Source organism: Alicyclobacillus pomorum DSM 14955 (genome assembly GCF_000472905.1).
Taxonomy (GTDB): Bacteria; Bacillota; Bacilli; order Alicyclobacillales; family Alicyclobacillaceae; genus Alicyclobacillus_A; species Alicyclobacillus_A pomorum.
Window position 1 is genome coordinate 1 of record NZ_AXAR01000021.1, and the last position, 48,788, is coordinate 48,788.

At 55.6% G+C, this 48,788-nt stretch carries 48 protein-coding genes, 1 rRNA gene and 1 riboswitch; of the genes, 45 read left to right on the plus strand and 4 right to left on the minus strand.

What is annotated here, in order from left to right; all coding sequences use genetic code 11:
* Nucleotide 1 precedes the first annotated feature (1 nt).
* A 5S ribosomal RNA gene (rrf, locus tag YWK_RS0115890) occupies nt 2–118 on the plus strand.
* A 256-nt stretch (nt 119–374) separates the two neighbouring features.
* Nucleotides 375–1,313 (plus strand): RluA family pseudouridine synthase, encoded by a 939-nt coding sequence (locus tag YWK_RS0115895; protein ID WP_026965578.1) that lies wholly within the window; start codon nt 375–377, stop codon nt 1,311–1,313.
* A gap of 17 nt (nt 1,314–1,330) precedes the next feature.
* Here YWK_RS0115895 and YWK_RS0115900 read toward each other — a convergent pair whose 3' ends face one another.
* On the minus strand, nt 1,331–1,729 hold the full coding sequence (locus YWK_RS0115900; protein ID WP_026965579.1) for an acyl-CoA thioesterase: 399 nt from the start codon (nt 1,727–1,729) through the stop codon (nt 1,331–1,333).
* Nucleotides 1,730–2,070: 341 nt separating this feature from the next.
* Between YWK_RS0115900 and YWK_RS21965 the strand changes: the two genes are divergently transcribed.
* The 15 genes from YWK_RS21965 (at nt 2,071) to YWK_RS0115975 (ending at nt 13,270) form a co-directional block, all read left to right on the plus strand.
* On the plus strand, nt 2,071–2,274 hold the full coding sequence (locus YWK_RS21965; protein WP_156909181.1) for a hypothetical protein: 204 nt from the start codon (nt 2,071–2,073) through the stop codon (nt 2,272–2,274).
* 205 nt (nt 2,275–2,479) lie between these two features.
* Nucleotides 2,480–3,487, plus strand: a complete 1,008-nt coding sequence (locus YWK_RS20325; RefSeq protein ID WP_245578643.1) for a M23 family metallopeptidase — start codon at nt 2,480–2,482, stop codon at nt 3,485–3,487.
* Between the two features lie 259 nt (nt 3,488–3,746).
* Entirely contained in the window at nt 3,747–4,232 is a 486-nt protein-coding gene (locus tag YWK_RS0115915; protein ID WP_026965580.1) for an acyl-CoA thioesterase, read from the plus strand.
* On the plus strand, nt 4,229–5,239 hold the full coding sequence (locus YWK_RS0115920; protein WP_026965581.1) for an asparaginase: 1,011 nt from the start codon (nt 4,229–4,231) through the stop codon (nt 5,237–5,239). Before YWK_RS0115915 ends, YWK_RS0115920 begins: the two co-directional genes overlap by 4 nt.
* 214 nt (nt 5,240–5,453) lie before the next feature.
* Nucleotides 5,454–6,680: an O-antigen ligase family protein gene (locus tag YWK_RS20330; RefSeq protein WP_211231419.1), complete on the plus strand. Its 1,227-nt coding sequence runs from the start codon at nt 5,454–5,456 to the stop codon at nt 6,678–6,680.
* A complete protein-coding gene (locus YWK_RS0115930; protein WP_026965582.1) occupies nt 6,677–8,317 on the plus strand; it encodes a hypothetical protein in 1,641 nt (546 codons plus the stop codon). Before YWK_RS20330 ends, YWK_RS0115930 begins: the two co-directional genes overlap by 4 nt.
* Nucleotides 8,310–9,074 (plus strand): hypothetical protein, encoded by a 765-nt coding sequence (locus tag YWK_RS0115935; RefSeq protein ID WP_026965583.1) that lies wholly within the window; start codon nt 8,310–8,312, stop codon nt 9,072–9,074. The genes YWK_RS0115930 and YWK_RS0115935 overlap by 8 nt, the downstream gene beginning before the upstream one ends.
* Before the next feature lie 48 nt (nt 9,075–9,122).
* A riboswitch (cyclic di-AMP (ydaO/yuaA leader) is annotated at nt 9,123–9,247 on the plus strand.
* An 88-nt stretch (nt 9,248–9,335) separates the two neighbouring features.
* Complete coding sequence (locus YWK_RS21970) at nt 9,336–9,485, plus strand: hypothetical protein (protein WP_156909182.1); 150 nt, start codon at nt 9,336–9,338, stop codon at nt 9,483–9,485.
* A gap of 168 nt (nt 9,486–9,653) precedes the next feature.
* Nucleotides 9,654–9,995, plus strand: a complete 342-nt coding sequence (rplS, locus tag YWK_RS0115945; RefSeq protein WP_026965585.1) for a 50S ribosomal protein L19 — start codon at nt 9,654–9,656, stop codon at nt 9,993–9,995.
* A 105-nt stretch (nt 9,996–10,100) separates the two neighbouring features.
* Nucleotides 10,101–11,012, plus strand: coding sequence for a ribosome biogenesis GTPase YlqF (gene ylqF / locus YWK_RS0115950; protein WP_026965586.1), 912 nt, complete (start codon nt 10,101–10,103; stop codon nt 11,010–11,012).
* Between the two features lie 75 nt (nt 11,013–11,087).
* Nucleotides 11,088–11,768, plus strand: coding sequence for a ribonuclease HII (locus YWK_RS20335; RefSeq protein WP_245578644.1), 681 nt, complete (start codon nt 11,088–11,090; stop codon nt 11,766–11,768).
* Nucleotides 11,768–12,025: a hypothetical protein gene (locus YWK_RS0115960; protein WP_026965587.1), complete on the plus strand. Its 258-nt coding sequence runs from the start codon at nt 11,768–11,770 to the stop codon at nt 12,023–12,025. The genes YWK_RS20335 and YWK_RS0115960 overlap by 1 nt, the downstream gene beginning before the upstream one ends.
* Before the next feature lie 315 nt (nt 12,026–12,340).
* Nucleotides 12,341–12,652, plus strand: a complete 312-nt coding sequence (locus YWK_RS21975) for a hypothetical protein (protein WP_156909183.1) — start codon at nt 12,341–12,343, stop codon at nt 12,650–12,652.
* A complete protein-coding gene (locus tag YWK_RS0115970) occupies nt 12,649–12,900 on the plus strand; it encodes an EscU/YscU/HrcU family type III secretion system export apparatus switch protein (protein WP_245578645.1) in 252 nt (83 codons plus the stop codon). Before YWK_RS21975 ends, YWK_RS0115970 begins: the two co-directional genes overlap by 4 nt.
* Nucleotides 12,878–13,270, plus strand: a complete 393-nt coding sequence (locus YWK_RS0115975; RefSeq protein ID WP_026965590.1) for a YraN family protein — start codon at nt 12,878–12,880, stop codon at nt 13,268–13,270. The genes YWK_RS0115970 and YWK_RS0115975 overlap by 23 nt, the downstream gene beginning before the upstream one ends.
* Nucleotides 13,271–13,286: 16 nt before the next feature.
* Here YWK_RS0115975 and YWK_RS0115980 read toward each other — a convergent pair whose 3' ends face one another.
* On the minus strand, nt 13,287–14,789 hold the full coding sequence (locus YWK_RS0115980; protein ID WP_084453789.1) for a YifB family Mg chelatase-like AAA ATPase: 1,503 nt from the start codon (nt 14,787–14,789) through the stop codon (nt 13,287–13,289).
* Nucleotides 14,790–14,945: 156 nt separating this feature from the next.
* Between YWK_RS0115980 and YWK_RS0115985 the strand changes: the two genes are divergently transcribed.
* From YWK_RS0115985 to YWK_RS20340, 23 genes are all read left to right on the plus strand, one after another.
* Nucleotides 14,946–15,326: a hypothetical protein gene (locus YWK_RS0115985; RefSeq protein ID WP_026965592.1), complete on the plus strand. Its 381-nt coding sequence runs from the start codon at nt 14,946–14,948 to the stop codon at nt 15,324–15,326.
* Between the two features lie 209 nt (nt 15,327–15,535).
* Nucleotides 15,536–16,690 (plus strand): ADP-forming succinate--CoA ligase subunit beta, encoded by a 1,155-nt coding sequence (sucC, locus tag YWK_RS0115990; protein ID WP_026965593.1) that lies wholly within the window; start codon nt 15,536–15,538, stop codon nt 16,688–16,690.
* Between the two features lie 15 nt (nt 16,691–16,705).
* A complete protein-coding gene (gene sucD / locus YWK_RS0115995; RefSeq protein ID WP_026965594.1) occupies nt 16,706–17,608 on the plus strand; it encodes a succinate--CoA ligase subunit alpha in 903 nt (300 codons plus the stop codon).
* 289 nt (nt 17,609–17,897) lie between these two features.
* Nucleotides 17,898–18,983, plus strand: a complete 1,086-nt coding sequence (gene dprA / locus YWK_RS0116000) for a DNA-processing protein DprA (protein WP_051375678.1) — start codon at nt 17,898–17,900, stop codon at nt 18,981–18,983.
* Nucleotides 18,984–19,174: 191 nt separating this feature from the next.
* The gene (gene topA / locus YWK_RS0116005; RefSeq protein ID WP_026965596.1) at nt 19,175–21,289 is read left to right on the plus strand and encodes a type I DNA topoisomerase; all 2,115 of its coding nucleotides are present in this window, start codon (nt 19,175–19,177) and stop codon (nt 21,287–21,289) included.
* A 32-nt stretch (nt 21,290–21,321) separates the two neighbouring features.
* Nucleotides 21,322–22,629, plus strand: coding sequence for an FADH(2)-oxidizing methylenetetrahydrofolate--tRNA-(uracil(54)-C(5))-methyltransferase TrmFO (trmFO, locus tag YWK_RS0116010; protein WP_026965597.1), 1,308 nt, complete (start codon nt 21,322–21,324; stop codon nt 22,627–22,629).
* Nucleotides 22,626–23,555, plus strand: coding sequence for a tyrosine recombinase XerC (locus YWK_RS0116015; RefSeq protein ID WP_281172265.1), 930 nt, complete (start codon nt 22,626–22,628; stop codon nt 23,553–23,555). The genes trmFO and YWK_RS0116015 overlap by 4 nt, the downstream gene beginning before the upstream one ends.
* Before the next feature lie 15 nt (nt 23,556–23,570).
* A complete protein-coding gene (hslV, locus tag YWK_RS0116020; RefSeq protein ID WP_026965599.1) occupies nt 23,571–24,116 on the plus strand; it encodes an ATP-dependent protease subunit HslV in 546 nt (181 codons plus the stop codon).
* Nucleotides 24,117–24,168: 52 nt separating this feature from the next.
* The gene (gene hslU, locus YWK_RS0116025; protein ID WP_026965600.1) at nt 24,169–25,554 is read left to right on the plus strand and encodes an ATP-dependent protease ATPase subunit HslU; all 1,386 of its coding nucleotides are present in this window, start codon (nt 24,169–24,171) and stop codon (nt 25,552–25,554) included.
* A 726-nt stretch (nt 25,555–26,280) separates the two neighbouring features.
* Complete coding sequence (gene flhA / locus YWK_RS0116030; protein ID WP_415782803.1) at nt 26,281–28,263, plus strand: flagellar biosynthesis protein FlhA; 1,983 nt, start codon at nt 26,281–26,283, stop codon at nt 28,261–28,263.
* Nucleotides 28,263–29,228, plus strand: a complete 966-nt coding sequence (locus YWK_RS0116035) for a flagellar biosynthesis protein FlhF (RefSeq protein WP_026965602.1) — start codon at nt 28,263–28,265, stop codon at nt 29,226–29,228. The genes flhA and YWK_RS0116035 overlap by 1 nt, the downstream gene beginning before the upstream one ends.
* Nucleotides 29,228–30,118 carry a MinD/ParA family protein gene (locus tag YWK_RS0116040; protein WP_026965603.1) on the plus strand — a complete coding sequence of 297 codons (891 nt, stop codon included), beginning with the start codon at nt 29,228–29,230 and terminating at the stop codon, nt 30,116–30,118. Before YWK_RS0116035 ends, YWK_RS0116040 begins: the two co-directional genes overlap by 1 nt.
* A gap of 13 nt (nt 30,119–30,131) precedes the next feature.
* Entirely contained in the window at nt 30,132–30,302 is a 171-nt protein-coding gene (locus tag YWK_RS21980; RefSeq protein WP_156909184.1) for a hypothetical protein, read from the plus strand.
* 23 nt (nt 30,303–30,325) lie between these two features.
* Nucleotides 30,326–30,904: a hypothetical protein gene (locus YWK_RS0116050; protein ID WP_026965604.1), complete on the plus strand. Its 579-nt coding sequence runs from the start codon at nt 30,326–30,328 to the stop codon at nt 30,902–30,904.
* A 164-nt stretch (nt 30,905–31,068) separates the two neighbouring features.
* Nucleotides 31,069–31,773, plus strand: coding sequence for a 30S ribosomal protein S2 (gene rpsB, locus YWK_RS0116055; RefSeq protein ID WP_026965605.1), 705 nt, complete (start codon nt 31,069–31,071; stop codon nt 31,771–31,773).
* A gap of 123 nt (nt 31,774–31,896) precedes the next feature.
* Nucleotides 31,897–32,547 carry a translation elongation factor Ts gene (tsf, locus tag YWK_RS0116060; RefSeq protein ID WP_026965606.1) on the plus strand — a complete coding sequence of 217 codons (651 nt, stop codon included), beginning with the start codon at nt 31,897–31,899 and terminating at the stop codon, nt 32,545–32,547.
* A gap of 191 nt (nt 32,548–32,738) precedes the next feature.
* On the plus strand, nt 32,739–33,470 hold the full coding sequence (gene pyrH / locus YWK_RS0116065) for a UMP kinase (RefSeq protein WP_026965607.1): 732 nt from the start codon (nt 32,739–32,741) through the stop codon (nt 33,468–33,470).
* Nucleotides 33,463–34,020: a ribosome recycling factor gene (gene frr / locus YWK_RS0116070; RefSeq protein ID WP_026965608.1), complete on the plus strand. Its 558-nt coding sequence runs from the start codon at nt 33,463–33,465 to the stop codon at nt 34,018–34,020. The genes pyrH and frr overlap by 8 nt, the downstream gene beginning before the upstream one ends.
* A gap of 38 nt (nt 34,021–34,058) precedes the next feature.
* Nucleotides 34,059–34,826 (plus strand): undecaprenyl pyrophosphate synthase, encoded by a 768-nt coding sequence (locus YWK_RS0116075; RefSeq protein ID WP_035467311.1) that lies wholly within the window; start codon nt 34,059–34,061, stop codon nt 34,824–34,826.
* Nucleotides 34,827–34,835: 9 nt separating this feature from the next.
* Nucleotides 34,836–35,615, plus strand: coding sequence for a phosphatidate cytidylyltransferase (locus YWK_RS0116080; protein ID WP_051375679.1), 780 nt, complete (start codon nt 34,836–34,838; stop codon nt 35,613–35,615).
* Nucleotides 35,616–35,644: 29 nt separating this feature from the next.
* Nucleotides 35,645–36,814 (plus strand): 1-deoxy-D-xylulose-5-phosphate reductoisomerase, encoded by a 1,170-nt coding sequence (gene dxr / locus YWK_RS0116085; RefSeq protein ID WP_026965611.1) that lies wholly within the window; start codon nt 35,645–35,647, stop codon nt 36,812–36,814.
* Nucleotides 36,802–38,070, plus strand: coding sequence for an RIP metalloprotease RseP (gene rseP, locus YWK_RS0116090; RefSeq protein ID WP_245578646.1), 1,269 nt, complete (start codon nt 36,802–36,804; stop codon nt 38,068–38,070). Before dxr ends, rseP begins: the two co-directional genes overlap by 13 nt.
* A gap of 76 nt (nt 38,071–38,146) precedes the next feature.
* On the plus strand, nt 38,147–42,604 hold the full coding sequence (locus tag YWK_RS20340) for a PolC-type DNA polymerase III (protein WP_245578647.1): 4,458 nt from the start codon (nt 38,147–38,149) through the stop codon (nt 42,602–42,604).
* Nucleotides 42,605–42,771: 167 nt separating this feature from the next.
* On the opposite strand, the gene YWK_RS20345 is transcribed toward YWK_RS20340, so the two are convergent.
* Complete coding sequence (locus tag YWK_RS20345) at nt 42,772–43,467, minus strand: thymidine kinase (RefSeq protein ID WP_051375680.1); 696 nt, start codon at nt 43,465–43,467, stop codon at nt 42,772–42,774.
* 186 nt (nt 43,468–43,653) lie between these two features.
* Nucleotides 43,654–45,492: a translational GTPase TypA gene (gene typA, locus YWK_RS0116105; RefSeq protein WP_026965613.1), complete on the minus strand. Its 1,839-nt coding sequence runs from the start codon at nt 45,490–45,492 to the stop codon at nt 43,654–43,656.
* Nucleotides 45,493–45,781: 289 nt separating this feature from the next.
* Here typA and rimP point away from each other — a divergent pair, with 289 nt between their 5' ends.
* From rimP to YWK_RS22270, 5 genes are all read left to right on the plus strand, one after another.
* Nucleotides 45,782–46,255 (plus strand): ribosome maturation factor RimP, encoded by a 474-nt coding sequence (gene rimP / locus YWK_RS0116110; RefSeq protein WP_026965614.1) that lies wholly within the window; start codon nt 45,782–45,784, stop codon nt 46,253–46,255.
* A 36-nt stretch (nt 46,256–46,291) separates the two neighbouring features.
* Nucleotides 46,292–47,413: a transcription termination factor NusA gene (gene nusA / locus YWK_RS0116115; protein ID WP_026965615.1), complete on the plus strand. Its 1,122-nt coding sequence runs from the start codon at nt 46,292–46,294 to the stop codon at nt 47,411–47,413.
* 36 nt (nt 47,414–47,449) lie between these two features.
* Complete coding sequence (gene rnpM, locus YWK_RS0116120; RefSeq protein WP_026965616.1) at nt 47,450–47,740, plus strand: RNase P modulator RnpM; 291 nt, start codon at nt 47,450–47,452, stop codon at nt 47,738–47,740.
* Nucleotides 47,688–48,122, plus strand: a complete 435-nt coding sequence (locus YWK_RS20350) for a L7Ae/L30e/S12e/Gadd45 family ribosomal protein (protein WP_342664257.1) — start codon at nt 47,688–47,690, stop codon at nt 48,120–48,122. Before rnpM ends, YWK_RS20350 begins: the two co-directional genes overlap by 53 nt.
* Nucleotides 48,091–48,788: translation initiation factor IF-2 N-terminal domain-containing protein (locus YWK_RS22270; protein WP_245578648.1), on the plus strand; the 698-nt coding region annotated here is incomplete at its 3' end. The genes YWK_RS20350 and YWK_RS22270, both read left to right, overlap by 32 nt.

The window sequence follows — 48,788 nt, forward strand, 5'->3', positions numbered from 1 at the left end:
GTCTGGTGGCAATGGCGGAGGGGAAACACGCGTACCCATCCCGAACACGACCGTTAAGACCTCCAGCGCCGATGATACTTGGGGCGGGAGCCCCTGGGAAAGTAGGACGCCGCCAGGCAAGAGAGCAGAAGAGCTCAGTGCTACATGCACTGGGCTCTTTTGTGTAACGGGGCGTTAGCACCTATCTTGGGGTTGTGAAGTCTAGCGCGCAGGAACGAGGGCAGATTACTGGTGTTCCTCCTTTCGTTTTTGGCAACCGTGTGCTACTGTGTCTGTGCGTAATACTACGTCGCAAATGTGCTAACCAAGATGGAAATACGTTCTGAATCAAGCTGCTACAGTTTCAGGAATGGCTAGTGCAGGAGGAACATGTCGTGCTGGAGTTTTCGATAGGACCTGCGGAGGCAGGCAAAAAAGTTCAACGTTTCGTTCGCCAGTTGCTGCCGGGTGTACCGTTGTCTGGGATCCACAAAATGATTCGCACCGGCCGCGTAAAACGGAACGGCAAGCGGGCGAAAGCAGAGGAAATCCTTGCGATGGGCGACGTGGTCCGCCTGTATATGGCGGAATCTGACTTCGCCCAAGTCAGCAAGGCACCAAAAAAGTTTCACGGCGTGTCCCGTGACATCGATGTGATATATGAAGATGAACGCATGTTGATTGTGAACAAGCCACTTGGGTTGCTCACGCACGGCGCCCACGGTGAACACAAAGATACGCTTGCGAATCGCGTGTTGGCGTACTTGTACGACAAAGATGCGTTACACAGCCGCGTGTTCACGCCAGCGCCTGTCAACCGGTTGGATAGAAACACGAGTGGGCTTGTGGTGTTTGGCAAGACGCACGAGGCGACGCGTGAACTCGCAGAGCAACTGAAAGACCACAGAATACGCAAGTGGTACGTGGCCGTGGTGAAGGGTACGGTGCCCGAGCGAGGTCGCATTGACGCCAGTCTGGCGCGCGACACAGGCAACAACCGCACGTTCGTAGCTGAAGACGGAAAGCCAGCGGTGACACTGTATGAGCGAAAGGCATGTGCACGCAACACGAGCGTGGTCAAAGTGGAACTGGTTAGCGGTCGGACGCATCAGATCCGTGCGCATTTTGCACACATCGGGCATCCACTTTGGAATGATGTGAAGTACGGCGGCGGCGCACGCAGCGGCGAACACCACCAATGGCTGCATGCCGCGTGGCTGGCGTTCCCAGACGAAACGGTGTTCCACGCGCCACTGCCGCCGCAATTCGTAAAGACGCTAAAACAGCTTGGGTACAGCGCCGAAGATATTGAGAACATTGACCACTTCAAATGACGCACACGCTGGCATGGCTATGGTTGGAAGACCTTCGCCCGAATTTCGTCGGGGACGCGCACCTTCTGGTGCGTGTCCGGATTCACCGTCACGACCACAAATTCGGCGTCGAGCACCAGTTCGTCCCGCTGGTTGTAGATGAACTGCTGCATCCGAAAACTCGTGTTTCCGACTTCCTTCAGGCGCGTCTGAATGCGCAGGCGGTCGTTTTGCACTGATTCGCGCCGATAGTTGGCGCTGACATGGGCGACAACGGTCACAATGCCGAGGTTCTTCAGCGTCTCGTAATCCAGCCCGCATTGTTCGTACCAATCTTCGCGTCCCCACTCCAGGTACTCCAGGTATTTCGCGTTATTAACGTGCCCATTTACGTCAATTTCCGTGCTTCGAACGAGAATTTCAAGTTCGGTAACCAACCTTGTTTATCCCCTTCCTGCGCTGGTTTTTCCGGGCGCTCGCGCTCTGAATGCGCTTCATCTGATATGGTCCGTCTAATACGACCGGACCATCATTGTGTACATCTTTCCGGTCACAATTCCATTGTATCTGAATCTGTTGGACAACGAATCTCTTGGGTGACGCGGTTCATTCAATTTGCGTACACCATCGGATTGCCGAGCCAAATGTCCATAGAAGAACGAATTGTAAAGATTGTGTCTTTTGTTTGAATGAGACGGGCGAAAAGTACATAGCAGTAGGGTGAGGTGCTTGTGGCTCGGGTGAACACCCAAAACTGGCCGGGCGCTTCGGTGATGCGTTGCGGGCGAACATCTTCTGGACCTACTATTACTTAGCTGACGACGTTCGCGCCTATCAAGAAGGACCGTTTACCACCTATTCGGAGGCAAGGAGGGTAGCGACCGAAGTTGACCGGGATTTGTACCCAGTAGACCTTTGGATTGAGTGCGGATCGGCACCTGTTTGGCAGCAAAGCCGCGAGCGCTTTGCCCGCAACCACTGAGGAACCTAATACAGTACAGGAGGCAGGCCTTGGGCACTGCCTCTTTCTCCGTGTCGGTGAGGCCAACCTGTTGTGGAACACGGCATGTGGCGCAGTGCTTCGTGTTCGACATTCAGAGTGTGGCGTGCGCACCGAATAGGACGCACCGCTGAAGGACAGGGTAAACCATGATACTTCGTTGAAATCCGGTCCGAGGTGGATGCACGTGATAAAACGTCGCTGGAATGTTGCCCTGTTGATAGGGTCGCTGTTTTGCGGATTTGCTCTTTTGACGAGCAAACCGTCGGACGCGGCTGAAAAACAAACGGATCTGCGTCCGCTGTACGAAATGGCGGCGAACGAATATGACCTGCGGTGGACCCTCTTGGCAGCGATTGACCGTTACGCAGACTTGACCAAGTCTAAACAGGCGAAGTCGGAGCACCCACAATATGGGTTTGGCTTTGAAGACGCGGCTTGGGCAGGTCTCGACAACCCCAATCCCAAAGATACCAACCCGCGTACCATACAACTGTTCCATGGGCTGGGGATAGATGGCAATCACGATGGAATGGCGTTGCCGTGGGATCAACATGACCGGATACCGGTGCTCGCGCAGTGGCTGGACGAACTGTCGGGTGAGGAAGATGTGGAAACCGCTATCTGGGATCTGTTTCAAGACCCCGTGGCAATGGACAGGATATTTGCATTTCAAAAAATATTTGAGAAATATGGCTTGCATCCAAAAGGATATTGCTTTCCTGTTGCAAAGCGATACAACTACACCGTCAAGCACACCTTTGGCGCACGCCGCAGCTATGGAGGGCGCCGCATGCACGAGGGCGTCGATATTTTTGCTGCAAACGGGACACCTGTATTGGCCTGTGCGCACGGGTACGTGGAACTGATGGGGTGGAATCGGTTCGGTGGCTGGCGGCTTGGCATCCGTGATGTGAACAACGTGTATTACTACTACGGGCACCTTTCCAGTTTCGCGAAGCCACTTCACCAGGGAGACGTCGTGGAACCTGGTCAAGTCATCGGTTATGTTGGCAGCACGGGTTACGGTCCGCCGGGCACGAGCGGCAAATTCCCGCCACATCTGCACTTTGGGATGTACAAGGACACAGGTCGTCGCGAGTGGGCGTTCAGCCCGTCTCCAAAGTTAAATCATTGGCAACGATTACCGCAGCACATCAAAGTCCCACCCACGAGGTCGAAGGGGGACGACTGATTTTTGTAACAAGTGAAATCATCCGGTGAACGAGCGAGCGCGTTCACGGTCCTTCAGATCTTACCAGTACATGGCGTCCGTCCAATGTCTACACTCGTTTGCGTGAGTAGGGACAGAGAGGACATTTCCCTGTGAGGCATCGGAGAGTCATGTATGTTATCCTATCCCGTGTACATTGATGTATGCGAGACCATCCATCCGGCAACGCGTGTGCGCGTCAATCGATTGGGTGGTTTGGTGTGAAGGGAGTCACTGTGAGATGGAAGGTAAACCTGCGCGTTTGTCCCGTACCGTCATGACAGATTTGGTGCTGCCGCCAGATACCAATAATCACGGAACCGTGTTCGGCGGAAACGTCATGGCCTATATCGACAAAATCGCCAGCATCGCTTCCATGAGGCATGCGCGCAAACCTGTTGTGACCGCGTCCAGCGACAGCTTGGATTTTTTAAAACCCGTGAAAATTGGCGAAGCCATTCGCTTGGAGGCATTCGTGACCTGGACCCACAATACGTCCATGGAAGTGTACGTCAAAGTAGAGTCCGAAAACCTAATGACAGGTGAAGTGAATGTGACGGCGACGTCGTACCTGACCTTTGTCGCTTTAGGGTCCGACGGGAGGCCGACGCAGGTGCCACCGGTGATTCCGGAAACCGAGGAAGAAAAGTGGCATTATGAAACCGCGCCAGCACGTTATGAGATGCGCAAACAAAGAAAACTTGAACGAATGAAGGGATCACGATGAGCGATTTGCTGGTTGAAGTGCGCCGAGGTGGCATTGTCGAGAGTCGACATTTTGGGGATGTGGCGATTGTCGATGTGCACGGAAAGATTTTGTGGTACGTAGGAGATCCGTTCCGCGTTACGTTTGCGCGGTCATCCGCGAAACCATGGCAAGCGATACCGCTCGTCGAAAGCGGCGCTGCGGATGCCTTTCAGATGTCGGATGAAGAGATAGCACTTGCATGTGCGTCACACAGTGGGGAAGTGGCTCACGTCGAACGGGTACTGGCGTTTTTGGGCCGGATTGGTTTGTCTCCGGACAAACTTCAGTGTGGTGCCCACGCACCGTACAGTGCAGCTGCGCATGAGGAACTTCTGCGCAGTGGGCAGTCCCCCACACCAGTGCACAATAACTGTTCCGGAAAGCACGCGGCAATGTTGGCCATGGCCAAGCATATGGACGCCGATTTGGACGACTATCTGAACCCGTCGCACCCAGTGCAACAACTGATTTTGCAGGCTGTGAGCGACATGTGCGAAGTGGCCGCGGAAGACATTGTCATCGGCATTGATGGCTGCGGCGTTCCCGTCTTCGGCCTGCCCGTGGCAAGAATGGCCCATGCGTTTGCGAAGTTGGCTGATCCTTCCCATTTGCCCGAGCCCAGGCAATCGGCGGTGCGGCGCATTGCCCGCGCCATGATGTCGCATCCGCGCTTGGTTGCTGGCACTGACCGGTTTTGCACATCGCTGATGGAGGCCGGAAACGGTGCTGTCGTTGGCAAGGTCGGCGCGGAGGGAATATACTGCGCGGGTATTCCCGGCACCGGCATCGGACTTGCAGTAAAAGTGGACGATGGCAACGCGCGGGCCGCGTATCCCACCGTGGTGGAAGCCATGCGTCAGGCGCAGTTGGTAAGTCCGGAAGTCCTCGAGCGTCTAGCTTCCTTTCATAAACCCAGCTTGACGAACCATAAAGGGACCGTCGTTGGTGAAATTGTCCCGGTCTTCAGCCTTAAAAAAGCGCTCTAACGATGTTGTGGAAAGTACGGCAGGCACGCGATTCAGTGTGCCTGCCGTCTTGTTTCCTAGGTTTGCAGTAGCGTCTAACATCTCTGTGGTATAATGTGTGGCAGTTTTGGGACTGGAGTGAAGCTACTTGGACGGACAGACAATGACAGTCGTTGAAACAAACACAAGCGTAGGCCCAATTGGTCTACAGAATTCAAGGCTGGCTCGCTGGAGTATGTACGCAATCGTGGCGTTTCCGCTGGTGGACTTCGCATTGCGCCACGCGCCGGGACCCCTGCATCTGCTTGGCGTGGTGTGGGACAAGGTTCTGTTGTTGGTGATGGTGATTCTCGCCTGCAGCCGATACATACGTGGATACAGACCGCAATGGTTCCAGTGGAATCGATTTGCTGGTTGGTTCATCCTCCTCGGGCTCGGTGTGACGTTTGCCGGGATGGCGAGCCTTGCCGTTTCCGTGGCAGGGTTCAAAATGGATGTCTATTACATGTTGTTTGCATTTCTCATTCCATTCCTCGTGGACCGCGAGGATGTACCGAAATTACTGCATGCCGGTGCCATGTTGGCCATTCTGATTTCCATTCACGGAATTTATCAGTACGTGACAAAAGCGCCTGTTCCACGCGGATGGACGGACGTGGGTGAAACCGTCCGATCCCGCGTGTACAGTGTTCTGCAGAGTCCGAACGAACTCGGTTCCTACATGGCGCTGATGACCCCCTTGCTGGCGGGGTTGGCGTTGTATGAAACGGACAAGTGGCGCAAGGTCATCTACGCCGTGGGGGTTCCTCTATGTGGTCTCACGATGTTGCTGACGTTCACTCGAGCATCTTGGATAGCGTTGGGAATCGCCGTGTTCATCATGGCTGTTCTCTTTGAAAGAAGACTGCTGATTGCGTTGGTGGTCTTTGTGGCGGTCCTCTACTTCCTGCCTCCGATTCATCACCGGATCAGTGACCTGCTGTCACCGGTGTACTGGTTGAAATCGTCGCAGAGCGGTCGCATTTTCCGGTGGATCACGGCGTTTGACAAGATGGGTAGCAATCCCCTGTTCGGCATCGGGACCGGACGGTTTGGTGGGGCCATTGCCTCTCAGTCGTACGGGGCCATTTACTCGGACAATTACTACGCGAAAATCTTAGCCGAGATGGGCTTGGTCGGATTGACGCTGTTTCTCACCATGCACCTGGCTCTGATTCGGGAGTTGTTCACGAAGGCCATTCGCGGCGCGTCCGGAAAGGTTCGCTATGTGTTCATCGGCGGAACCACTGGACTTATCGCGATGCTGATTCACAATTCCATGGAAAACGTGTTCGAGTTTGCCCCCAACGCCCTCGCGTACTTCACCTACGCGACGCTGTTGCTGATCTGGGGAGTTGGCAAGAAATCGGACAATGCGTCGGTGGATGCGGACGCCACCACGTATGACGGAGGTCAGGTATGACGAAGAAACAAATATGGACGTGGTTGCTCTTTCTCGTGTGGGCTGTGTTTGTGAATGCCTGCAACGTTTGGATCATCCGTCCTCTCGTGGCAGACTTTGCTCTACTTGGCGTAGTCGCTATTGTCGCGCTCGCCATATTGTGGATCATTTCCGTGCCAGCCAAGTATCGGCGCGTGTGGATAGGGTTTACCATATTCAGCCTACTAGTGGGCGACGGTCTCGGTGAAATTGCCACAAAACCATGGTTGCCCAAGGTCGCTTTGAGTCTCGTGACAATACTCGGGTTAACCATCATTGGTTGGGCGTTTACCCGCTTCAAGTATCGATACTTCTTGGGATCAGCGCTGGTTTTGCTGATCCTCAACTGGTTGCTTCCGCTCGATGAGTGGGCCTTCCTGACGCACTTTCAAGTCGCATACCGAGCGCGTCTGCCGATGCAGAATTCGGACCTGACGGCGTTGCCGCTGCAGGTTATTCACACTTCACACGGCACAGCCGTGGTGACACTCGAAAACATTCAGGAGACGGACAAGCAGATCCAGAATGACGCGCAAGCAGCGGGAGACACCCCAGATTCACTGGAGAATTTGTTGCGAAACGCGCAGCACCGATACGCGTTTGTAGAGCTTGTGCAGTCCGGCGGACATTTTCACTTGGACTCGTTGCCTACAGACTCGCTGTCGGCTGTGGATCCGATGGCGTTTACAGCTTCCTTCTTCCCGTTCATCCGCGGGTACTGGATGGTGGACAACGGACAAGTGGTCCAGTACATGGCGCCAGCGCAGTCGCCAACCGTTCTCGTGGATCTCGTCCACAATTCGGGGTACCTGCCATCGTTGCTGACCGCGGTTGGGGAGAGCACTGAACGGCAGGAAACACAGGATTGGCAGACGTTGTTGACTCAGTTGAAAGTGCCGGCTTCGAATGATGCGTTGCACATTGAACAGGGCAAGCTGAAGGGGATGTACGATGGGCAACCGGTGTCCATCCCTGTACACGCGTATTCTGTCATTGCGACCGGGTCATTTACTGCGCCGGGTGCGCACGAGGTCTTGCTGCAGGGTGTCAACGATTTGGAAGTGGTGTCTTTGGACACCCGCCGGGTCGTCACGGATTACCACGGAGATACGTTGCATCCACTTCCGAGTGACGTTGTGACGGGGCCCATCGACAATTCTGGGCGCGACGTCATCTTTGTGAACTCGTCTCCAGCCATCATTCTGCAGGCGGAAGCGTCAGGACAATGGCGCCAACTGTATCAGGCGACGAACGATTCGCTCCGTTTTGAGACCTCCGTGCGTTTCGCAGGAGACGCCGTGCCAGAAATCATTACGGACGATCCAAGCTACATCCGTAATTCTCCTGTCCGTTACTTGACTTCGTACACTTACCGCGACGGACAGCTGGTGCGCAACTGGAGGGTATTCCGAACCAACTTGGTGAACGTGAACGCGGTTCAATTTGCCCCGGGTGGGTCCCAGTACATCGTGGCGAGCAATTATGGGACTGGGGAATTGTTCGTGCTGAAGCGCCATCGTTGGCCGGTCGTTCCGGCAGCATCGGTTCTGCTCGGTATCACCATCATCGCGGGCTTGTGGCTTCGACTGAGAGCGGGAAGGAGGGCGCGACATGCGTAAGTACAGCATCGCAGCGGCGATATGGATTGCAGCTGCCGCGTTTGTCCTGCCGGGATGTTCTCCGGCGGTTCAACCGCAGACCAACCAACCCAGTGATGAGAAGGGAGTACCGGTACCCGCCAGCACGTGGGACACCATCCTAGCCAGCGCGCGCCTCGGATCGGCTGCCAAGACGTACATGGTGAAGACGACGGGTACGCTGATACAGGGGTCACTGCACAGCAGTTATTCCGTGTACGGCGGCGTCAACCCTCCGGATAGAGCGAACTTTGGGTTTGTCGAGGGCAACGACTACACGAAGTTTTACCAACAGGGAAAGGCTGCGTACTACTATGACAACGGACGTTGGAAACAAACCCAAGCGTTGTCCGACATCAATCCCTACGCCTCTTATGCAGCCATCATTGAGGCGGCCGCGAAACGCGGTGTCAAACTGGTGCAATTGAAACAGGAGTACGTGAACGACGAGTACTGCGACGTATACCGCGCGATACTTCCTGGCGACATCGCCAACGTGAAGCCGAACTGGATTCCCGACGCGATGGAAGGAACCACTGGAGACATCCAGTACACGTTTTACGTGGGGCAAACGGATCACTACTTGAGACAGGTGTCCACCGTGTCCGTTGGTGGACTGCCGCATGTCGGGTCCATGGAGGCGGATGTGGACACCGTCTTCTTTGACATGAATCAGCCCGTCGCAGAAGTCACCTTGCCCAAGGATTTGGTCCAGCAACTGGAGAACGCGGGCAATTAGTTCCGGCACCAATTGTCATTCACTGGTGTATGTAGTATATTAGAGTTACGTAAACTATCGCTGAGTTCCAATGGAAGCGGAGGACCCAATCTTTTGGGGTGAATCGCCGGTTGGCGTAGGGACCCTACTCCCGAACCCGTCAGCTAACTCCGTAAGCGTGTAGGAAAACCAGTGTTACAGTGTGATTGGCGTCTGTGTGTCGCACTGTACGACATCCAATTGGAACCCGCGATTGCACTTCGAATCGAGGGGGATGATGTCATGAAGAAACAGCCGGAACTACCAGATTTGGTACGCGACATGGAAATTGTACAGTCGTTGAATCGCACACTCACTTCTGTAACCAGGGATGCCGCGAATGGGCATGAATTGAAAGACGCGCCTGACGTGTCAGATGGATCAACCACTTAACCCCCGAATGGGGGTTTTGTTTTATATGCAGGTTGACTTGTACGGCGGCAAATGCGAGAAATCTGCATTGCGAGGCACGGAGGGTATGTGATACAATGACTCGGTGTGATTACGGTGGTCCTCTGCACGCAAGAAGGCATGAACACCTGTGGGAAGGAGGCCGTTTCAATGAATTTGCTTAGAGCAGTGACGGAGGAACAACTGCGCTCGGACATTCCTGAGTTCCGCCCTGGCGATACCGTTCGCGTGCACGTGAAGGTTCGCGAAGGTCAGCGTGAACGTATTCAGGTGTTCGAAGGCGTCGTCATCCGCCGTCGCGGAAGCGGCATCAGCGAAACGTACACCGTAAGAAAGATTTCTTACGGCGTCGGTGTTGAACGTACGTTCCCGGTGCATTCACCGAAGGTTGAAAAAATCGAAGTGATGCGTCGTGGTAAGGTGCGCCGCGCGAAGCTGTACTACCTGCGCGGATTGTCCGGCAAAGCAGCTCGGATCAAGGAAATTCGATAACAGCGCGAGCGGGAGACTCTCTGAGTCTCCCGCTGTTGTATAGAGTGTTCGTGTTTGGCGAAGCACTCGGACGATGAAGCGAAGTACTGTGAGGAGAGTCAATCGGTGCAACCTATACATTGGTTTCCCGGTCATATGGCGAAGGCGCGCCGTGAGATGACAGAAGCGTTAGGCCGGGTGGATGCCGTAGTGGAAGTATTGGATGCGCGCATCCCGAATGCCAGTTCTAACCCGATGTTGCGCGACATCATCCAAAAGAAGCCGAAGTTGGTCGTGTTGACTCGAGTGGACCTGGCGGATCCTGCGCAGACGTCGGCTTGGGAGACTCGATTTCGCGAAGAAGGACACGAAGTGGTGTTGGTCGACGCCCGCACCGGATCCGGCGTGCGCAACATTCTACCTGCACTGGACCGCGTCGCGGCAGAGAAGCGGGAAAAGGACCAGAAACGAGGCATTCGTCCACGGCCGTTGAAAGTCATGGTGGTCGGCATCCCGAACGTCGGCAAGTCGTCGCTCATCAATCGTCTCGCCGGTCGAGCGGCGACGAAGATTGGCGATAGGCCCGGCATCACCAAAATGCAACAGTGGATTCGCTTGGGTCAAGTAGAGTTGCTCGACACGCCAGGGGTACTGTGGCCGAAACTAGACAATCCCCACGTGGCTCACACTTTGGCCATTACTGGCGCCATCAAATCAGACATTCTGGACAAGGAGTCGTTGTTTGCGTACTTCAGCGTGTGGTGTTCGACGCATTATCCCACGCTGTTGCGTGACAGGTACGACGTACCGGTCTTGCCACCTACGCCGTGGTCTGATGTCGCCTCTGTCTGGGGAGAAGTTGAACCTCTCCTCGAGGCGATTGGAAAAAAGCGCGGTATGGTGCGCGGCGGCGGTATGGTCGACACGGAGCGGGCGGCCGAACTCGTTTTGCGGGAGCTGCAGACAGGGAAGCTTGGTCGCGTCACGCTGGAATGGCCAGAAGAAGAGCACCTTTTTGCATCTTCCGATGGTGATTGATGGCGTACCGGACGCTCTGGTCAAATTCGAGAATCCCCAGTAGACTGTGAGTAGCAGTAGACTGGGGGTTTTTCATTGTCCAGATACCATACGCAATCGGATTTGGCGCACGCATCGGAACGCGCGTTGGAGATGTTTGAGTTTGAGCGTTCTCTAGCGGGAACCACGTCAACATGGGCTGGTGTAGATGAAGCGGGCCGAGGGGCGTTAGCCGGTCCCGTTGTAGCTGCGGCAGTCATACTCGGCACAGATCCAGCATTGTTCGCCGAAGTGAATGATTCCAAAACGTTGACCCGCGTGAAGCGGGAGCGACTATATGACCACATTGTTCGCCACGCATTGGCGGTTGGCGTGGGGATGGCGTCTGTGGAAGAAATTGACCGATACAACATCCTTCATGCCTCGCGAATGGCGATGGCGCGCGCGCTGTCCGCGCTCGATACGGACGTAGCGCTTGCATTGGTGGACGGTACATACTCCCCGCTGTACGAGGGACCCGCCATTCCCAGCATTCCCGTGGTGGACGGGGATGCCAAGTGTCTCAGCATCGCAGCCGCGTCGATTGTCGCAAAGGTGCATCGAGACAGGCTTATGGCGGAACTCGGTGACATATATCCGCAGTACGGATTTGCGCAGAACGCGGGGTACGGAACGCCGGTTCACTTGAAGGCGTTGGATGAACACGGACCCACTGCGTGCCACCGTCGGTCATTCGCTCCGGTGCAGCGGTATCTACAAGCGAGGTTGGACATCTAATGGACAACTTCATCCACCGTGTTCAGACACCCAAAGTCCCGCAATACGTGGGGCGCACGACCTCCGTTTCGGACCTGGCCAAGGTCATCCGAGACGGAGAAAAGCCTCATTCGAATGTCTCGGAAGAAGTTCAGGCAAAGTCACCCGCTGGAACAGGTGTTGCCGTTGGCCATCCTGCAAAGTCCAAAATTGGTTCAGGCAGAGTGGGCGTGGCGACGGCTGCTGACCGAAGCGGATCAACAGGCAGCAGTGCATGATGGCAATTCTCCCAACGCTTCGAGCGCCGAAAACGTATTGTTACCCCGCGCGATTCGGGTGCTCTGGGACGCGATGAGTCAGGTTGCGGAACGCACCGCACAGTCGATACGGTGCGCATTCCGGGTTCTTTGCTGCACGATGCGCCGGTGCAGGCCACCTCATCGGATGGAGGGACGCTCCTGTCGTTTCATGCCTTAAAACGCGAGCATGTCGAAAAGATCGGATCAGATCCCGTTCGGTCCATGGTGTTGGAATATAGATGGGCTAACGTCACCCGCACGTCAGATGCTCCTCTGTGCGGAAGCGGACTGTGGGTGCCAGCGCCATTGCCACCTGGCCAGGGGAGCACTGCAGGTGTTCGCTGGGAGGCGGAACGTTACACCAGGCCAGGGAAGCAGGGACAGTCGGTGCACCGTTTGCGACTGGTGGTTCCTTATGACGGACAGCCTGTTGCCGTTCAATTTGTCTGCGCATACCCGTCGGTGAGTGTGCACGTCAGTACAGATGACGAAGCGTTGCAGCAGCGCCTCCGGGAGAGTTCATCGCGGGTCGCGGAGGCGCTGTCGACCCTTGGTTGGCGCCTGGATCAATGGTCCGTCGGCGCCTGGGAAGGAGAGTCGTCGTGAAGGCGAAGAAAGCGGTCGCGCTGCGTTATGAACAACACAGAGACATGGCCCCGCGCGTGGTGGCAAAGGGCGCGGGAGAAGTGGCTGAGGCCATTTTGCGCATCGCCAGGCAGTCGCAAGTGTCCGTGCGTGAAGACGTGGGACTGGTTGACGCCTTGATGAACCTGGAACTGCAGTCTGTCATCCCAGAGGAACTGTATGCGGTGGTGGCTGAGGTGTTGGCCGTTGTCTACCAGGGGCGGCGGTAGTCGCGCAGCGCTTGGAAAATTAGGTGAAACGTTTGCCTGTCAGTACCTGCAACGCTCCCTGGGGTGGTCTATCTACGCGACGAACTGGCGTTGCAAGTCGGGTGAACTAGATATTGTGGCGGTCGATGGGGACTGGTTGGTTGTGGTTGAAGTCAAGACGCGGTCCAACCAAGCGTACGGCACACCTCTGGAGGCGGTCCATCTGCAGAAAGTTCGCCGCTTGCGGCGCACAGTGGCTGAATTTTTGTCAGGTGCTGCACCGGCCTTGCGCAGAGCATTGGATGTGCGGTTTGACGTGATTGGCCTATACGTGCGCAAGGGCACGGTGACGCATGTCGAGCATATCCGCCATGCAGTGGAAGCTGTGTAAGCAGTTGTGCCATCATCTACACCAAAGACTTCGGCCGATGCGCCCACGCCTCGTAGACGTGTTCTGCATCCACGCTCGTTTGCCTGTCCACGACGCTGATGCTTCGCGCGAGTTTTACCAGTGCAAGTGAGCCTCTCTTTGAAAGGTCGCAGTTGTCGGAAATTTTCCGCCACGTGTCTAAAGCCTTTGCTGTAAAGTCTGATGTAAAAGACTTCCTCTTGTGTAGCGATTTCATCCGCGCATCGAGTTCCTGTCGGCCAGTTGCGACAATGTGTCTCATGGTATGCGAAGGCGTCGTTGCTCTTGGATTTTCTTCTCCTGCTCGGCGCTCCACGTGCAAGAACAGTTCCATCCTATCTAACAAGGCACCCGACAAACGCGACCAGTATTTTTGTACGGAGGTTGGTGTACAGCGACACTCACCGAATCCATAGTTTCCGCACGGGCAAGGATTTAACGTCCCAATCAATTGAAAGGCGGCAGGGAGCACGAGGGATTGTCCCACACGCGTCAGTCGCACGGCCTGGTACACAAGAGGTTCTCGGAGCGTGTCCAATGTGGTGCGCTGGAATTCGAGAAGTTCGTCGAGCACCAATATGCCGCGGTGCGCCAGTGTGACTTCGCCAGGGGCCAGTATCGCCCCGCCACCAATCATGCCTGCGGGGGTGAGGCTGTGGTGTGGCATACGGACAGGAGGTCTCAGCGTCGGGGAGTCCGCGAGCCCGGTCATTTGATGGATGGCAAATACCTCAAGCGCTGCCTCTTGGGATAAATCCGGAAGAATCGTGTGCAAGCGCTCTGCCAGCATGGTCTTACCGCATCCCGGTGGCCCAACGAGCAGGGTGTGATGGTCTCCCACTGCAGCCACAAGTAGCATGCGCTTTGCAGTATCCATCCCCCACACATCGGAAAAATCTACGTCGACACCCGCCTTCGTTGGTTGGTGAAAGGAGGAACCGACGAAGCGTTCTGGGGCGTCCGCTGTGGAGAGGACGCGCACGACGTCGGACAGGGAACGAACCGGGAGCCACGAGAAATCGGGAATTTGAACACATTGGTGGCGCTGTTGGTCGGAGACGACAGCGGATGTGACTCGTTGTGCTCGAAGTGCCAAAGCGAGGCTGACAAGGCCGGGGACGGGTGCAACGCCGNCAGACAGACTTAATTCGCCACAGAGAGCCAGCGGTGGGTCTCGGTCAGGAGGAATACACCCTTCGGCGCGCAATATCGCCACTGCAATCGCCAAATCCAGGCCGGCGCCGCGTTTGCGCATGCTCGCCGGAGACAAATTCACGGTGATCCGTTGGTTGGGGAACGGTAGTCCACTATTGCAAATGGCGGATCGGATTCGGAGTTTGGATTCGTTGACGGCGGAGTCTGGGAGTCCCACAATGTGAAATTGCGGCAAACCCTTCGCGACGTCTGCCTCGACGGCTACGACAATGCCGGCCAGGCCATCCATTACCGCTCCCACGCTGGTGCCAATCATGCGCCTCCTCCTCTTCAAACATGTGTACATTGCTCGTGCCAAATTTTGCGAGGACACGAATACGATATATATAGCAGGAACTATTTCTTTTAGCCAGAATCTTCAGTATAAGCGGTCACCTTATTGCACAACGACGTATGACACGTTACGATGAAAACTGAGCCAATGTGATGGGGGCGAGCGCCGGTGCAAAGTCAAAACGGAAAGTTGCGAAGTGACAAACGAGACAGTCACACAAAGGGCAAAGGGCGCGTGGTCAGCATGCGTGCCTGGCGAACGAAGAAGCGTTTACAAAGTTTCCGCGGGTCGCGTTCTTGGGCCGGGTATGTGTTGGCTCTGTTGAATGGCGCTTTCCTGGTGGCGGCGCTGGTCTCTGCCTTGCTCAGTTGCATTCCGTTCGCATGGCAGGCGCAGAGCATCATATTTACCTCGTTTTTCGCCACAGTGGGCAGTGCGTTGGCGCTTGTGCTCCACGTCATGCGGGACAGATTTGCTCTTCGCGCGCTCTCGGTGTACGCGCTCTGTATGGCACTGTCGTTTGTCGTGGCACTTGTGAAACTGGCCTAATCGACATGTAAACGATTCCCTACAATTCAAGCGGCTGGGTCCAACCCAGCCGCTTTTTCGCATGGAAAGTTGTAAATGCCACGCCTGTCATTTATCCTATAACAGGACTCTTAGAAAGGGGATTGAAGGAATCCCCACGACGTCTTCCACTGAAGGCGTTCCGTCGCATGACCAAAGATGTAGATCATGGTGTGGGAGGAATCGGCTGCATGAACATTCACGAGTATCAAGCGAAGTCGGTACTCGCCAAGTACGGCGTCGCGGTGCCGGCCGGGAAAGTGGCGTTCACCGTCGAAGAAGCCATTGAGGCCGCAAAGGAACTTGGTGGAAAAGGGGTCGTGAAGGCTCAGATCCACGCTGGTGGCCGCGGCAAGGCTGGTGGCGTCAAGTTGGCCAAGTCGCTCGACGAAGTGGAACAGTATGCAAAAGAATTGCTCGGTAAAACGCTGGTCACGCATCAGACAGGCCCTCAGGGCAAAGTTGTGAAACGTCTGCTGATTGAACAACTAACAAATATTGAAAAAGAGTACTACATCGGTGTGGTCGTGGATCGTGCAAGTGGACGGGTCGTCATGATGGCCTCTGAAGAGGGCGGTATGGAAATCGAGGAAGTGGCGGCAAAGACGCCGGAGAAGATCTTCCGCGAAACGATTGATCCTGCTGTTGGACTGCTTCCGTTCCAAGCGCGTAAGCTTGCTTACTCCATCCATATTCCAAAGGCGCTCGTCAACAAAGCAGTCGCATTTATGACGGCTCTGTACAACTGCTTTGTGGACAAGGACTGCTCCGTTGCAGAAATCAATCCGTTGGTCGTCACCAAAGAAGGCGACGTGATGGCCCTCGACGCGAAACTGAACTTCGACGACAACGCGCTCTACCGTCACCCTGACATTCAGGAATTGCGCGACTTTGACGAAGAAGATCCCAAGGAAGTTGAAGCGTCCAAGTTCGGCTTGAACTACATTGCGCTGGACGGCAACATTGGCTGCATGGTCAACGGAGCGGGTCTCGCGATGGCGACTATGGACACCATCAAGTACTACGGCGGATCCCCTGCAAACTTCTTGGACGTTGGCGGCGGGGCCAATCAGGACCAAATCCGTGAGGCCTTCAAAATCATTCTGTCGGATGAGAACGTCAAAGGGATTTTGGTCAATATCTTTGGCGGCATCATGAAGTGCGATGTCATTGCGAACGGCGTCGTTGCGGCGGCCAAGGAAATCGAGCTCGACAAACCGCTTGTCGTCCGTCTGGAAGGCACGAACGTAGAACTCGGCAAGAAGATTTTGAACGAGTCGGGATTGAACATCGTAGCAGCAGACTCACTCGCCGATGCGGCGCAACGCATTGTGGCGCTGGTTTGAGGAGGGACCATAGCGATGAGTATTCTGGTTAACAAAGATACACGTGTCATCACACAAAACATTACTGGGAAAACAGGGTCGTTTCACCTGAAGCAATGCTTGGAATACGGTACGAAGATGGTGGGGGGTACGGCGCCCGGAAAAGGCGGTACCACCATTGAGGGTCTGCCGGTCTTTGACACGGTCGCAGAAGCGGTTCGTGAGACCGGAGCCAATGCGTCCGTGATTTACGTTCCACCTGCAGGGGCTGCGGACGCGATTATGGAAGCGGTCGACGCGGAATTGGATCTTGTCATCTGTATCACCGAAGGGATTCCAGTGCTTGACATGATTAAGGTCAAGCGGTACATGGAAGGCCGTCACACGCGCTTGATTGGCCCCAACTGCCCGGGTGTCATCACCCCAGGAGAATGCAAAATCGGGATTATGCCGGGATATATTTTCACGCCAGGTAAAGTCGGCGTCGTGTCTCGCAGTGGTACCTTGACGTATGAAGCGGCTTATCAGTTGAGTGTTCGCAACATTGGTCAATCGACGGCTGTCGGCATTGGCGGCGACCCTGTGAAAGGCACAGAGTTTATTGAGGTTCTGGAAATGTTCAACGAAGACCCGGATACGGAAGCTATCGTCATGATTGGCGAAATCGGCGGCACCGCTGAAGAGGAAGCAGCGCAGTGGATTCGCGACAACATGAAGAAGCCGGTTGTCGGGTTTATCGCGGGTGCCACCGCGCCTCCGGGACGTCGCATGGGGCACGCTGGTGCGATTGTCTCCGGCGGCAGTGGCACGGCAGAATCGAAAATCAAGACAATGGAAGCGTGCGGCATTCGCGTGGCTCCGACACCGTCTGAAATTGGTGCAACGTTGGCACAAGTGCTCGAAGAGCGCGGCCTGTTGGAACGCTGCCTCATAAAATAAGCGGTTTGGCTGCGCATCTTGGCCAAACGTGCCATGAGATGAATAAACGGTGACAATGGACTTCCCATATCACGCGCAGCGTGGTATGGGAAGTTTTTACATTAGAGCGATTTGGAAATTCCTCTAGCGTGAGGCGCCAGGGGCCGACTCAGGGAGGACGAAAGCGTCTATGGGATTTCAACTTCTTCTCCGCGTCATGGAACCCACTGACCTCCGGAAGCTATGATTCGTGTGGAACGATAAGCAAAGATCAAACCGGATTGGTTTTAAGAATAGGAGGGCTCAGTCGGTGCGGGTGTCTGCTCAAGATGCGGAAGAACGTGCGTATCTGGTGGCCTTGGCTGCTTGTCCCAGATTGGAGCCTCTGACCATGAAGCGCTTGTTGAGCGCGTTTGGTAGCGCAACTGCGGTTTGGACAGCACATCCCACGGAGTGGACGTCAGCCTGTAACTTACAGGATGTCACCGTACGCAACCTTCTTTCATGGCGGAGACGATGTAACCCACTTCATGCGGAACCAGGCCTTCGTGACTCGGGCGTTCACTGTATTGTGCAAGGTGACGCAGCATATCCCTCCACCTTCTTGGACTTGGCCGATCCCCCTATCGTCTTGTTTGCAAGAGGAGAACTGCATGCGTTTGCGGACACCGTCAGCATTGTTGGAACGCGGCGTATGTCTGCCTATGGGCGTGAGGCTGCACAATGGATTGCCGAAACATTGGCGTCGCACGGGTACAACGTGGTTTCGGGGCTGGCAGAAGGCATTGACGGGGTGGCACACAAAGGCGCTCTCGCGGTTGGCGGAAAAACCACAGCGATTTTAGCGTGCGGCGTCAATGTCTGCTATCCCAAACACCACTCGCGATTGTACACGCAAATTCTCGAATCCGGCGGTCTCATCCTCAGCGAGTACCCGCCGGACGACCCCGTAGCGAAACATCGATTTCCTCAGCGAAACCGATTGATTGCTGCCCTTTCCAAGGCTCTGATTGTTGTTCAGGCAGGAGAGAAGAGTGGAGCTTTACATACGGTGGATGCAGCATTGGATTTAGGCAGAGACGTCTATGTTGTACCTGGCCCCATCACGGTCTCGTTGCACCGCGGATCAAACCGCCTCTTGCAGCAGGGGGCCAACGTTTTGTTGGATCCTATAGATTTTCTAGCGGAGCAAGGGAAGACATGTTCCACAGTGAACAGAGACATCCCAGACCGATGGCGTGAACTGTATGATAGCCTCGTGGAACCGAAGGCACCGATTCACTTGGCGCTAGAAATGACACGGCCTGTCAACGAGGTGTACGCTGGATTGCTTGAATTGGAATTGGCGGGGTGGGTAGAACGTCAAGCCAGTGGCACTTATGTGCGCAAGTCGTGAACCCACGGTTTGCAAAAGAAAACTGTCTGGTGATAATATTTGTAGAACGCGGGGGTGCCGACAAACCAATCCGTTGTCGGCGTAATCACCGAGACACCCTCACATATTGGACAAACGCAAAAGAAAGTCACTGGTTGAGCATACAGTATAGTGGTTGGCTGCAGGGCACGTGAACATAGGGAGGTAACACTTTGTCCGAGTACTTAGTCATCGTGGAGTCGCCCGCGAAAGCGAAGACCATTGGAAAGTACCTAGGGAAGAAGTATACGGTAAAGGCGTCGATGGGCCACGTCCGCGATTTACCCAAGAGTCAACTCGGCGTTGATGTAGAGAAGAATTTTGAACCGAAGTACATCACCATTCGCGGCAAGGGAGATGTCATCAAGTCCTTGCGCGATGCTCGTAAAAAAGCGAAAAAAGTGTTTCTGGCGGCCGACCCTGACCGCGAAGGCGAAGCCATCGCGTGGCACTTGGCGACACTGCTCGACGTGAACCAGGATGAGGCCTGCCGCGTGGTGTTTCATGAAATCACGAAGGACGCAGTACGCGACGCGTTTCACCAGCCGCGCAAGCTGAACCACCACCTCATCAATGCGCAGCAGACGCGTCGTATTCTGGATAGACTCGTGGGATATCGACTCAGTCCGTTGCTTTGGCGCAAGGTGAAGAAGGGATTGTCAGCAGGGCGGGTGCAGTCCGTCGCGGTGCGACTCATCGTGGACCGTGAACGGGAAATTCGGGCGTTTGAACCGCAGGAATACTGGACGGTTGATGCACAGTTTCAAGTGCCGGAGGGTAAGTTTAAGGCACGGTTCTACGGTTACGACAACACCAAGACAGAGTTGCCAGACAGGTCGGCAGTGGATGCGCTGCTTGAAAAAATTGACGGTCAGCCCTTCGCTGTAGAGCGCGTGAAGCGGAGTGAGCGGCGGCGCAATCCGAGTCCGCCGTTCACTACGAGTAGCTTGCAGCAAGAGGCAGCGCGAAAACTTGGATTTCGGGCGTCGAAGACGATGTCCGTCGCGCAACAGCTCTACGAAGGATTAGATGTGGGCGCGGAAGGCAGCGTCGGCCTCATCACGTACATGCGTACCGATTCCACGCGAATCGCGGAGACGGCTCAGACGGAGGCACGGCAGTTCATTGCCGAGCGCTACGGGGCGAACTACGTGCCGAAGGAAGCCAGGCAGTTTAGCACCAAAAACAACGCTCAAGACGCCCACGAAGGCATTCGACCGACATCCGTGCTGCGCACGCCGGAAGCCATCAAGGAACACCTATCCAGAGATCAGTATCGACTGTATAAACTGATCTGGGAGCGCTTTGTGGCTAGCCAAATGGCGCATGCCGTGCTCGACACGACAACGGTGGATATCTCGGCGAACGGTGCTTGGTTTCGTGCGACGGGGTCCGTTGTGAAGTTCCCTGGATTTATGGCTGTGTACACGGAGGGGACAGATGATCAGCCGTCGGAAGAGCAAGACAAAAAGCTACTTCCGCCGATTGAAGAAGGGCAAGTTTTGCCCGAGCCGGAAGTGGTCCCAGAACAGCATTTCACGGAGCCTCCGCCGCGGTACAGCGAGTCCAGTCTCGTGAAAGCGATGGAAGAATTGGGCATTGGACGCCCCAGTACATATGCGCCCACCATGGAAACCATCCTGAAGCGCGGGTACGTCGTTCTGGACCAAAAGCGTTTCTTCCCCACCGAACTTGGGGAGATTGTGGTGGATCTACTGGTTCAAAACTTCCGCCAGTTGATTGATGTGGATTTTACGGCACATCTGGAAAAACAGCTGGATTTGATTGAGGAAGGAAAAACGGATTGGGTGCAACTTCTCGAAGAATTCAACAGAGAGTTAGAGGCGGATCTCGAGAAGGCGGAAGCGACGTTAGAGCACGTCCAAATCGCAGACGAAGAGTCGGACGTGGAGTGTGAAAAGTGCGGGCGCAAGATGGTGTACAAACACGGGCGCTACGGAAAATTTTTAGCGTGTCCGGGATTTCCTGAGTGCCGGAATACAAAGCCCATTGTCAAGGAAGTTGGGGTAGATTGCCCCATCTGCAGCAAACCGCTCGTAGAACGCAGAGGAAAGCGGAAAGTGTTTTTCGGTTGCAGCGGTTATCCAGATTGCGAATACGTCCTGTGGGATAGGCCCACGGGGGCGTTGTGCCCCGTTTGTTACCATCCAATGGTGGAAAAGAAGGCGAAGGGCGGCGTGAAGCTGGTTTGCAGCAACGAATCGGCTCATCCAGATGCCGCTACCCCAGAACGCAGCAAAGGAACAAAGAACAAGAAACTTTCGTAGAACAAGAAACTTTCGTAAGGAGGTGGTTCTGCTTGAAGGTAACCGTGATTGGGGCCGGGTTGGCCGGTTCGGAAGCGGCTTGGCAAGTCGCGCGGCAAGGGATCCCGGTTCGGTTGTACGAGATGCGGCCGAATCAGCGCACGCCCGCTCATCACACCTCGCATTTTGCGGAACTCGTATGTAGCAACTCTCTCCGCGCAGCCGCCATTACGAATGCGGTGGGATTGTTGAAGGAAGAGATGAGGCGACTGGACTCACTGGTGATCCGGTCTGCAGATGAAAACGCTGTACCTGCGGGTGGAGCGTTGGCTGTGGATAGAGAAGGATTTTCTGGCGATATCACGCGTGCTCTCGAAGAACATCCGTTAGTGGAAGTTGTGCGTGAAGAGGTCAGTCAGTTGCCTGACGAGGGGATTGTGATTGTCGCCACTGGACCGCTCACGTCTCCGGCTCTGTCCGAGTCCATTCGGTCCTTTATCGGCGGAGAATACCTGTACTTCTACGACGCGGCTGCCCCTATTGTCACCAAGGAATCCGTCGACATGGATAAAGTGTATCTAGCGTCGCGATACAATAAGGGCGAAGCAGCCTACTTAAACTGTCCGATGAATGAGGCTGAGTTCGACGCGTTCTACCAAGCCTTGGTCACCGCGGAGACGGCGCCTTTACACGACTTCGAGGAGGAAAAGTACTTTGAGGGGTGCATGCCCATCGAAGTGATGGCGGCGCGCGGTCCCAAAACCTTGCTGTTTGGCCCGATGAAGCCGGTTGGACTTGTCAATCCCCGCACCGGACAACGTCCGTACGCGGTGGTTCAGCTCCGCCAGGACAACGCGGCCGCGACGCTGTTCAACATCGTGGGGTTCCAGACGCATCTCAAGTGGGGGGAACAGGCGCGGGTATTTCGAATGATCCCGGGCCTGGAAAACGCCGAGTTTGTGCGTTATGGCGTCATGCACCGGAACACGTATATCAACAGTCCGACAGCACTGCTGCCGACGTACCAGACGAAGCGCCGGGACACACTGTTTTTCGCCGGCCAGATTACCGGAGTTGAGGGGTATGTGGAGTCCGCGGCCGCTGGATTGTTGGCAGGTTTGAATGCCGGACGACTTGTGCGCGGCCTACCCCCAGTGGTGTTGCCACCGACCACCGCGATGGGTAGCTTGGCGCACTACATCACGCACACAGACAGTGACAACTTCCAGCCGATGAACGCAACTTTCGGGCTGATGCCCCCGTTGTCAGAGCGGATTCGAGACAAGCGGGAGAGGGCTCAGAAGATGGCCGACCGTGCTTTGACGGAGCTCGCCCGCGCAGTGGAGGAATTCGGACTGTGACAACAGCGATGCGACTGGATGATTGCATCGAGATGTTCCTAGCGGCGCGCAAGGTGGGCCGCGGGGGATCTGCGCGAACCATCGAGGCGTATCGCAGAGATTTGCGGGCGCTTTCTCAGTTTCTACGCGCACAGGGCATTGTCCACGTGCAAGACGTCCGTGTGGTACACCTGCGTTCCATGCTCGCGCAAGAAGTCCAACGCGGCATGGCGAAAACGTCGATTGCTCGCCGATTGTCCTGTTATCGGACCTTTTTCGATTACCTGGCAAAGGAAGGGTACGTCGAGCACAACCTGGCGCGGTTGCTGACCATGCCTAAACTTGACAAAAAGGTGCCGGATTTCTATTACCAGGAAGAAATGAAGGCGCTGTTGGAGCACATTCGCGGCGACGACTTGTGGTCGCTGCGAGACCGGGCGTTGTTAGAGTTCATTTACGCCACCGGAGTTCGTGTCAGCGAGTGTGTGGCACTCGATGTCAGTGACGTAGACCTGCGAGAGGGCGGAGCGTTGGTGTTCGGAAAAGGCGGCAAGGAACGTTATGTGATTGTTGGCCAAGCGGCCTTGGATAGTTTGCGCAGGTATTTGCATCAGCGTTCCCTTGCCGAGTTTCATCACCCTGCGCTTTTCATTAACCGCCGTGGTGGGCGCCTGACGGACAGGAGTGTACGCCGAATCTTAGATAAGAGAATCCAGGAAGTCGCCGGACTCGGGCACATCAGTCCACACGCCATTCGCCACAGCTTTGCCACACATCTCCTCGACGGCGGCGCTGACTTACGGGTTGTTCAAGAACTGTTGGGCCACGCCAGTTTGTCGTCGACGCAGATTTATACACACACGACTCGAGATAGACTCGTTCGCGTATATCAGTCCGCGCATCCACGCGCGGCGTTGCAATCGAAACCAGATCACCACGACAAGTAAGGAGGAGGTGCTCACATGACGCACCAGTTGCACGCCACCACGATTTTTGCAGTGCTGAAGGACGGCAAGGGCGCGATGGCTGGAGATGGTCAAGTGACGCTCGGCAATTCCATGATTATGAAGCAAGGTGCCCGCAAGGTGCGGCGTCTGTATCGCGGCGAGGTGATTGCTGGATTTGCCGGCTCCGTGGCAGACGCCTTTACGCTGTTTGAAAAGTTCGAAGGGAAATTGGACGAGTTTCACGGTAACATGCAGCGAGCAGCGGTGGAACTGGCGAAAGAATGGCGATCCGACAAGGTGTTACATAAGCTGGAAGCGATGTTGATTGTCATGAATCGCCAGCATATCTTCATTCTGTCTGGAACAGGTGAAGTGATTGAACCGGACGACGGCATTTGTGCGATTGGATCCGGTGGTGCGTATGCACTGGCCGCAGGTCGCGCGCTGGCGCGAAACACGTCGATGGCTCCTGCGGAGATTGCGCAGCAGGCCCTGGCAATAGCGTCGGAAATCTGCGTCTACACAAACGACCACATCGTGGTGGAGACGTTGGACGAGTAAAGCTTGGAAATGCCATGTGCGCGTGTAGCATTGTGATGAAAGGGTGAAGGACATGCCAGAGGCAAACTTGACGCCACGTCAGATTGTGGAAGAGCTCGACAAATATATTGTTGGACAGAAGGCGGCCAAGCGTGCGGTTGCCATCGCGCTGCGCAACCGGATGCGGCGGGCAAAGCTGCCACCCGAGTTGCAAGAGGAAGTGACGCCGAAAAACATTTTGATGATTGGTCCGACAGGCGTCGGGAAGACGGAAATTGCACGTCGGTTGAGCAAACTGGTGGGTGCTCCGTTTTTGAAAGTGGAAGCCACGAAATTTACGGAAGTGGGCTACGTTGGACGCGACGTAGAGTCCATGGTTCGGGATTTGGTGGAGACCGCCGTGCGCATGGTGAAGGCCGAGCACGCCGAAAAAGTGAAGGCACAGGCGACGGAGCATGCAGAACAACGCATCGTCGAGGCACTGGTCCCAGATCCGAACGCGAAGAATGCCAATCGCAATCCGTTCGAGTTCCTGTTTAGCGGTGGGCAGATGGGGCGTACCGAAACTGGCCCTTCGGAGAGTGTTCGCAGCGAGCGGAAGCGGGTTGCTCATCAACTGGCCATGGGCGAGCTGGAAGATCGGCTGATTGAGGTGGATGTCGAGGAACAGCAGAGCGCCATGCTGGGATTTTTGCCTGGAATGGGTCCGGAGGGCCTCGGGAACTTACAGGAGGCACTCGGAAACCTGTTACCGAAGCAGACGAAAAAGCGCAAAATGACGGTGCGCGAGGCGCGAAAGGTGCTGACGCAGGAGGAAGCGCAAAAGCTGATTGACATGGATGCGGTGACGGCCGAAGCAGTTCATCGCGTGGAGAACCAGGGAATCATCTTCATCGATGAGATGGATAAGATTGCAGGCCGGGAAGCCAATAGTCGCGACGTGTCCCGCGAGGGTGTACAGCGCGATATCCTTCCCATTGTCGAGGGATCAACGGTCGTGACCAAGTATGGGGCGGTCAAAACGGACCACATTCTGTTCATTGGTGCGGGGGCGTTTCACATCGCGAAGCCGTCCGATTTGATTCCGGAGCTCCAGGGTCGCTTCCCCATTCGGGTGGAACTAGACAGCTTGACGCCGGACGATTTCGAACGCATTTTGAAAGAGCCGCAGCACGCGCTGCTCAAGCAGTACACGGCGTTGCTGGAGACGGAAGGAATCAGAGTCCGGTTTACGGACGAAGCCATACGCAAAATTGCCGAAATGGCTGAGCAGGTCAACCGGGAGACGGAAAACATCGGAGCCCGGCGCCTCCACACGCTGGTGGAAAAGGTGCTCGAGGACCTGTCGTTTGAAGCACCGGACGTGACACTCGAGGAAGTCGTGATTACTCCGGAATACGTAGACGACAAACTTAAGTCCATTGTCGTGAACAAAGACCTGAGCCGCTTTATCTTGTAGAGCGGCATCGAGCTGAATACACCTCACCGAAGAGAGACGGCTGGGCAGCCGTCTCTCTTACTTATGTGCGCCCGGTATGGGTGTTGTCTATACGGTGAAAGTTCGGAATGGCGAAGGTAGCAGTAGCCATTAGCTTAAGCCAAGGGTGCCCATCGCGAGGTGGGATCTGAAGGAAGGCGGCGGCAAACCTCCGGCCCAAGGTTCACGAACTCCAATTGAGGCTAGCGACAGTTGGGCGAGTCTGCAGACCAAGACAAAGCCCTTGCTACCGAAGGCTGTCGAGAGTAAATGGAGTGGGTATATGGAGAGAAAGACAACGCTCTTACCCGGGGAGGCCTGCCCGGAACGCCAGTAAAGCTGGTAACCGTCATCGAAAGGTGGCGCTGAACGGGTAGGAGTTAGCAGAGGTCGTAGTACCTGCAAAGGGACGCCAGAGCAGAGAAGGGCTGAACATGATTGTGAGGGTTGTTCATGGCAAGTTCGAGAGAGAAGCATAGACAGCCGAATATCCCGAAAGGGAGCTATCCTCAGGAGGAAGTGGTGAATCCACGGGGGACTGAGGAAGCGCCGAGTTTCTCTGCGGCACGACCCAACGAACCAACCCGCGAAGCGAATTGTACGAACCTGATGGAACAGGTAGTAGAGCGGGAGAACCTGCTCTCGGCCCTGCGCCGTGTGGAGAAGAACAAGCTCGTCATTTTACTGGCGGTGCTCGGCATTATTGTGATGATGGTGATTCCGCTTCCCCCGGTTGTGCTGGACGTACTGCTGGTGATCAACTTGTTCGTTTCCATGACCGTTTTGATGGTCGCCATGAACAACACGGAGCCGTTGCAGTTTTCTGTCTTTCCGTCGCTTTTGTTGATTACAACGTTGTATCGCCTTGCGTTGAACGTATCCTCCACGCGTCTGATTCTTTCTCAAGGTCAGGCCGGGGAAGTCATCAGTACGTTCGGAAGCTTTGTCATCGGCAATAATCCAGTCGTTGGATTCATCATTTTCTTGATTCTCATCGTCATTCAATTTGTCGTCATCACCAAAGGTACGGAACGCGTCGCCGAAGTCGCCGCGCGCTTCACCTTGGACGCGATGCCGGGCAAACAGATTGCCATTGACGCGGACTTGAACGCCGGGTTGATCACCGAAGCAGAGGCACGGCAGCGACGTCAAGCCATTGAACGTGAAGCAGATTTCTACGGCGCGATGGACGGCGCTTCCAAGTTCGTCAAGGGAGACGCCATTGCCGCCATTCTGATTGTCGGTATTAACATCGTTGGCGGATTCATTATCGGCATGGTGATGCAAGGGGATACCTGGCAGGACGCATTGCACAAGTACACACTGTTGTCGGTCGGTGATGGGCTCGTCAGCCAGATGCCGGCTTTGTTGCTGTCGACGGCCACGGGTCTCATGGTCACGCGCGCGGCGTTGGAAGCCAACCTCGGTTCGGACGTTGTGCGTCAGGTGTTCTCCTATCCGCGCACCTTGTTCATCGTGGCCGGTGCGATTGCGTTGCTCGGACTGTTTACACCGATTGGTATTCTGCGCACCGCTCCCATCGCCGGGCTCGCAGCGTACGCCGGATGGCGCGTTCGAAACGCGGCTGCAAAAGCACAGAACATCGAAATGGAGCAGGAAATTCGTACGAAAAAGGAGGAGACAAAAAAAACCGAAAGCGTGTTTTCGCTCATACAGGTGGAACCTGTGGAGTTTGAATTTGGGTATGGACTCATTCCCATCGTAGACAGCAAGCAGGGTGGAGATTTCTTGGAGCGCATCGTCATGATCCGAAGACAACTCGCCCTGGAACTCGGTATGGTCATTCCCACCATTCGCATTCGTGACAACATTCAACGAAAACCGACAGAATACGCCATGAAAATACGCGGCGTTGAAGTGGCGACTGGCGAAGTCATGCTTGGACACTGGTTGGCAATGAGCCCAGGGCCAGAAGATCCGTCTGTCACCGGCATTCCCACTACAGAGCCCGCGTTTGGCCTGCCTGCTTTGTGGGTGACAGGTGACATGAAGTTGCGCGCGGAAGCTGTGGGATATACCGTGGTGGATCCGCCTTCCGTCATTGCCACGCACTTGACAGAAGTTCTTAAGCGGCACGCGCATGAACTGCTCAGCAGACAAGACACGAAAGCACTGTTGGATCACCTACGCGAGACGGCGCCCGCAGTGGTTGAAGAGGTGGTGCCAGGGACGCTTTCCATTGGCCAAGTGCAACGTGTGCTGGCGAACCTCTTGCAGGAGAAGATCTCGATTCGAGATCTTGTCACCATCCTGGAGACGCTTGGGGACTATGGCAAGCAGACGAAAGACCCAGACCTTCTCACCGAGTATGTCAGGCAGGCGCTCTCGCGTCAGATCTGCCATCAGTTTCGGGTACCGGGACAACCGCTGTTGGTTATCACCTTCGCACCAGCGGTCGAAGAAAAGATTCAGGGATCCTTAGTGCAGCATGAAAACAACATGTTCATCAGCCTGGATCCGTCCACATCGCAACAGGTGTTCCGACGGTTGCGAGAAGAGTCCAGCCGATTGGCAGCGGCCGGCAAGACGCCGATTCTGCTGACACATCCGAAACTGCGTTTAGCCGTGCGTCGCTGGTTGGTGCGCTCGCTGCCGGACTTAGTAGTCCTTTCCTACAACGAAGTAGATCCCTCGGTCGACATTGAGAGTGGCGGGGTGGTGAATCTCTAATGATGATCCGGCGTTACATTGTAAAAGACATGCCAGAGGCTGTGGTGCACATTCGCAGAGAGCTTGGCAAGGATGCAGTGATTCTCAGCAGCAAGCGCATCACGCTCAAGAAATGGCTTGGACTGTGGCGGTACAAGCGTCTAGAAGTGGTCGCGGCACCAGGGGTTCGTCCGCCGCTGGTACACCAGTTGATACGACAGGGGTTGAATGAAGAGCACGTGTCTCGCCTCATGGAGTCATTCACGGCGACCCGGACCCCCGTCGGTGGTGAGGGGACCGGTGAGCCGTGGACGAGCGGAAAACAACACGACCTCTTCGTGCAGCATGTCCTGCGTGACATGGAGGCGCAGGTGGAAGCGCAACCGATTGCGCCGACCTCCAGAGTGGTGGCATTGGTGGGACCGACAGGAGTCGGTAAGTCCACAACGATTGGAAAGTTGGCCGCGCTTCACGTGCTCGCGGGGAATCGGAAAGTCGGATTACTCACGACGGATACATATCGGATAGCGGCTGTCGACCAACTGGAGACGTACGCCGATATCTTGAACATTCCACTGGAGGTTGTTTACGAGACCAGCGACATTCCTGGTGCTTTGGAGCGGTTGGCGGACAGGGATTTGATCCTGTTGGATACCGCCGGTCGCAATTTTCGAGTGGAACGGCACGTTGAAGAGCTTCGTCACTGGTTGCAACAGATCTCTGTGGATGAAACATATCTCGTGTTGGCCCTGACGAGCAAGACGGAAGATCTCGACGCGATTGCGGCAGCCTTCGAGCGCGTTCCGGTGGACAAATTTCTGTTTACAAAATTGGACGAGACAACCACGTATGGGGCGATACTGAATCTTCTCTACTCCTACCGCAAGCCCCTCTCATATCTGACGACCGGCCAAAATGTCCCGGATGACATTGAGGTTGCGTCTCTGGAGAAAATTCTTCGTCTCATGATTGGAGGGGCGGCTTAATGGTGGATCAAGCGGAAAACCTGAGAGCTCTGATGTCGAAACAGAGCGTCGACGAAAGAAGAAGCCATCGGGTGGTTGCCATAGCCAGTGGTAAAGGGGGCGTTGGCAAATCGAATTTCTGCGTCAACTTCGCACTGGGACTCCAGAGGGCTGGTTACCGCCCTATCGTGATTGACGCCGACGTCGGATTTGCCGATATCGAAGTGTTGCTCGGCATTCGACCGCGCAAGAACATTGTGGACGTCATTGAAGGTCTGCCCATCTGGGAGGCCTTGGAGTATGACGCGTCGGGACTCCCCTTCCTGTCGGCGAGCAACGGGTTGCTCAACATCCACGATTTATCCGCGGAACAAGTGGAGCGCCTCATGGAGGAACTGAAAAAGCTCCAAGACAAATACGACATCGTACTCATTGACAGCGGGGCAGGATTGGGGCAAAACCTGATTCGTTTGTTGGCAGCTGCGGACGACCTCGTGTTGGTGACGACGCCGGAACCTACCGCGATTGCGGACTGCTACGCCCTGTTGAAAAAGCTGGTCGCCCGGGGTGAAGTTCCATTTACACGCATGGTGGTCAATCGGGTGAAGAATTTGTCGGAAGGAAAGTTGACGGCGGACAAATTGCGAGCTGTCGCACACCGATTTCTCGACGTCGAACTCGGCGTCCTGGGCTATTTGCTGGAAGACAGTGCCGTGCAGTCGGCAGTCAAGCGACAAGAGGCGCTGTTGTCCGCGTTTCCGACCAGCCCAGCGTCTCGTTGTATTGAGCAGACGGTTCGAAATTTCATGAACAAGCAGCCCACCCATCCGAGAAAGGGCCTGGCAGGGTTTGTGGAACGTCTGTTGCGGCGTCGGCTGCCTGAGGGATTCGACTCAAGTCATACGGCGTAACGATGGATTGGCAGTGTTCCCAGTCAGAGTACAGCGTCCATTTGAAGGCGGAGCGTTCTCGGATACGACGTGGTATACGTGCGGCGGTATCACCGACAACCATCAAGGCATGGGGAAGGAAGTGGAATCGGTGGACAACCTGGAGTACAGTGGAATCATACATACACTCCACTGCATTGAGTAGGGGAGCAACAGGAGGACCGCGTTGTGTTAACTCTCATCATCATATACGTCGTAATCATTGCCGCGGTCGTCGGTTTATATGTGGTGTCGCAGCGATTTCGTCAAGGACCGCGCCAAGGTGTTTGGCAGTGGCTAAAGTCCGGCTTCGTTGCAGGTACCGGCGTGACTGCGAGGGTGGATAGGCAAGCTACATCGACTCAACTAGGCCACCCCAATCAAGCTGCGGAAGTCATCGCTGTCTTGGAAGACATATACGAGGAGTTTCTCAGCGAAACCGCGAAGTTACGAAAGGAATTTCAGTCTCACATCGCATCGCTCGAAAGCACTTGGGAGCAGCAGTTGGACGACTTGGCGAAACAAGTGGGGCAGTTGCAGAAGAAACTGGAACTGCAGACCCGTCGTTCCGACGCTGACGAAGATGTGAGGCGCCAGCCTCGGTTCAGGGGAGAGACTTCCAGCGACATCTACTTTTCCATCCTGGATGAACTGCATGCGGGGACACCACCTGTGCAGATTGCATCGCGACTTGGAGTCAGTTTGGACGAAGTGGTGCGCGTACGCAAGATGATGGAATCTCCTGGACTCGAGGAAGAACCACATTGAGTTAAACCTTTCCTTGCCTGTGTGCAGCGACTATGTTATAGTATTGGGCAGTGTGAATGCCCGCGTATCGCGGAGAACACACGCTTGCTGATGTCTCGTTGGGTCCGGAAACGGCAGCGAGGCAGTTGACGCAAGCGGAGGAAAAACCAACAGGAGGGTATACCATGGCCATCATCTCAATGAAGCAATTGCTTGAAGCTGGCGTACACTTCGGCCACCAGACGCGTCGCTGGAACCCGAAGATGGCGCGGTACATCTTTACGGAACGTAACGGAATTTACATCATCGACTTGCAGAAGACCGTCCGCAAGGTCGAGGAAGCGTATCAGTTTGTGCGTGAACTTGCGGCTGAAGGAAAGACCATTCTGTTTGTCGGTACCAAGAAGCAAGCGCAGGAAGCAGTCGCTGAGGAAGCGCAACGTTGCGGTATGTTTTATGTGAACCAACGTTGGCTCGGTGGCACGCTCACCAACTTCCCGACGATTCAAAAGCGGATTGCTCGGCTTGTGGAACTGGAGAAGATGGAAGAGGACGGTACGTTCTCGGTGCTTCCGAAGAAGGAAGTTATTTTGTTGAAGAAAGAAAAAGAGCGTCTGGAGAAATTCCTTGGCGGTATCAAGAAGATGAAGCGGATTCCTGACGCGATGTTCATTATTGATCCGCGCAAGGAACGCATCGCGGTGGCAGAAGCTCGCAAGCTAGGTATTCCGATTGTGGCCATTGTGGACACCAACTGTGATCCAGATGAAATTGACTACGTAATCCCCGGCAACGACGACGCGATTCGCGCGGTCAAGTTGCTGACCAATAAAATGGCGGAAGCTGTTTTGGAAGGGACGCAAGGCACGGAGGAAACGACGACTGCGTAATGGCATACGTCAAACAGTTTCGAGAGAGGCTGTGAGGTGGCGGGAGCTTCTCTGCCTCGTCACCTTTTTTATGCCGTTTGCAGCGTGGTTGCGCCATGAGATGCGTTACACAGGAGGATGAATATGGAGATCACAGCAGCATTGGTGAAGGAGCTGCGCGAAAAGACGGGCGCAGGTATGATGGATTGCAAAAAAGCGCTGACGGAGGCGAATGGCGACCTCGAGCGCGCGGCGGAAGTTCTTCGTGAAAAAGGTCTTGCATCTGCCGCCAAGAAGGCGGGCCGCGTCGCTGCGGAAGGGATTGTGGAAGCGTACATACACGGTGCGGGCCGGATTGGCGTACTTGTCGAAGTCAACTGTGAGACTGACTTCGTGGCGAAAAACCAGGCGTTCCGCGACTTTGTTCACGATATCGCAATGCACATCGCGGCAGCGAGCCCTCAATACGTCCGTCGCGAAGAAGTTCCGGCGGAAGTTGTGGAGCACGAAAAAGAAATTCTTCGAGCACAGACGCTGAATGAAGGGAAACCGGAACACATCGTCGACAAGATTGTCGAAGGGCGGTTGGACAAGTTTTACAAGGAAGTCTGCCTGATGGAACAGCCCTTCGTGAAGGACCCAGACAAGACGATTGACCAGCTGGTGAAAGAACAAATCGCGCACATCGGTGAGAACATCTCGATTCGCAGATTTTCACGGTTCGTCGTCGGCGAAGGCATTGAAAAGCAAGAAACGAATTTCGCGGAAGAGGTCATGGCCCAAATTCGTAAATGAGGAAGGGAGGGAACACCAAGGTGTTCCCTTTCTTTAAACAGAAATGGTCGCCTCAGCGTACGTTGTATTGGGTGCTGTGATTTCATGACCATCGGTTGCATGCACGATGTTTGCCGATGTCCCTACCGGTGTCTGAAATCACCGGCCTGCCGGTGACTGGAGACTACCACGCACAGAACGGAGGAATCTGGATGCCGACACCGAAGTACTCTCGTGTCGTATTAAAACTCAGTGGGGAAGCGCTTGCCGGGGAGCAAGGATATGGCATTGATCCGGAAGTCATCCACAACATTGCCGTACAAGTGAAGGACGTCGTGGCGCTTGGCGTACAAGTCGCCGTTGTCGTCGGTGGCGGCAATATTTGGCGCGGGATCTCGGGAAGCGCGCGGGGGATGGACAGAGCCACTGCGGACTATATGGGCATGCTGGCGACGGTGTTGAACGCGCTCGCACTTCAGGATGCCTTAGAAAAACTGGAGGTACACACGCGAGTACAAACTTCGGTAGAAATGCGACAAGTCGCTGAACCGTACATTCGGCGTCGGGCCATCCGTCACCTGGAAAAGAATCGTGTGGTCATTTTTGCAGGCGGCACAGGAAACCCGTACTTTTCCACGGATACAACAGCCGCGCTGCGCGCTGCTGAAATCGAGGCCGACGTGATTCTGATGGCGAAAAACGGAGTGGACGGTGTGTATAGCGCGGATCCTTCGAAGGATCCACACGCTGTCAAATACGACCACCTCGAGTTTTTCGACGTGTTGAGCCAGGGGCTTGGCGTGATGGATTCCACGGCCACTTCACTTTGCATGGACAATCAGATTCCGCTGATTGTCTTCTCCATTGGTGATGCGACGAATATTCGGAAGGCTGTACTTGGCGAACCCATTGGAACGATGGTAGGGGGGAAGTCTCGTGATTGAAGATGTGTTGAAATCCGCCGAGGATAGAATGGAAAAAGCGGTACAAGTGTATAAACGGGATCTGTTGACCGTGCGCGCCGGACGCGCCACGCCCGCAATGCTGGATAAGATCACCGTTGAGTACTACGGCACGCAGATGCCCGTCAATCAGGTTGCGAGCGTGACAACGCCGGAACCTCGTCAATTGGTGATTACGCCGTGGGATAAAGGGATGCTGTCGGAGATTGAAAAGGCCATTCAGAAGTCTGACCTGGGTGTCAATCCCATGAACGACGGCAGCGTGATCCGCTTGAACATTCCACCGCTGACCGAGCAACGCCGTCAAGAGCTCGTCAAGGTGGTGCGGAAGATGGCGGAAGAATGTCGTGTGGCCGTCCGTAATATCCGCAGAGATGCGAATGACGAATTGAAGAAGATGGAGAAAAAGGGCGACATTTCGGAAGATCAGGTTCGCCGAGGCACCGACAAAATCCAGGCCATCACAGACAAGTTTATTGCGGAAGTCGACAAGCTGACGGCGGGTAAAGAACAGGAACTGACGGAAGTGTAACGAGGGTGACTGCAGACGACAGGGGGAGGTCAGCGCGATTGTTAAATAGGCTGTTTGCACGAATTCGCAAAAGGCCGCATGAGAAAGAGCGTTTTTCGCTCGAAGGCAACCTCCCTGCTCATCTCGCTATCATTATGGACGGCAATGGTCGATGGGCGAACCGTCGAGGTCTTCCGCGTTTCGCAGGGCATCATGCTGGGATGAAGCGGATGCGTCAGGTGATTCGGGACTGCGACGAGCTGGGCATCCCGTGTTTGACGCTCTACGCGTTTTCCACAGAAAACTGGAAGCGGCCGCAGGATGAAGTGGAGTACCTTATGCGGCTGCCCGAGGAGTTTTTTGCATCCGAAATTGATGAGCTGGTTGAGCGAGGCGTACGCGTCCGCTTTATTGGTGACACCAGCAAACTGCCGCAGCACACGCAGGACATCGTGCATCGGACGCTGGAACGCACCAAGGACAGCAACGGCATGATTGTGAACTTTGCCTTGAACTACGGTGGACGCGCGGAGATTGTGAGCGCGGCTAAGTCGTTTGCAAGAGAAGTCGCTGCCGGGACTGCGACGTGGGATGACCTCACAGAGGAGCGCTTTCAGCAGCACTTGTCCACCGGATCTTTGCCGGATCCGGATTTGGTGATACGCACCAGTGGCGAAATGCGCCTGAGCAACTTCTTGATTTGGCAGGCCGCGTATGCGGAATTTTGGTTCACGGACGTGCTGTGGCCAGATTTTACGCGCGACGTTTTGGAGCAGGCGCTGCGTGAGTTCCAGGGACGCAAACGCCGCTTTGGCGGTTTGAAGTAGGTGAGAAACGTGCTGAGACAACGAGTGGTTACGGCTGTCATCGCCCTGGTGATTGTCGTTGCAGCGGTCGTGTGGTGCTCTCTGTCGTGGCAGATACTCGTGTTCGTCGGGTGTCTGCTGTGCGCTTACGAGTTCGCTGCTATCACCGGACAACGGTGGAGTACGCCGGCGGCCATTTGGGGCTATGCGGTGGTCGCCTTGTTGATATGGTGGCCGCATGGATTCGGTACTTACATGTATCAATGGATGGTTGCTATCACGTTTCTCATCCCCGTGTTGACTCGAAATCGGGCCAACATTCTACAGGCTGCGGCACTGTTTGCAGGGGCTATGTACATCGGATTTGGTGGAGCTAGCTTAGTTGCACTGAGATCCCTAGAAAATGGTTTAGCATGGGTCTTTCTAACAATGATTACAATATGGGCAACCGATACGGCGGCGTATTTTGCAGGGTCGTCTTTGAAGGGGCCAAAGCTATGGCCCGACATCAGTCCGAAAAAGACCGTCAGCGGCGCGGTTGCCGGCGTGATTGCCGGTGGGTTGGCTGCGGTGTTGATTGGATGGCTCGCCATCCAAAGCGCACATCCGCTGCGGTATTTCTACATAGGGGCGCTGATTTCCGTGACGGGACAATTGGGGGACCTCGTCGAATCGGCATACAAGCGATCCGCAGGTGTCAAGGACTCGGGAAGCCTGTTGCCGGGTCACGGCGGTGTGCTGGACAGGGTGGATAGTTTGCTGTTTGCTGCGCCCTTGGCGGTGTTCCTCATCACGCAGCCCTGGTCGTAGACGTACATCATGATTGAGGTGCATGAGCCGTGATTTCAGTAACGATATTAGGGTCGACGGGCGTCATCGGCACCAACACACTCGAGGTATTGGAGCACCTGGGCGAAAGCTACGTCGTCCGAGCCCTCGCTGCAGGCAAAAACGCTTCTCGCTTGGCTGAGCAGATTCGGCGGTTTCGTCCACAATACGTGTCGGTTCAGGACGAATCAACCCTAAGGGAACTCAAAGAGCAACTCGTCGGAATCGACGCATGGCCGGAATTTTTTGTCGGGGACGACGGCCTCGAGCAGATTAGCCAGGTTCCGACGGACGTTGTGGTATCAGCCATCGTGGGTGCTAAAGGTCTCGCCCCAACGTGGCGAGCTGTCGAGCGGGGAGCGACCGTCGCACTGGCGAACAAGGAGACACTTGTCGCTGCGGGAGATCTGGTGATGCCGCTCGCTGCGAAAACCGGCGCGCACATCGTTCCCGTGGACAGTGAACATTCCGCTCTGTTGCAGTCATTGCACAGTGGGAAGCCGGAAGAAGTATCGAGGTATATCCTCACCGCGTCCGGTGGACCTTTTCGCGAGTGGTCGTATGAACAGCTGACGCGCGCCACCGTCGAAGAGGCTCTGCGCCACCCGACTTGGAGCATGGGGCAAAAGATTACGGTGGATTCTGCTACGTTGATGAATAAAGGCCTCGAGGTGATTGAGGCCCATCATTTATTTCAAGCTCCGTATTCAAAGATTGACGTCGTGGTTCACCCGCAAAGCGTTGTCCACTCTTTAGTGGAGTTTGTGGACGGATCCGTGGTGGCTCAGTTGGCGACTCACGACATGCGATTGCCCATCCAATACGCCCTCACCTACCCGAATCGACGGCAAAGTCCATGGCCCCGCCTGGACTTACTGTCTGTGGCCACGCTGACGTTTGAGGCTCCCGATTTCAACAGATTTCCGAGTCTTCGGCTGGCGTATGAAGCGGGGAAGGCGGGCGGTTACGCGCCTTGTGTGCTCAATGCAGCGAACGAAATTGCAGTGGCAGCTTTTCTGTCTGGACGCATTTCATTCCTTCAGATGGCGAAACTGGTGGAGAGTGTGCTGGAAAGACACATACCGGGGACACCTTCTGAATTGAATGATATTGTAGAGATGGACAACTGGGCGCGTCGTTCAGCTCTCGCAATGTTGGAAAAGGGCGGGTGGAACTGTTGACCATTGCAGTCGTCAGTGTGCTGAAAGGAATCGTCGCGATTGTCTCCGTGTTCTTGGTGTGCATTGTACTGCACGAGTTCGGGCACTACATTGTGGCCAAGAAAAGTGGTGTGGCCGTTCCAGCTTTCGCAGTGGGATTTGGGCCGAAGATCTTCCGCTGGACGCGGAACGGAACGGAGTTCTCAATCCGGCTGTTTCCTCTGGGTGGCCTTGTTCAGCTGGCGGGTGAGATTCCGCAGGATGCACTGTTTCGAAAAGGGGAGCAGATTGCGTTCCAGGTGGACGACCAGGGGCGAGTGACCGTGCTTGGAGATCCCATGGACGTACCTGGCGGCCGCGTCGGTATTCTGCGGGACCTGGATCTGATGAACCGCCTGCAAATGACCATCGATACTGGCGATGAGGTACGCAACTACACGGTCGTTCCTCATGCAAAACTGATGACCAATAAACGGAATTCGATGCCGCTGGTGGAGCGGCACGAACAGGTGCTCGGCAAGCCACTATGGCAACGCGCAGCCATCATTCTCGCCGGTCCAGCGATGAATTTCTTGCTGGCAGGTGTTTTATTCTCCGCATGGTCTGGCTACAATGGGGTGCCGACGACTCAAGTTGCGACGGTCGCCTCAGGATCTCCGGCTGCAATGAGCGGACTGCAGACAGGAGACAAAGTTCTGGCTGTGGACGGAAAGACAATATCGAGCTGGACTGACTTGCAGCGCGCCATCCGGGCGGACCACTCCACACCACCGAAACCGCTGCGCCTTGATATAGAGCGCAATAAAACGACGGAGCACATCACGGTCACGCCGAGGATGGTGGACGGGAATATTCCCCAGTTGGGTGTCACGCCGCAGCTGTCACACAACGTGCTCCAAGCTGTGAAAACGGGCTTTGCAAACGTGTATTTTGGATCTGTGAACGCAGTTCAAGCATACTGGCAGGTCATTTCACAGCACCAATTCAACAGTCTCGCAGGACCTGTTGGGATTGCAGACGTGATTAATCAACAAGCCCAGACAGGCTTTTGGCACGTCGTCATGATTGCAGGATTGTTGAGTTTAAACCTCGGATTGTTTAACTTGCTGCCGATACCTGCTCTGGACGGTGGGCGCTTGCTGTTTATGATTGTCGAGATGTTTCGGGGGCGTGCTGTTGATCCTCGGAAGGAAGGGCTGGTGCACCTCGTCGGTTTCGGTTTGTTGATGTTGTTTGCAGTGGTCATCACATATCGAGATGTGACACGTCTGTTCTGACGCCTTCGTCCTGTCAGACGGTCGCGTCGGAGCAACATGGAAGTATGGGGAACCGCGGATAGTGAGGGTTATTGCCATGAATCAATTGGGGTTGCCGCTCGAGGATACCTCTGGGCACCAGGCGTCGGCGCCGGCGCAGGTTGACGCCACCGCCGAGTTGCCGAAGGGGTTTGTAGAAAAGGTTGTCGTCAAACGGAAATCCCGTTGTATTGAAGTCTATCTCACTCCCCTGCATCACGTGCGGGAGAGACAGTCGGCGTCTGAGGATGCATCCGTCGACGCATTGCGCCGTGCTGCGACGGAGATGGTTCGCTACGTGAGAAAGCTGACGTCGCTCACGCCGAGTTTGTCGGAAGAACGAATCGAGCTTCGTATCATTCCGCCACGTTGGACGGAGAGCACGTCAGATGCTGTCGCACAAGCCATTGTGTCCTCGTTGTTGGAATGGTATAGCGAAGATGAACCGATTGCGGCCAATTGGCTAGGGAAAGCGTCCGTCCAGTGTGTGTCGACGAGGCCTGCGGAAGATGGAGGCTCTGTGTCTCTATGGCGGTTTCTGGTCGGCAACGACGCGGAGCGCGCTGCCCTCGTGAAAAAGAAAACGGACAAGTGGCTGGCTGAACACTGCAGACTGGCGTTTGGCCTCAACGTTCAGTGCGAATTTGTAGTTGATGAATCCGCACAGGAACGCGTGGAAAAGTTGCGCCAGGAATTGGAGGCCAACGAGCGGCAGGAAGTCCTCGAGATGCTTGCCCGCGAAGCGGAAAGTCGTGCGGAAAAACCGGAGAAACCAGCTGAGCACGCGCACACAGGGGATAGGCCATATCGTCGCGAGCGGCGCAAGGACGATGACGGTCCGGTACAGCCGCTGACCATTGGGCGCCCCATCGATGAGACACTGCTGACACCGATGAAGGACATTGTCGATGAAATGCGGAAGGTTGCAGTGGAAGGCCGCGTGTTCAGTGTGGACACGCGCACGTTGCCCAGCGGTCGGACGTTGATCCAGTTCAACATCACGGACGAGACGAGTTCCATCACCGCGAAACTGTTCTCGAACAACGAGCGGCAGCTGGAGGCCTTGCAGCCGCTCCAGGATGACGTGTACGTTCGCATTCAAGGTCAAGTTCAGTTTGATACGTACGCCAAAGAACTGGTGTTCATGGTCCAGGACATGCAGCCGGTGGATCCGCCGACGCGGGAGGATACCGCGGAAGTGAAGCGCGTGGAGCTGCATCTGCACTCGAACATGTCGCAGCTTGACGGCGTGACACCAGTCAGCAAGTTTGTGAAGCAGGCGGCGAAATGGGGACACGATGCCATCGCCATCACAGACCACGGCGTGGTGCAGGCGTTTCCGGAAGCCTACTCCGCCGCCAAGAAGAATGGAATCAAGGTTTTACTCGGCGTGGAAGCGTACGTGGTGGACGACGGGACCCCGATTGTGTACCGCGAGGCGGATCTTGTGCTCGACGACAATACCGAATACGTTGTGTTCGACACGGAGACAACAGGCCTCAATGCCCGTGAAGACACGTTGATTGAGATCTCTGGCGTTCGGATGAAAGGGAAGCAAATTGTAGACCAGTTTGCCACCTTGATTGATCCGGAGCGCCCGGTCCCACCGAAAATCACCGAGCTGACCGGAATCACCCCGGACATGCTGGTGGGCCAACCGAAACTGGAAGAGGCGTTAAAGCATTTCCGCGCATTCGCGGAGGGGGCCATTTTGGTTGCGCACAACGCAGAATTTGACGTTGGCTTTCTCGGACAGTGCGCCCTGAGAATCGGTATGGAGCCGTGGACCCATCCGGTCATTGACACATTGGCACTGGCGCGCGTGTTGTACCCGGGAGAGAAGAACTACCGACTCAAGACGTTGACGCAGAAGTTCAACGTCGAGCTGGTCAACCACCATCGCGCCATCGCTGACGCGGAAGCGACCGGGAAGGTCTTCGCCCACATGCAACAGACCATGCAGGAGCGTGGTATCTCGCGGCTGACCGAGTTGAACGCGCTCGCGGGAGACGTCGACGTCACGCGGGTGCGCCCGTTCCACGCAACGATTTTGGTTCGCAATCAGGCTGGCCTGAAAAACCTGTACAAGCTGGTCTCGCTGGCGCATACGAAGTACCTGTACCGCACGCCTCGCGTACCAAAGAGTGAGTTGGTCAAGCATCGCGACGGTCTGCTGATTGGCACCGCCTGTCAAAACGGCGAGTTAATTCAAGCGTTTCTGCGCGGAAAAAGCATAGACGAGATTGAGGCCATCTGCGAGTTTTACGACTATCTCGAACTGCAGCCGCTCAGTCACTACGAAAACCTGGTTCGCGAGCAAATGATCCAGAGCTTGCAAAGCGTGAAGGATATCCACCGGCAAATCGTCGAGATTGGCAAGAAACTGAACAAGCCGGTGGTGGCGACGGGGGACGTGCACTTCTTGAACCCAAACGACCACATCTTCCGCGAAATTTACCTGCAGTCGCAAAACCAGGGCGAAGCGGTGCAACAGCCGCCTTTGTACTTGAGGACGACCAACGAGATGTTGGAGGAGTTTCAGCATTTAGGAGACGACGCCTACGACGTGGTGGTTGGCGCAAGTCGGTACATCGCGGATCAACTGGAAGAGGTCAGACCGATTCCGGACCAGTTGTACACGCCGGTGATTGAGGGCGCTGAGGACGAGATTACCCGGATGTCGTACGAGAAGGCTCGCCAGCTCTACGGAGATCCACTGCCGGAGATTGTGGAAGCGCGACTGAAGAAGGAGCTCAACTCCATTATCAACCACGGGTTCGCCGTCATTTACTTGATTGCACACAAGTTGGTGACCAAGTCGTTGTCAGACGGATACCTCGTTGGGAGCCGTGGATCGGTCGGGTCGTCCCTGGTTGCCACGATGACGGACATTACGGAGGTCAATCCGTTGCCGCCGCACTACCGTTGTCCATCTTGTCGCTACAGCGAGTTTATCGAAGACGGTTCGGTTGGTTCCGGTTTTGACCTGCCCCACAAAAACTGTCCAAAGTGCGGGACAGATATGGATCGCGACGGCCACGACATCCCGTTTGAGACGTTCCTTGGCTTCCACGGGGACAAAGTGCCTGATATTGACTTGAATTTCTCCGGCGAATATCAGCCTCGGGCGCACCGCTACACGGAGGAGCTGTTCGGCAAGGACCACGTGTTCCGAGCCGGAACCATTTCCGGTGTCGCGGAAAAGACAGCGTACGGCTACGTCCGGAAGTTTGCCGAAGAGCGTGGACTGGTGTTACGCAACGCGGAAATCGACCGGCTCGTGAAAGGTTGTACAGGCGTCAAGCGCACCACAGGTCAACACCCGGGCGGTCAGGTGGTCGTGCCCGGTCACGTGACCGTCTACGACTTTACGCCTGTCCAGTATCCGGCCGACGACAAGAGCGCCGGGACGCTCACGACGCACTTTGACTACCATTCGGGCCTCGAGAACTGCCTGTTAAAACTCGATATTCTCGGGCACGACGATCCAACCGTCATCCGCATGTTGCAGGACCTGACGGGGGTCGACCCGAAGACGATTCCTCTGGATGACCCGCTCGTCCTCGGTCTCTTTTCTGGCACGGAGACGCTCGGTGTGAAACCGGAGGACATTCGGTCCAAAACCGGCACGTACGCGATCCCCGAGTTTGGTACTAAATTTGTGCGCCAGATGCTCGAGGATACTCGACCGACCACGTTTTCCGAGTTGGTGCGCATCTCCGGTCTATCACACGGCACGGACGTCTGGCTGAACAACGCCCAGGACCTGATTCGTCAAGGGATTGCCACGCTGTCCGAGGTCATTTGCGCCCGAGACGATATCATGATCTATTTGATTTACAAGGGACTTGAGCCAGGACGTGCATTCAAGATTATGGAGAGCATCCGCAAAGGGAAAGGCGTCAAGGAAGAAGATGCAGAGTACATGCGGCAATTCGGGGTTCCCGAGTGGTACATCGAGTCGGGACGGAAGATCAAGTACATGTTCCCGAAGGCGCACGCGACTGCATACGTGCTGATGGCTGTGCGGATTGCCTGGTTCAAAGTACACTATCCACTCGCGTTCTACGCGACGTATTTCACGGTGCGTGCGGACGACTTTGATGTGGAGCTCATGGCCCAAGGAAGAGACGCCATCTGGCGTAAAATAGAGGAAATTGAGCAGAAGGGGAACGCCGCGCTGCCAAAGGAGAAGAGCTTGCTGACCGTGCTCGAGGTGGCGCTAGAGATGGTGGTCAGAGGATACAAATTCCTGCCGATTGACTTGTACAAGTCGCACGCCACCAAGTTCCTGATTGACGAAGAACAAAAGGCACTACGGCCTCCATTTGCCGCGATTCCGGGCGTGGGTGAGTCGGCTGCGAACAACCTCTATCAAGCTTGTCAAGAGGGTGAATTCCTGTCGATTGAAGATTTGCAGTCGCGGAGCCGCGTTTCGAAGACGGTCATTGAAATCCTGGATGGTCTCGGTTGCTTGAAGGGCCTTCCGGAAACGAACCAGCTTTCGTTGTTCTAAAGCGCTGTGTGACTGAACACTGGCGAAGCGAGGCAACGTTGAATGGAATATCAAAAGCACCTGATCCAGTGGGTCAGGTGCTTTTTGTTGGAGTGAGGTGTGTTCAAATCGTAGGGCGTACCAACTTTACAACCATTGGCCACTGCCCGAAAGGACCACCAAGGCGCTTAATGCTCCTCGGTGGCTGCCACTTCTGCGAACGTGGATTCCCCCTCGTAAAAGGTCACGTGACAACGGCGACAGCGCGGCTCATAGGATTCGGTGGCACCTGGATACACCACAGGATCCGTCCAGGCTGCCGGTCTGCCGTTGATTAGGCGCTGTGGCAACACGGCTGGTGCACCGCAGCGCACGCAAGTTGAGGTAAGGCTCACTCGCTCATCTGCCAATGCGAGGATATCGCCCATGGGTCCAAACGGCAGACCGCGAAAGTCCTTATCCAGTCCAGATACCACTATGAAACAGTGCCTGCGCAAGAGTTCCACAAGCACCTGGACAATCACGTATCCGTGCTCGTTTTTCTCCATGAAAAACTGAACTTCGTCGCACGCGACAATTTGCACGTTGTCCGCAATGACCCGTTCCAGCAAGCGGCTGGCAGAATCCACAGGGGTGGCGGGTATGCGCTCACCACCGTGGCTCGCGATTTCCGTCTGAGAGTAGCGAGTATCCAAACTGTGTTTGTACACGCCAATCTTGCGCGGCTTGTATATGTACCCATCGCGCTCGGCGGCAGCTTTGCGAATGGACTCGACGCGTTCCATGGTCTTGAGGCGAGCAATGAGTTCCTCTGTTTTTCCAGACATCATGTTGCCAGTAATCACAAGGAGGTGTCCTGCTTCAGGCAAAGTAGGTGCATTCATGGTAGGACTCCTTTACGCGGAATAAACGTTGAGGAAGCGCGACATGAGGGTGGCTGATGTGCAGCCATCGTGTTCAGTTCGCGATGAGAGGAGAACGTTCCCCTTTTGACGGTATCCGACCGCGGACAACCGAGCTCCGGGCCACCGAATGCCTGACGCCATTGGTGACCCGTGCGCCTCCTTGGCTTACTGCGAGACTTTCCCACGCTTGGCGGCTTTCTCGCGTTCGCTCTTGGATAGTTCGCGCTTGCGGAGTCGGACACTCTGCGGCGTGATTTCACACAGTTCATCGTCTTCAATGTAGGTGATGGCCTGTTCGAGGCTCAGCTTGCGCGGCGCCTTTAGCCGTACTGTTTCGTCCTTAGTCGCAGATCTCACGTTGCTCATGTGCTTTTGCTTTGTCACATTGACGGTGAGATCATTTTCGCGGTTGTGCTCGCCGACAATCATCCCTTCATAGACGACGGTGCCTGGTGTGATGAACATCACACCGCGGTCTTCGAGGTTTTGCAGCGCGTAGGTCGTCGCTGTACCGCTATCCATGGAGACGAGCACGCCCTGGCGTCGGGTCACGACGTCACCGCGCCATGCTCCATATTCCAAAAAGCTGTGGTGCATAATGCCGTACCCGCGAGTCAGTGTCATGAACTCGGTGCGGAATCCGATGAGGCCGCGCGAAGGAACGGAGAATTCCAAACGCGTGGATTCTCCAGATGGAGATGTCTCGAGTTTCTGCATTTCCGCCTTACGCAAACCCAAGGCCTCAATGACAGCGCCGACCGAGTCGGACGGTACGTCCGCGACGAGCAACTCGATGGGTTCCAACAAAGTGTCCCCTTCGCGCTTCAGGATGACGCGGGGTTTCGACACTTGCATTTCATAGCCCTCGCGGCGCATGGTTTCAATCAAAATCGAGAGGTGCAGTTCCCCGCGGCTGGAGACGAGAAATGCGTCGGCGTCGTCCGTCTCCTCGACGCGCAGGCTGACGTCCGACTCCAGTTCGGCGAACAGCCGCTCCCGCAACTTCCGCGACGTCACGTGCGTGCCCTCGCGCCCGGCCAACGGGCTGTTGTTCACGAGGAACGTCATTTGGAGCGTCGGTTCGTCAATCTTGAGGAGCGGGAGGGGATCGACATGGTTTACGTCGCACACGGTTTCCCCGACCGTGATGTCAGACAAACCGGCAATCGCCACAATGTCCCCGGCGCGGGCCGACTCCACTTCAACCCGCTTCAATCCTTGAAATCCGAACAGCTTGGTGATGCGGGACCGTTCAATCGACCCGTCTCGCTTCGCAACGGCCACGGTTTGACCGAGCTGGATGGTTCCCCGCGCGATGCGGCCGATGCCAATACGGCCTAAGAATTCGTTGTAGTCGAGCATGGTAACCTGCCACTGCAGCGGCGCTTCCATATCTACTGAAGGTGCTGGGATGTGGTTGAGGATGGCTTCAAACAGCGGTTGCATGTTTTCGCCAGGCGTATCTGGGTCTTCGGTGGCCACACCCTGCAACGCAGACGTGTAGACGACCGGAAAGTCACACTGTTCTTCGGAGGCGCCGAGTTCGATGAAGAGATCCAACACTTCGTCGACGACTTCCAGTGGACGTGCATTCGGCCGATCCATTTTGTTCACGACCACAATGGGCGACAGACCGACGGAAAGGGCCTTTTGCAGCACAAACTTGGTCTGTGGCATGACACCCTCAAACGCGTCCACCACCAGCAAAACGCCGTCTACCATCTTGACAATGCGTTCCACTTCGCCACTGAAGTCCGCGTGACCTGGTGTGTCGACAATGTTGATTTTGAAGCCCTTGTAGGGAATTGCCGTGGTTTTGGCGAGAATTGTAATGCCACGCTCACGCTCGATGTCGTTGGAGTCCATCGCACGTTCCTGAAGTTGTTCATTCTCGCGGAACAATCCAGACTGGCGGAGCAATTGGTCGACGAGGCTGGTTTTGCCATGGTCGACGTGTGCGACAATCGCCACGTTCCGAAGTTCCGGTTGTGTGTTTTTGGTCATATTTGATCCCTCGGGATTTCTGAATTTGATGGGCGGTGTTTGGCGGCCCGCCGCGGTGCCGCTTTCCACCTTATCACGTGTCTGAGAAAACCGCAATTTATCCTTAGATAAAGTGTTTGCCAGGCGTGACCATTGGTGGTATACTCTCAGTGTTAGACTTCGTATATGTATCGACGCGAAGAGTGGGGACTCCCCACTCTTCGATCTATGATTCGGGCGATTCACGTCTCTCCAATGTCGACCGGCGGATCGCGCGAGTCATGATTAGCCAGCAAAGGGAGGTACTTTTGTGCCAAAAGAGCGTGTGACCGACATCGTGGAACGTCTGGCACTCCCCATTGTTGAGGCCGCGGGTCTGGAGCTTGTCGACGTGGAGTACAAAAAGGAAGGCGCCAACTGGTATCTGCGCGTCTTCATCGATAAACCGGAAGGTGTGGACATCGACGACTGCAGTCGGGTGAGCGAGCAGTTGTCTGAGCGCCTGGACGAAGTGGACCCCATTCCGAACTCCTATTTTCTCGAGGTTTCCTCACCGGGCGCCGAGCGTCCATTGAAAAAACCGTCCGACTTCGAACGCGCGGTTGGTCAGTATGTACACGTCTCCTTCTATGAACCGTTGAACGGCCAGAAAGCGCTGGAGGGAACCCTGAATCGTTTTGACGGCGAATCCGTCGAGCTGGAGGTTATGCTCAAAGGGGTTCGTAAAACGATGGTCGTACCGCTGGATAAGGTAGCTGCTGCGCGGCTTGCAGTGAAGCTGTGACAATTGTCAGAAGCTTGAAAGGGGGAGATATTGTCCATGAACGCAGAGTTCATCGACGCGCTGGAACAGTTGCAAAGAGAAAAAGGAATAGACAAAGACACGTTGCTGGAGGCCATTGAAGCTGCGCTGATTTCTGGATATAAGCGCAACTTCAACTCGGCGCCAAACGTCCGTGTAGAGATCCAGCGCGACACGGGTGAGGTCAAAGTGTTTGCCCGCAAGACGGTCGTCGAGGAACCTCAAGATACGCGCCTGGAGATTTCGCTGGATGCGGCGCTGGATATCAGCCCGACGTACCAGTTGGGCGATGTCGTGGAAATCGAGGTGACGCCGCGGGAGTTCGGGCGCATCGCTGCGCAGACCGCAAAGCAGGTTGTTACGCAACGGATTCGCGAGGCCGAGCGGTCCATCGTGTACAGCAAGTTCGTGGATCGGGAAGAAGACATTGTGACGGGCGTCATCCAACGGCAGGATGCCCGCGTTGCGTATGTAGATTTGGGTCAAACCGAAGCAGTGATGCCGCTGTCCGAACAGATGCCCACGGACAAGTTCAAGTCGGGGGATCGCGTGAAGGCGTACATCACTCGAGTGGAGCGCACGACGAAAGGTCCGCAGATTGTGTTGTCCAGGACGCACCCGGGGCTGTTGAAACGGCTCTTCGAGCTGGAAGTTCCGGAAATTTACGAAGGCGTCGTGGAGATCAAGTCTGTCGCCCGGGAGGCTGGGTATCGGTCGAAAATTGCCGTTCATTCTCGCAATCCGGAAGTGGATCCGATTGGAGCTTGCGTGGGCGCCCGCGGTATGCGGGTACAGGCGGTTGTCAATGAACTGAACGGAGAGAAAGTGGATATTGTGAAGTGGAGTGAGGATCCGGCTGAGTTCGTCGCGAACGCGCTGTCGCCCGCTAAGGTGGTCTCGGTGCAAATTCACGAAGACGAAAAGGTCGCTCGCGCCATCGTGCCTGATTATCAGCTTTCTCTTGCGATTGGCAAAGAAGGCCAAAACGCCCGTCTGGCCGCGAAGCTCACGGCTTGGAAAATTGACATCAAGAGCGAAACGCAGGCAGCGGAGCTCGGAATGTTTGGCCGCCTCGCACCGGATGACGAGGACGACGAAGATATCGGCACGTTGTCCGCTGATTGGCTCAACGAGCCATAAGCCGCGGTCGGTAGAGTCTGAAGGGGGTGTGTGCAAATGCAACGGCAGAAAAAGGTGCCGCTGCGCAAGTGTGTCGGCTGCCAGGAACAAAGTCCGAAGCGTGAACTGATACGCGTGGTACACACGCCAGAGGGCACTGTCGAGCTGGATTTGACCGGGAAGAGAAACGGACGTGGCGCATATCTGTGCAAGAAATTGGAGTGTCTGAAGGTGGCTCGCAAGCGAAAGTCTCTGGAGCGCGCCATGAAAACGGCAATTCCAGACGAGGTTTTCGATGAATTGGAGTTTCGTCTCCAAGGAGCGATTTCCGCCGATGGCAGGCACTGAAGAGCGTCCAGACGCGGACCTGTCCGCGATACGGACAGTCGCAAAGCAGCAGGCGCTGCAATGGGTGGGTTTGGCGATTCGTGCGCGCAAGGCCGTCATTGGGGCGGATGCAGTGATGAAAGCTGTGCAGTCAAGGAAAGCCCGATTGGTGCTTGTCACCGAAGACGCTGGTGCCAATATGGCGAAAAAGTACCGCGACAAGTGCGCGTTTTACGATATACCGTTGGTTGTCTGGTTTGACAGATGGGAGCTAGGGATTGCTTGCGGGAAGCCGCAGACCGTAGCCGTTGCGTTCATGGACCCGGGGTTCGCGGCGAAGATGGAGAAGTATTACGGGGAATTTAGCGGAGGTGAAGCCTTTGGCGAAACTTCGAGTGTATGAGTACGCGAAGCAACTAAACATGTCGAGCAAGGAGATTTTGACCATTCTCAATCGACTGGATGTGCCGGTAGCCAACCATATGAGCGTCATGGAGCCCGAAATGGTCAATAAGGTAGAGAAATTCTTCTCTGACGTGAAACATCGTGCGGCCGTGAAACATGCGTCGGACGTGGAAAAGGACCTGCGGGAGAAACAGCGGCAACGCGAACGCACAAATCGGGAAACGCCTCGCCGGGAACCTGCTCGCGATGGAGCTGCAGCGCAGTCTTCAACGTCGGCTCAGGTGAACTTCGCACGTGAGGAAGAGAGAACCGCATCGGCGGACACTGGGCGCCCCACAGCAGCAGGAGCGGCGCAGCATGATGCCGGAGCCAATGCGGGGCGAAAGGAACCAGCCGGAGACGCGGTGGGAACGAGCCAGGACGCGCCAACAGGTCAGGCCGACGCCAGTTCCAGTGCAGCGGGCAGCCGTCGCCATGAAGGAGCTGAGCAGCAGCCAGGTCATGGAGCAACTGGGGGCTCGCCGCGTACGCAAGGTGACCGTCCTGACGGGCGCAGTGGCACCGCGCAGGGGCAAGGCGGCCAACGCTCTGGAGGTTACGGCGGCGGTCAAGGCGGTCAACGTTCCGGAGGCTACGGCGGCCAAGGTGGTCAACGCTCTGGAGG

Coding starts and splice junctions, on each gene's coding strand:
- YWK_RS0115915 (WP_026965580.1), top strand. CDS start 3,747: ATGGAAGGTAAACCTGCGCGTTTGTCCCGTACCGTCATGACAGATTTG.
- YWK_RS0115920 (WP_026965581.1), top strand. CDS start 4,229: ATGAGCGATTTGCTGGTTGAAGTGCGCCGAGGTGGCATTGTCGAGAGT.
- YWK_RS20330 (WP_211231419.1), top strand. CDS start 5,454: ATGTACGCAATCGTGGCGTTTCCGCTGGTGGACTTCGCATTGCGCCAC.
- YWK_RS0115930 (WP_026965582.1), top strand. CDS start 6,677: ATGACGAAGAAACAAATATGGACGTGGTTGCTCTTTCTCGTGTGGGCT.
- YWK_RS0115935 (WP_026965583.1), top strand. CDS start 8,310: ATGCGTAAGTACAGCATCGCAGCGGCGATATGGATTGCAGCTGCCGCG.
- YWK_RS21970 (WP_156909182.1), top strand. CDS start 9,336: ATGAAGAAACAGCCGGAACTACCAGATTTGGTACGCGACATGGAAATT.
- rplS (WP_026965585.1), top strand. CDS start 9,654: ATGAATTTGCTTAGAGCAGTGACGGAGGAACAACTGCGCTCGGACATT.
- YWK_RS0115960 (WP_026965587.1), top strand. CDS start 11,768: ATGGACAACTTCATCCACCGTGTTCAGACACCCAAAGTCCCGCAATAC.
- sucC (WP_026965593.1), top strand. CDS start 15,536: ATGAACATTCACGAGTATCAAGCGAAGTCGGTACTCGCCAAGTACGGC.
- sucD (WP_026965594.1), top strand. CDS start 16,706: ATGAGTATTCTGGTTAACAAAGATACACGTGTCATCACACAAAACATT.
- hslV (WP_026965599.1), top strand. CDS start 23,571: ATGACGCACCAGTTGCACGCCACCACGATTTTTGCAGTGCTGAAGGAC.
- hslU (WP_026965600.1), top strand. CDS start 24,169: ATGCCAGAGGCAAACTTGACGCCACGTCAGATTGTGGAAGAGCTCGAC.
- flhA (WP_415782803.1), top strand. CDS start 26,281: ATGATGGTGATTCCGCTTCCCCCGGTTGTGCTGGACGTACTGCTGGTG.
- YWK_RS0116035 (WP_026965602.1), top strand. CDS start 28,263: ATGATGATCCGGCGTTACATTGTAAAAGACATGCCAGAGGCTGTGGTG.
- YWK_RS0116040 (WP_026965603.1), top strand. CDS start 29,228: ATGGTGGATCAAGCGGAAAACCTGAGAGCTCTGATGTCGAAACAGAGC.
- rpsB (WP_026965605.1), top strand. CDS start 31,069: ATGGCCATCATCTCAATGAAGCAATTGCTTGAAGCTGGCGTACACTTC.
- tsf (WP_026965606.1), top strand. CDS start 31,897: ATGGAGATCACAGCAGCATTGGTGAAGGAGCTGCGCGAAAAGACGGGC.
- pyrH (WP_026965607.1), top strand. CDS start 32,739: ATGCCGACACCGAAGTACTCTCGTGTCGTATTAAAACTCAGTGGGGAA.
- YWK_RS20340 (WP_245578647.1), top strand. CDS start 38,147: ATGAATCAATTGGGGTTGCCGCTCGAGGATACCTCTGGGCACCAGGCG.
- YWK_RS20345 (WP_051375680.1), bottom strand. CDS start 43,467: ATGAATGCACCTACTTTGCCTGAAGCAGGACACCTCCTTGTGATTACT.
- typA (WP_026965613.1), bottom strand. CDS start 45,492: ATGACCAAAAACACACAACCGGAACTTCGGAACGTGGCGATTGTCGCA.
- nusA (WP_026965615.1), top strand. CDS start 46,292: ATGAACGCAGAGTTCATCGACGCGCTGGAACAGTTGCAAAGAGAAAAA.
- rnpM (WP_026965616.1), top strand. CDS start 47,450: ATGCAACGGCAGAAAAAGGTGCCGCTGCGCAAGTGTGTCGGCTGCCAG.
- YWK_RS20350 (WP_342664257.1), top strand. CDS start 47,688: ATGAATTGGAGTTTCGTCTCCAAGGAGCGATTTCCGCCGATGGCAGGC.